General features: G+C 63.6%; 56 protein-coding genes, 1 tRNA gene and 1 other RNA gene (2 of these 58 only partly in view). 38 read left to right on the forward strand and 20 right to left on the reverse strand.

Going from position 1 to position 55687, the window contains the following annotated elements:
* The 8 genes from NKJ37_RS07310 to ffs all read right to left on the reverse strand — a co-directional run.
* Window positions 1-337: the start of a lytic murein transglycosylase gene (locus NKJ37_RS07310; protein ID WP_128304321.1), read on the reverse strand. The gene continues 941 nt to the left of window position 1, outside the view; the window shows 337 of its 1278 coding nt (coding positions 1-337); it begins with the start codon at window positions 335-337; its stop codon lies off the left edge, out of view.
* A gap of 194 nt (window positions 338-531) precedes the next feature.
* Window positions 532-1137 (reverse strand): recombination mediator RecR, encoded by a 606-nt coding sequence (gene recR / locus NKJ37_RS07315; protein WP_128305643.1) that lies wholly within the window; start codon window positions 1135-1137, stop codon window positions 532-534.
* Between the two features lie 112 nt (window positions 1138-1249).
* A complete protein-coding gene (locus NKJ37_RS07320) occupies window positions 1250-2182 on the reverse strand; it encodes a cell wall hydrolase (protein WP_128305644.1) in 933 nt (310 codons plus the stop codon).
* A complete protein-coding gene (locus NKJ37_RS07325; protein ID WP_352610764.1) occupies window positions 2109-2477 on the reverse strand; it encodes a hypothetical protein in 369 nt (122 codons plus the stop codon). The genes NKJ37_RS07320 and NKJ37_RS07325 overlap by 74 nt, the downstream gene beginning before the upstream one ends.
* The gene (locus NKJ37_RS07330) at window positions 2455-2844 is read right to left on the reverse strand and encodes a hypothetical protein (protein ID WP_127293990.1); all 390 of its coding nucleotides are present in this window, start codon (window positions 2842-2844) and stop codon (window positions 2455-2457) included. The genes NKJ37_RS07325 and NKJ37_RS07330 overlap by 23 nt, the downstream gene beginning before the upstream one ends.
* A 27-nt stretch (window positions 2845-2871) precedes the next feature.
* A complete protein-coding gene (locus NKJ37_RS07335) occupies window positions 2872-3195 on the reverse strand; it encodes a YbaB/EbfC family nucleoid-associated protein (RefSeq protein WP_013527931.1) in 324 nt (107 codons plus the stop codon).
* Window positions 3196-3225: 30 nt separating this feature from the next.
* Window positions 3226-5037: a DNA polymerase III subunit gamma/tau gene (locus NKJ37_RS07340; protein WP_128305646.1), complete on the reverse strand. Its 1812-nt coding sequence runs from the start codon at window positions 5035-5037 to the stop codon at window positions 3226-3228.
* A gap of 105 nt (window positions 5038-5142) precedes the next feature.
* Window positions 5143-5239: signal recognition particle sRNA small type (ffs, locus tag NKJ37_RS07345), an RNA gene on the reverse strand.
* A 171-nt stretch (window positions 5240-5410) separates the two neighbouring features.
* On the opposite strand from ffs, the gene NKJ37_RS07350 reads away from it, so the two are divergent.
* Genes NKJ37_RS07350 through NKJ37_RS07360 form a run of 3 tightly spaced genes read left to right on the forward strand, consistent with a single transcriptional unit; the run spans window position 5411 to window position 7159 of the window.
* Complete coding sequence (locus NKJ37_RS07350) at window positions 5411-5830, forward strand: HIT domain-containing protein (protein ID WP_127293986.1); 420 nt, start codon at window positions 5411-5413, stop codon at window positions 5828-5830.
* Window positions 5831-5871: 41 nt separating this feature from the next.
* Window positions 5872-6816, forward strand: a complete 945-nt coding sequence (gene nudC, locus NKJ37_RS07355) for an NAD(+) diphosphatase (RefSeq protein WP_352610765.1) — start codon at window positions 5872-5874, stop codon at window positions 6814-6816.
* 37 nt (window positions 6817-6853) lie between these two features.
* Window positions 6854-7159, forward strand: a complete 306-nt coding sequence (locus NKJ37_RS07360) for a Dabb family protein (protein WP_352610766.1) — start codon at window positions 6854-6856, stop codon at window positions 7157-7159.
* Here NKJ37_RS07360 and NKJ37_RS07365 read toward each other — a convergent pair.
* On the reverse strand, window positions 7156-8019 hold the full coding sequence (locus tag NKJ37_RS07365) for a prephenate dehydratase (protein ID WP_127293982.1): 864 nt from the start codon (window positions 8017-8019) through the stop codon (window positions 7156-7158). The genes NKJ37_RS07360 and NKJ37_RS07365 overlap by 4 nt on opposite strands.
* A gap of 9 nt (window positions 8020-8028) precedes the next feature.
* Entirely contained in the window at window positions 8029-8757 is a 729-nt protein-coding gene (locus NKJ37_RS07370; RefSeq protein ID WP_352610767.1) for a 3-deoxy-manno-octulosonate cytidylyltransferase, read from the reverse strand.
* 193 nt (window positions 8758-8950) lie between these two features.
* Between NKJ37_RS07370 and NKJ37_RS07375 the strand changes: the two genes are divergently transcribed.
* From NKJ37_RS07375 to NKJ37_RS07405, 7 genes are all read left to right on the forward strand, one after another.
* Window positions 8951-9643, forward strand: coding sequence for a c-type cytochrome (locus NKJ37_RS07375; RefSeq protein WP_352439668.1), 693 nt, complete (start codon window positions 8951-8953; stop codon window positions 9641-9643).
* Between the two features lie 156 nt (window positions 9644-9799).
* Window positions 9800-11680: an extracellular solute-binding protein gene (locus NKJ37_RS07380; RefSeq protein WP_023811444.1), complete on the forward strand. Its 1881-nt coding sequence runs from the start codon at window positions 9800-9802 to the stop codon at window positions 11678-11680.
* Window positions 11680-13548, forward strand: a complete 1869-nt coding sequence (locus tag NKJ37_RS07385; RefSeq protein ID WP_023811445.1) for an extracellular solute-binding protein — start codon at window positions 11680-11682, stop codon at window positions 13546-13548. Before NKJ37_RS07380 ends, NKJ37_RS07385 begins: the two co-directional genes overlap by 1 nt.
* 30 nt (window positions 13549-13578) lie before the next feature.
* Window positions 13579-14676, forward strand: coding sequence for a microcin C ABC transporter permease YejB (locus NKJ37_RS07390; RefSeq protein WP_013527941.1), 1098 nt, complete (start codon window positions 13579-13581; stop codon window positions 14674-14676).
* Entirely contained in the window at window positions 14676-15821 is a 1146-nt protein-coding gene (locus NKJ37_RS07395) for an ABC transporter permease (RefSeq protein WP_023811446.1), read from the forward strand. The genes NKJ37_RS07390 and NKJ37_RS07395 overlap by 1 nt, the downstream gene beginning before the upstream one ends.
* Complete coding sequence (locus NKJ37_RS07400) at window positions 15818-17449, forward strand: ABC transporter ATP-binding protein (protein ID WP_023811447.1); 1632 nt, start codon at window positions 15818-15820, stop codon at window positions 17447-17449. The genes NKJ37_RS07395 and NKJ37_RS07400 overlap by 4 nt, the downstream gene beginning before the upstream one ends.
* 29 nt (window positions 17450-17478) lie before the next feature.
* Window positions 17479-18420 (forward strand): 2-hydroxyacid dehydrogenase, encoded by a 942-nt coding sequence (locus tag NKJ37_RS07405; RefSeq protein ID WP_127321001.1) that lies wholly within the window; start codon window positions 17479-17481, stop codon window positions 18418-18420.
* An 11-nt stretch (window positions 18421-18431) separates the two neighbouring features.
* Here NKJ37_RS07405 and NKJ37_RS07410 read toward each other — a convergent pair whose 3' ends face one another.
* The 3 genes from NKJ37_RS07410 to NKJ37_RS07420 all read right to left on the reverse strand — a co-directional run bounded on the left by NKJ37_RS07410 (window position 18432) and on the right by NKJ37_RS07420 (window position 20661).
* Window positions 18432-18959, reverse strand: coding sequence for a P-loop NTPase family protein (locus NKJ37_RS07410; protein WP_352610773.1), 528 nt, complete (start codon window positions 18957-18959; stop codon window positions 18432-18434).
* Between the two features lie 56 nt (window positions 18960-19015).
* Window positions 19016-19378, reverse strand: coding sequence for a hypothetical protein (locus tag NKJ37_RS07415; RefSeq protein ID WP_352556147.1), 363 nt, complete (start codon window positions 19376-19378; stop codon window positions 19016-19018).
* Between the two features lie 365 nt (window positions 19379-19743).
* On the reverse strand, window positions 19744-20661 hold the full coding sequence (locus NKJ37_RS07420; RefSeq protein ID WP_352773447.1) for a class I SAM-dependent DNA methyltransferase: 918 nt from the start codon (window positions 20659-20661) through the stop codon (window positions 19744-19746).
* Window positions 20662-20767: 106 nt separating this feature from the next.
* Here NKJ37_RS07420 and NKJ37_RS07425 point away from each other — a divergent pair, with 106 nt between their 5' ends.
* Window positions 20768-21778, forward strand: a complete 1011-nt coding sequence (locus tag NKJ37_RS07425) for a ligase-associated DNA damage response exonuclease (RefSeq protein WP_023811451.1) — start codon at window positions 20768-20770, stop codon at window positions 21776-21778.
* A gap of 235 nt (window positions 21779-22013) precedes the next feature.
* The gene (locus NKJ37_RS07430) at window positions 22014-23615 is read left to right on the forward strand and encodes a cisplatin damage response ATP-dependent DNA ligase (RefSeq protein WP_023811452.1); all 1602 of its coding nucleotides are present in this window, start codon (window positions 22014-22016) and stop codon (window positions 23613-23615) included.
* A 13-nt stretch (window positions 23616-23628) separates the two neighbouring features.
* On the opposite strand, the gene NKJ37_RS07435 is transcribed toward NKJ37_RS07430, so the two are convergent.
* Window positions 23629-24768, reverse strand: a complete 1140-nt coding sequence (locus tag NKJ37_RS07435) for a hypothetical protein (protein WP_352773451.1) — start codon at window positions 24766-24768, stop codon at window positions 23629-23631.
* A gap of 334 nt (window positions 24769-25102) precedes the next feature.
* Between NKJ37_RS07435 and NKJ37_RS07440 the strand changes: the two genes are divergently transcribed.
* The 9 genes from NKJ37_RS07440 (at window position 25103) to NKJ37_RS07480 (ending at window position 29970) form a co-directional block, all read left to right on the forward strand.
* A tRNA-Thr gene (locus NKJ37_RS07440) sits at window positions 25103-25178 on the forward strand.
* Between the two features lie 131 nt (window positions 25179-25309).
* On the forward strand, window positions 25310-25498 hold the full coding sequence (locus NKJ37_RS07445; RefSeq protein WP_023811455.1) for a YodC family protein: 189 nt from the start codon (window positions 25310-25312) through the stop codon (window positions 25496-25498).
* A 163-nt stretch (window positions 25499-25661) separates the two neighbouring features.
* The gene (locus tag NKJ37_RS07450) at window positions 25662-26093 is read left to right on the forward strand and encodes an EF-hand domain-containing protein (RefSeq protein ID WP_352773453.1); all 432 of its coding nucleotides are present in this window, start codon (window positions 25662-25664) and stop codon (window positions 26091-26093) included.
* A gap of 45 nt (window positions 26094-26138) precedes the next feature.
* The gene (locus NKJ37_RS07455) at window positions 26139-26681 is read left to right on the forward strand and encodes an RNA polymerase sigma factor (protein WP_023811457.1); all 543 of its coding nucleotides are present in this window, start codon (window positions 26139-26141) and stop codon (window positions 26679-26681) included.
* Between the two features lie 86 nt (window positions 26682-26767).
* Window positions 26768-27214: a hypothetical protein gene (locus tag NKJ37_RS07460; protein ID WP_352773455.1), complete on the forward strand. Its 447-nt coding sequence runs from the start codon at window positions 26768-26770 to the stop codon at window positions 27212-27214.
* Window positions 27211-27672, forward strand: a complete 462-nt coding sequence (locus NKJ37_RS07465) for a periplasmic heavy metal sensor (protein ID WP_023811459.1) — start codon at window positions 27211-27213, stop codon at window positions 27670-27672. The genes NKJ37_RS07460 and NKJ37_RS07465 overlap by 4 nt, the downstream gene beginning before the upstream one ends.
* Window positions 27673-27784: 112 nt before the next feature.
* Window positions 27785-28072, forward strand: a complete 288-nt coding sequence (locus NKJ37_RS07470; RefSeq protein WP_023811460.1) for a GCG_CRPN prefix-to-repeats domain-containing protein — start codon at window positions 27785-27787, stop codon at window positions 28070-28072.
* A gap of 161 nt (window positions 28073-28233) precedes the next feature.
* A complete protein-coding gene (locus NKJ37_RS07475) occupies window positions 28234-28356 on the forward strand; it encodes a hypothetical protein (protein ID WP_352673522.1) in 123 nt (40 codons plus the stop codon).
* A 9-nt stretch (window positions 28357-28365) separates the two neighbouring features.
* Window positions 28366-29970, forward strand: coding sequence for a sulfatase-like hydrolase/transferase (locus tag NKJ37_RS07480; RefSeq protein ID WP_352773458.1), 1605 nt, complete (start codon window positions 28366-28368; stop codon window positions 29968-29970).
* 5 nt (window positions 29971-29975) lie between these two features.
* On the opposite strand, the gene NKJ37_RS07485 is transcribed toward NKJ37_RS07480, so the two are convergent.
* Genes NKJ37_RS07485 through NKJ37_RS07505 form a run of 5 tightly spaced genes read right to left on the reverse strand, consistent with a single transcriptional unit; the run spans window position 29976 to window position 36608 of the window.
* The gene (locus NKJ37_RS07485) at window positions 29976-31556 is read right to left on the reverse strand and encodes an indolepyruvate oxidoreductase subunit beta family protein (RefSeq protein ID WP_352773460.1); all 1581 of its coding nucleotides are present in this window, start codon (window positions 31554-31556) and stop codon (window positions 29976-29978) included.
* The gene (locus NKJ37_RS07490) at window positions 31549-33702 is read right to left on the reverse strand and encodes a thiamine pyrophosphate-dependent enzyme (protein WP_352773463.1); all 2154 of its coding nucleotides are present in this window, start codon (window positions 33700-33702) and stop codon (window positions 31549-31551) included. The genes NKJ37_RS07485 and NKJ37_RS07490 overlap by 8 nt, the downstream gene beginning before the upstream one ends.
* Window positions 33703-33747: 45 nt before the next feature.
* Complete coding sequence (locus tag NKJ37_RS07495; RefSeq protein WP_023811464.1) at window positions 33748-34230, reverse strand: MarR family winged helix-turn-helix transcriptional regulator; 483 nt, start codon at window positions 34228-34230, stop codon at window positions 33748-33750.
* Window positions 34230-35801, reverse strand: a complete 1572-nt coding sequence (locus NKJ37_RS07500; RefSeq protein WP_352773466.1) for a phytoene desaturase family protein — start codon at window positions 35799-35801, stop codon at window positions 34230-34232. The genes NKJ37_RS07495 and NKJ37_RS07500 overlap by 1 nt, the downstream gene beginning before the upstream one ends.
* 15 nt (window positions 35802-35816) lie before the next feature.
* A complete protein-coding gene (locus NKJ37_RS07505) occupies window positions 35817-36608 on the reverse strand; it encodes a cyclase family protein (RefSeq protein ID WP_128305660.1) in 792 nt (263 codons plus the stop codon).
* Between the two features lie 119 nt (window positions 36609-36727).
* Here NKJ37_RS07505 and NKJ37_RS07510 point away from each other — a divergent pair, with 119 nt between their 5' ends.
* The 13 genes from NKJ37_RS07510 (at window position 36728) to NKJ37_RS07570 (ending at window position 50882) form a co-directional block, all read left to right on the forward strand.
* Window positions 36728-38302, forward strand: a complete 1575-nt coding sequence (locus NKJ37_RS07510; protein ID WP_352439689.1) for a phytoene desaturase family protein — start codon at window positions 36728-36730, stop codon at window positions 38300-38302.
* Between the two features lie 110 nt (window positions 38303-38412).
* On the forward strand, window positions 38413-39942 hold the full coding sequence (locus tag NKJ37_RS07515) for an ABC transporter substrate-binding protein (RefSeq protein ID WP_023811467.1): 1530 nt from the start codon (window positions 38413-38415) through the stop codon (window positions 39940-39942).
* Window positions 39943-40162: 220 nt separating this feature from the next.
* Window positions 40163-41170 (forward strand): ABC transporter permease, encoded by a 1008-nt coding sequence (locus tag NKJ37_RS07520; RefSeq protein ID WP_023811468.1) that lies wholly within the window; start codon window positions 40163-40165, stop codon window positions 41168-41170.
* Window positions 41163-42011: an ABC transporter permease gene (locus NKJ37_RS07525; RefSeq protein ID WP_352439690.1), complete on the forward strand. Its 849-nt coding sequence runs from the start codon at window positions 41163-41165 to the stop codon at window positions 42009-42011. Before NKJ37_RS07520 ends, NKJ37_RS07525 begins: the two co-directional genes overlap by 8 nt.
* Window positions 42008-42886: an ABC transporter ATP-binding protein gene (locus NKJ37_RS07530; protein ID WP_352439691.1), complete on the forward strand. Its 879-nt coding sequence runs from the start codon at window positions 42008-42010 to the stop codon at window positions 42884-42886. Before NKJ37_RS07525 ends, NKJ37_RS07530 begins: the two co-directional genes overlap by 4 nt.
* Window positions 42879-43715 (forward strand): ATP-binding cassette domain-containing protein, encoded by an 837-nt coding sequence (locus tag NKJ37_RS07535; RefSeq protein ID WP_352773471.1) that lies wholly within the window; start codon window positions 42879-42881, stop codon window positions 43713-43715. Before NKJ37_RS07530 ends, NKJ37_RS07535 begins: the two co-directional genes overlap by 8 nt.
* Before the next feature lie 78 nt (window positions 43716-43793).
* The gene (locus NKJ37_RS07540) at window positions 43794-44393 is read left to right on the forward strand and encodes a VOC family protein (RefSeq protein WP_352773474.1); all 600 of its coding nucleotides are present in this window, start codon (window positions 43794-43796) and stop codon (window positions 44391-44393) included.
* A gap of 141 nt (window positions 44394-44534) precedes the next feature.
* On the forward strand, window positions 44535-46829 hold the full coding sequence (locus NKJ37_RS07545) for a bifunctional salicylyl-CoA 5-hydroxylase/oxidoreductase (protein ID WP_352773477.1): 2295 nt from the start codon (window positions 44535-44537) through the stop codon (window positions 46827-46829).
* A gap of 202 nt (window positions 46830-47031) precedes the next feature.
* Window positions 47032-47790 carry an SDR family NAD(P)-dependent oxidoreductase gene (locus NKJ37_RS07550; protein ID WP_352773480.1) on the forward strand — a complete coding sequence of 253 codons (759 nt, stop codon included), beginning with the start codon at window positions 47032-47034 and terminating at the stop codon, window positions 47788-47790.
* Window positions 47784-48254: a MarR family winged helix-turn-helix transcriptional regulator gene (locus tag NKJ37_RS07555; RefSeq protein ID WP_352773483.1), complete on the forward strand. Its 471-nt coding sequence runs from the start codon at window positions 47784-47786 to the stop codon at window positions 48252-48254. The genes NKJ37_RS07550 and NKJ37_RS07555 overlap by 7 nt, the downstream gene beginning before the upstream one ends.
* Window positions 48251-49063, forward strand: coding sequence for an enoyl-CoA hydratase family protein (locus NKJ37_RS07560; protein ID WP_352773486.1), 813 nt, complete (start codon window positions 48251-48253; stop codon window positions 49061-49063). The genes NKJ37_RS07555 and NKJ37_RS07560 overlap by 4 nt, the downstream gene beginning before the upstream one ends.
* A gap of 210 nt (window positions 49064-49273) precedes the next feature.
* Window positions 49274-50422, forward strand: coding sequence for an acyl-CoA dehydrogenase family protein (locus NKJ37_RS07565; protein WP_352773489.1), 1149 nt, complete (start codon window positions 49274-49276; stop codon window positions 50420-50422).
* 64 nt (window positions 50423-50486) lie between these two features.
* Window positions 50487-50882: a RidA family protein gene (locus NKJ37_RS07570; RefSeq protein ID WP_023811478.1), complete on the forward strand. Its 396-nt coding sequence runs from the start codon at window positions 50487-50489 to the stop codon at window positions 50880-50882.
* 284 nt (window positions 50883-51166) lie between these two features.
* Here NKJ37_RS07570 and NKJ37_RS07575 read toward each other — a convergent pair whose 3' ends face one another.
* Window positions 51167-52258 (reverse strand): LLM class flavin-dependent oxidoreductase, encoded by a 1092-nt coding sequence (locus tag NKJ37_RS07575; protein ID WP_023811479.1) that lies wholly within the window; start codon window positions 52256-52258, stop codon window positions 51167-51169.
* A 112-nt stretch (window positions 52259-52370) separates the two neighbouring features.
* On the opposite strand from NKJ37_RS07575, the gene NKJ37_RS07580 reads away from it, so the two are divergent.
* The 4 genes from NKJ37_RS07580 to NKJ37_RS07595 form a co-directional block, all read left to right on the forward strand.
* A complete protein-coding gene (locus tag NKJ37_RS07580) occupies window positions 52371-52688 on the forward strand; it encodes a hypothetical protein (protein WP_164893002.1) in 318 nt (105 codons plus the stop codon).
* Between the two features lie 78 nt (window positions 52689-52766).
* Complete coding sequence (locus tag NKJ37_RS07585; protein ID WP_023811480.1) at window positions 52767-53564, forward strand: ABC transporter substrate-binding protein; 798 nt, start codon at window positions 52767-52769, stop codon at window positions 53562-53564.
* A gap of 152 nt (window positions 53565-53716) precedes the next feature.
* Entirely contained in the window at window positions 53717-54391 is a 675-nt protein-coding gene (locus NKJ37_RS07590; RefSeq protein WP_023811481.1) for an amino acid ABC transporter permease, read from the forward strand.
* A 46-nt stretch (window positions 54392-54437) separates the two neighbouring features.
* A protein-coding gene (locus NKJ37_RS07595) for a cysteine desulfurase-like protein (RefSeq protein ID WP_023811482.1) crosses the window boundary here: on the forward strand, window positions 54438-55687 show its 5' portion. 25 nt of this gene lie beyond the right edge of the window; the window shows 1250 of its 1275 coding nt (coding positions 1-1250); it begins with the start codon at window positions 54438-54440; the stop codon falls past the right edge of the window.

Raw genomic sequence — 55687 nt, forward strand, 5'->3', positions numbered from 1 at the left:
GAACCGTCTTCTCGGCGAAATAGGCGCCGGGTGAGCCGAATTCGGCCTGGTGCTGCTTCTGCGGCGTGGTCGCCTTATCGCCCGGCTTGACCAGGTCGGGCAGCTTCAGATTGGGATTGATGCCGTCGAAGGCGGCATCGAGGGTGGCTTTGGAAATGCCTTTCGCCCTGGCTTGCGGCCAAAGGTCGTTCTGCAGCCAGGCGCGAAACTGGTCGTCGATCTTTGCGGCGGAGGCGGGGGTGGAAAGGAGGACCGCGAGAAGAACTGCAAAAAAGGAAAACAGAGCCAATCTGAGAGGTTTGCGTTCCTTCACACCCCCCTCTGTCCTGCCGGACATCTCCCCCGCAAGGGGGGAGATTGGCCGCTTCATCGGCGGCGCTCTTGTTGCAATGTCGGCGATTTGCGAAAACAAAGATGACATCCGATCTCCCCCCTTGCGGGGGAGATGTCCGGCAGGACAGAGGGGGGTGCTTGGCACCAGCCTCGACGGATGCGCAACAATCATGATCCGCATCCTCTGCCGCAACTTTGTCAAAACGCCGTCCGCGAGCGCAGCGCCGCGGCCAGCGTGCCCTCGTCGAGATAGTCGAGTTCGCCGCCGACAGGCACGCCATGCGCCAGTCGTGTCACCTTGATATCGAAGCCGGACAGCTGATCGGTGAGGTAATGCGCGGTCGTCTGGCCCTCCACCGTAGCATTGACGGCGAGGATGATCTCCTTGACCTCGCCACCGGCGACGCGGTCGATCAGCGAGCGCATGTTGAGCTGCTCGGGGCCGATGCCGTCGAGCGGGGACAGCGTGCCGCCGAGAACGTGGTAACGCACATTCATCGCCGCCGCGCGCTCCAGCGCCCACAGGTCGGAGACGTCCTCGACGACAATGATGGTGCCGGCATCTCGGCGCGGATCGGTGCAGATCATGCAAGGGTCCGATGTATCGACATTGCCGCAGGTCGAGCAGATGCGCACCTTGTCGGCCGCCTCGGCCATGGCGGCGGCCAGCGGCGACAGAAGCTGCTCCTTCTTCTTGATCAGATGAAGGGCGGCACGCCTGGCCGAACGGGGACCCAGCCCCGGCACCTTGGCCAGGAGCTGGATCAGACGTTCGATCTCGGGACCGGCGATTCGCTTCGACATCGCTCTGATCTAGGATTTTTCAGAGCGCTTTGGAACATCCGCATACGCATGACCGCCATATTGGCCTTGGCGGACCAAAATGGGCGGGGCCCATGGGATCATGGAGAGCAGATCAGTTGGTTTCGAGCGGCCGGCCCTGGCTGACGATCATCGCGCCGACAGCGTCGGTGTTCTCAGGCGTCGACTGGAAACCCATAGACGCCTCTTGCGGCGCTTCCTCGACCGAGGAGATGACCCTCGTCCTTGTGTTCAAGGTTCCGCCAAAACGGGCGGCATCCGGTTCCTCCATCGGCTCCTGCATCGCCACCACCGTCGGCTCCGCCGAGACACGCGCAGATTTCGCGGCCGGCGCGGCGGCCGCGGTCATATAGGTCTGTTGGGCAGGAGCGGACCGGACGGTGGCCGGCTTGGCCGGACGCACCGGCTCGGCGGACGCGACCATCGTCACCGGCTCCGCTGGCTTCTGCGGCGCCGCCGAGGCAATGGCGACCTGCGGCTCGTCCGGCAGCGGCTGCCAGTTGCGGCCGCGCTTCTCGTAAAAGGCATTGCCGCCGGCAACCATGGTGTAGTGCATGTTCTTGTAGGGGAAGCGTAGGCCGGCGGTGTGGAAGAACATGGTGTTCTTGAGCTTGGACTTGCGCTCCCCCTTCAGCACCGCGTCGGCGGCTTCCTCGACATCGGGCATTGCGCGTGAATTCATCGGCCTTGTCATGACGCCGGGGGCAAACTGCCCGCGCTCGCCCACCACCGCGCAGATGGTGCTGCCGTGCTTGCCGGAGCGCAGCCGGTTCATCACCACCGTGCCGACCGCGATCATGCCGTCGCGGCTCGAGCGGTTGGATTCAAAGAACATCGCCCGTTCCAGGCATTCCTTGTCCTTCGGCGTGTGGCTGTACGCCCGGGAGCTCAGGAAACCCGGCGTGATGGCGTCGGTCAGGCTGGCGACGGACATGCCGTGTGAAGTGGTCTGGCTACAGGCAGCCAAAAACAGGGGTGAAATGACGGCGCCGAGCAACAGCGGCGTCTTCCATCGCGTAGAAATCAACAGGTAACCCTCTCACTTCGTGCCCGCCCCCAGGCTGCGGCAAGAATGAGACACTTTCGGGCAAAATGATGGCCAAAACGTTATTAACAACGCGCTGTTGCCAAATTGGCACAATTTCCTGGTTTTCCAGATAGATCGCACCCATCATTTCACAAAGGCGATGACCTCTCTCTCTTTGTTTCGCCGCAATTGCCCCAAGGGAAAGCACTACGCGCTTTTCCCGGGCAAACGCTGTTAATTTCTCCTGGAACCGGTCTGCAGCCCGGCCGCAATCACGGCCGCTGGCCAGGCTCAAGCTCCTCGACCTTCTCCGAAAACAGGCCGCGCCGGAGGAACAGCGTCCGCGCCTCCCTGGCCGTCGGGGCGATCTTTCCCGGCCAGTCGCTGTCAATGAACTCAGCCTTGGTGAAGTCCGGATTTGTCTCGCTTGCCGCCTCCAGGAATTCGGCGATCTCCAGCACGATCGCGCGCTCGTCCTTCGAAAGCGCCGATGTGCCGGCTTCGATCGAAGGGCGATGGACGAAATCCTCGAACAGATAGAAATAACCCTTGATGCCGACGAGATCGACGCCGTCGTCACAATCGGCCAGGATTTCCAGGATCTCGTAGATCCTGTTGCGGATACGCTGCTCGATCAGTCTTTCGGAGGGCTCTTCGGTCATGTCGATGATGGGCGCGCACGCCGAATGCTAGAAGGGCAGTTTCATTCCCGGCGGGATCGGCAGACCTGCGGTCAGCGCCTTGGTCTTTTCCTGCATGATCTGCTCGACCTTGGTCTTGGCGTCGTTGTGAGCGGCCAGCACCAGGTCTTCCAGGATCTCGACATCGTCTTCCTTGAACAGAGACGGATCGATCTTCAGCGACTTCATCTCGAATTTTCCGGTCAGCGTCACATTGACCAGGCCGCCGCCGGCCTGGCCGGACGCTTCCAGCGTGGCGATCTCGTCCTGCATGGCCTGGAACTTGGCCTGCATTTCCTTCGCCTTGCCCATCAGGCCGAGAAGATCTTTCATGGTCGGGTCCTTTGCGGATTCGTGGCTGGATTAGGGTTCATCGTCGTCAGCCGGCGGCTCGACCGGCACTTCAGCCTCTGTCGTTTCGGCTTCCGGCGCGTCTGGAATGCGCACGTCGATGATCTTGGCGCCGGGAAAGCGCGCCAGGATAGCGGCCACGGTCGGGTCGCTCTTGGCATCGAGAAAAGCCGTCTCGCGCTTGGCCGATTCCATTTCGGCGAGCGTCTGGCCGCCCTCTTCCTTCGACAGCGAGACCAGCCAGCTGCGGCCGGTCCAGGCGCGCAATTTCGTCGTCAGGTCGTTGAGCAGCATCTTGGGCGCATCGCCGGTCAGGCCGACGTCGATGCGGCCGGGCTCGATGCGCACAAACCGGATGCAGCTCTTGACCAGCACCTTGAAGGCGATGTCACGCTGCGCATCGGCGAGCGCAATGATGTCGGCCAGCGATTTCAGCGGCGCCGATTCCATGGCCGGCTCCGGAGGAGCGACGTAGGCAACGGCAGCAGGCGAGGCTTCGACCAGCCGCATGGTCTGCGCACCGCCAGGACCGGCGGGCATGCGCGTCTGCGCCACCGCGCCGGCGCCACCGCCGTTGCCGGAACTTGCAGGCGCGCCATTCGGGCGCGGCGCGCCGCTTTGGACCGACGCTCCGCCCTCGAGCGATCTCAACGCCTCGTCCAGCGTCGGCAGGTCGGCGGCATGCGCCAGCCGGATCAGCACCATTTCGGCGGCACTGACCGGCCGGTTGGAGGACTGCACTTCGGGAATGCCCTTGAGCAGCATCTGCCATGTCCGCGACAGCACCCTGACCGACAGCGTCCTTGCGAAATCGGCGCCGCGCTGCCGCTCGTCCTCGGACAGCGAGGCATCCTCGATGGCCGTCGGCACGAAACGCAGCCGGGTGACGAGGTGGTTGAACTCGGCAAGATCGGTCAGCACGGCTGCCGGATCGGCGCCGGTGTCGTATTGCGCGCGGAATTCGCCGAGCGCTGCCGCCACATCGCCCTTCATCACATGTTCGAACAGGTCGACGATGCGGGCGCGGTCGGCAAGTCCCAACATCGCCCGCACAGCCGCGGCACCGACAGTGCCGGCGCCATGGGCAATCGCCTGGTCGAGGATGGAGAGCGAATCACGGGCCGAGCCTTCGGCGGCGCGCGCGATCATCGCCAGCGCGTCGTCGTCGACCGCAATGCCTTCCTGGGCCGAAATCGAGCCGAGATGCGCGACCAGCGCGCCGGCGTCGATGCGCCTCAGGTCGAAGCGCTGGCAGCGCGACAGGACAGTGATCGGGACCTTGCGGATTTCGGTGGTGGCGAAGATGAATTTGACGTGCGGCGGCGGCTCTTCCAGCGTCTTCAGCAGGCCGTTGAAGGCCTGCGTCGACAGCATGTGCACTTCGTCGATGATATAGACCTTGTAACGGGCCGACACCGGCGCATAGCGCACGCGCTCGATGATATCCCTGATGTCGTCGATGCCGGTATGCGAGGCGGCGTCCATCTCGATGACGTCGACATGGCGGCCCTCCATGATCGCCTGGCAATGCTCGCCGAGCACCGCGAGGTCGACCGAAGGCTGGTCGATATCAGCGGTTTTATAATTCAGGGCCCGCGCGAGGATGCGCGCCGTCGTGGTCTTGCCGACGCCGCGCACCCCGGTCAGCATCCAGGCCTGGGCGATGCGGCCGGTGGCAAAGGCATTGGTGAGGGTGCGCACCATCGGCTCCTGGCCGACCAGCTCGGAGAAGTTCGAAGGACGGTACTTGCGCGCCAGCACGCGATAGGCGGCGGCCTTGCCTATCTCCAGGCTTTTTGGTCCCGAATTTCCGGCTTCGCTCATACGCCCGTAAAGCTCCAAATGGCCGCGCCCGAAGGCGGCCGATTCCTGCGCGTAGTCTCGCCCGCGCTGCAATGCGTCGTCAATGTCGCGAGAGGGGCCGATGAGGTGGGAGGCTGGAACAATGACCCGTTCCGGGCTCGTTAGGGCTGCTTCCTTCCGGACCTGACCCGGTTGGCGAGTGGATCGTCCACCACCAACCTCCCGCTTTCCATATCGGCAATTGCGCGACGAAATGCAAGTCCGCCGAAGAAATCGCAAAAATATGGAATTGGCGCACCAATGGGTGAGGGGCGCAATGATTCGCTTGCAGCCCCCTTGCCGCCGCTCTAGCCTTCATGTGTTGAGCAAACCAAGAAAAGCAAGGGAAACGCCGATGCTGCCGGGCCTGGAGGCCGGATTTACGCTGGACGCACGGCTGGAGGCGGACAGCGAACAGTTGATGTGGCTTGGGCTGTGCGAATTGCGGGTGATGAACGACCGCCGCTGGCCATGGCTGCTGCTGGTGCCGCAGCGGCCCGGCGCGGAGGAAATCCATGACATGACGCCGCTCGACCAGACGATGCTGACCTTCGAGACCAATATGGTGGCGCAGGCGCTGAAGAAGGCGACCGGCTGCACCAAGATCAACACCGGCGCGCTCGGCAACATCGTGCGCCAGTTGCACATCCATGTCATCGCGCGTTCGGAAGGCGATCCCGGCTGGCCAGGCCCTGTGTGGGGACATGGTCTGCGAGAGCCCTATCAACGTTCCGACTTGCGACGGTTTGCCGAAACGATCAAGGCGGCGCTATAAGCGTTCCCAGTGTCCATCCCTCAACATATTCCAGAGTCCCCATGAGCTTCCGCCTGTTTGACGCGCCTTTGCGCGAGCCGAGCCAGTTCGTCGGCTTCGCCGGCAACACGATCGACCGGCAGTCCGAGAACCGCGCCGACGATTCGGTCGACAAGGCGCTGGCCGACCCGGCGACGCGGCTGCTTCTGATGCATGGCGGCCGGCTCTATCTGAAGCTCGGCGCTGGCGGCGGCCTCGACCCCTGGTTCGGCGCGACCGAGAGCGAGCCCTTCAAGGTTTTCCTGGCGCAAGGCATCCTGCTCGGCTTTTCCGAACGAGGACCGGTGCTGGCCGTGCCCGCCGGCGTCGAACCCGAACAGCTTCCGGAAACAGTCAAGGCCATCGACTACCGCTCGGTCTACATGCAAGGGCTGATCGACGAGGCGGCGGCTGGCGCGATGGCGCAAGGGGCGGCCCTGCTTGCCTGGCATGCCAGCCATCGCTTCTGCAGCAAATGCGGCACCGAATCGCAGATGCGGGCCGGCGGCTACAAGCGCCATTGCCCGAATTGCGGCACCGAGCATTTTCCGCGCACCGACCCGGTGGCGATCATGCTGACGGCGACGCGGGAAAAATGCCTGCTCGGGCGCGGCCGGCATTTCGCGCCGGGCATGTACTCCGCCCTTGCCGGCTTCATCGAGCCGGGCGAGACGATCGAGGCGGCGGTGCGCCGCGAGACGCTGGAGGAAGCCGGCATCCGGCTTGGCCGCGTCGTCTACCACGCCAGCCAGCCCTGGCCGTTTCCCTATTCACTGATGATCGGCTGCTTCGGCGAACCGCTCAACGACGATATCCAGGCCGACCTCAACGAGCTTGAGGACTGCCGCTGGTTTTTTCGCGACGAGGTGCGCCTGATGCTGGAAAGGACGCACAAGGACAATCTGGTCACGCCGCCGAAAGGCGCCATTGCGCATCACCTCATCCGCGCCTGGGTCGATTCAGAATGATGGCAGCGAACACCGAAAGACATTGCAGGAGCAGAACATGATCCGTCACACCGTCGTTTTCACGCTGAAGCATCCGCCGCATTCGCTGGAGGAAAAGCGGTTCCTGGTCGACGCCAAGAAAATCCTAACCGCGATCAGAGGCGTCACGCATTTCGAGCAATTGCGGCAGATCAGCCCCAAGAATGACTATCATTTCGGCTTCTCGATGGAGTTCGCCGACCAGGCCGCCTACAACAGGTACAACGACCATCCCGACCATGTCGCCTTCGTGCGCGACCGCTGGGTGCCGGAGGTCGAGACCTTCATGGAGATCGACTATGTGCCGCTGGGCGCGGTGATCTAGTCCGCAACCTTCCACTGCTCACGCGACTCACTGGCCGGATAGACGCCGAGAATCCGCACTTCGCGTGAGAAGAAGCGGAGCTCGTCCAGCGCCAGCTTGACCAGCGGATCGTCGGGATGGCCCTCGATGTCGGCGTAGAACAGCGTCGCCGTAAACGCCCCCAACTGGTAGCTCTCCAGCTTGGTCATGTTGATGCCGTTGGTAGCGAAGCCGCCCATCGCCTTGTAGAGCGCGGCCGGCACGTTGCGGACGCGGAAGATGAAGGTCGTCATCATCTTGACGTCAGGTGACGGGCGCTCGGCCCATTGCTTGTTCTTGGTCAGGACGACAAAGCGGGTGACGTTGCTGTCGGTGTCCTCGACATTTTGCTCGATGATATCGAGCCCATAGAGGGTCGCGGCCAGCGCCGGCGACAGCGCCGCCATGGTGCGGTCCTTGACCTCGGAGACCATCTTGGCGGCACCAGCCGTGTCGCCGGCGACGATCGCCTTCCAGCCGTTCTTGCGGATGTACTTGCGGCACTGGCCAAGCGCGTGGATGTGGCTGTGCACCGTCTTGATCTCGTCGCGCCTGACGCCCGGCAGCACCATCAGCTGGAAATGGATCGGCAGGAAATATTCGCCGATGATGTGCAGCTTCGATTCCGGCAGGAGATGATGGATATCGGCGACGCGCCCGGCAATGGTGTTCTCGATCGGGATCATGGCGAGGTCGGCCTTCCCCGTCTCGACCGCGTTGAACGCATCCTCGAAGGTCGGGCACGGCAAGGGCTCCATCGATGGATAGACGTTGCGGGAGGCGGTGTCGGAATTGGCGCCCGGCTCGCCCTGGAAGGATATTCTGTTGGTCTTTTCAGGCATGCCGATATCTCAGGTTGAAAGGATCTGTCTGGCGCGTTCGAGGTCTTCCGGCGTGTCGACGCCGAGCGGCAGCGACTGGACGATCTCGGCGTCGATGCGCATGCCGGCTTCCAGCGCCCGCAACTGTTCCAGCCGCTCGCGCCGTTCGAGCGGCGACGGCTTCAGCGCGACGAAGCGCTCGAGTGCCTCGCGGCGGTAAGCGTAGAGGCCGACATGATGGTAAAGCGGCCCCTCGCCCCAAGGCGCCGTGGCACGGGTGAAATAGAGCGCCCTCAGCCTGCTGCCGAAAAGCGGCGAACCGACGATCTTGACGACATTGGGATTGGTCTTTTCCTCGTCGCGGACGATCTCGACGCCGAGCGTGGCGATGTCCACCGCCCTGTCCTCGAACGGCCTGAGCGACGCGGCGATGATCTGCGGATCGATGGTCGGCAGGTCGCCTTGCACATTGACGATGGTTTCGACCTTGCGCCCGGGGTCGAGCGCGATCAGCGCTTCGTGGATGCGGTCGGAGCCGGATTCGTGATCCGTGCGCGTCATCACGGCCTCGAAACCATGCGCGCGCACCGCTTGCGCCACGCTTTGCGTGTCGGTCGCCACCACCACCCGGCCGAGGCCGGCTTCGGCGGCACGGCGGGCGACATGGACGATCATCGGGGCGCCTGCGATGTCGGCCAGCGGCTTGCCCGGCAGGCGGGTCGAAGCCATGCGGGCCGGGATCAGGATCAGCGTGGACATTTCGGGTGCAAGGCGTCTCGAAAGAGGACAGGGAAAGTGGCAAAAGGTCTCACTGGAAGCGCCCTTATAGGTGTTGCAACGCCGCAGCAAAAGACCTAGTTTCCGCCCGATTTGACCGCCCTGGCAGGACGGGTCACGATACCGACGGACGGAGTGGACGGTTCTGTCCGCCGGAAAAGGGAGCAAGGGGCGTATGGATTCCAACGAAGTCAACAAACTGCTCGCCGGATTGCTCGGAACCGTTTTCGTGGTCTTTTCGGTCGGCATTGTGTCCGATGCGCTGTTTGCCTCGCCGGCGCCGGAAAAGCCCGGCTTCGCCATCGAGGCCGCGGAGCCCGCCGAAGGCGGCCCGGCCGCTCCTGCCGCAGCCGAAAAGCCGATCGCAGATCTTCTGGCCAATGCAAATGCCGAACAGGGCGCTGCCATCTTCAAGAAGTGCCAAGCCTGCCATTCCGGCGAAAAGGGCGGTCCTAACAAGGTCGGCCCCGATCTGTGGGATATCGTCGACCGTCCGGTCGCCTCTCACGAGGGCTTCGCCTATTCGGCGGGCATGAAGGAATATTCCAAGGGCGGCACAGAGAAGTGGACCTACGATAACCTCAACCACTTCATCACGTCGCCCAAGAAGGACGTTAAAGGCACGGCGATGGGCTTTGCCGGCCTGCCGAAGGAAGAAGACCGCGCCAACGTCATCGCCTATCTGCGCACGCTGTCCGACAATCCCAAGCCGCTGCCGGCACCGGGTGCCGCCGCCGATGCAGGCGCGCCCGCCAAGCCTGCCGATGCAGCCGCTCCGGCAAAGCCGGCTGATGGTGCCGCGCCCGCGAAACCGGCCGCTCCTGCCGCCCCGGCTCCGGCCGCACCCGCACCGGCGCCTGCCCAATAGTCAGATATCATCTCGACGACCTTGAAAAAGCCGGGTTCAGCCCGGCTTTTTTGTTGGGAAAACCGCATAGGCGGCGACAAAGCCGCGCATGGCGGTTTTCACGGGCGCCAAATCATCTAGATTGCCGATGAACGGGCATTGCGAAGAGGATAGTGCATGACGGTTGGCCGAACGCTTCTCAAGTCGTTGCTGGCGGCAGCCCTTCTGGCGGCGGGATTGCAGGCTGCCCTCGCCGATGAATGGCGCACCACGTCATCGCTGATCGGCGAGTCCAAATACGGCGCCAATTTCCAGCACTACGACTACGTCAACCCCGACGCGCCCAAGGGCGGCACGCTGAACCGGGTGGTGATCGGCACCTACGACAACTTCAATCCTTATATCGTGCAGGGATCGCCGGCGGCCGGCCTCGTGGGATTCGGCGGCGGCCTACTCTACGACACGCTGATGGAGCAGGCGACCGACGAAGGCAGCACCAGCCACCCACTGATCGCCGATGCCTACAAGTATCCGGCCGACTATTCCTCCGCGACCTACCGCCTCGACCCGCGCGCCAAATGGCACGACGGCCAGCCGATCACTGTCGACGACGTGATCTGGTCGTTCCAGGTGCTGAAGGCCAACAGCCCGTTGTATAACCGCTATTTTGAGAACGTCACCGACGCGGTCGCGGTCTCTGATCGCGAGGTCGAGTTCCACTTTAATCAGAAAGGCAACAGGGAACTGCCGAAGATTCTCGGCGATCTCGTCGTTCTGCCAAAGCATTGGTGGGAGGGCAACGACGCCAGCGGCAAGAAGCGCGACATCACCAAGACGACTCTGGAGCCGCCGCTGGGGTCAGCGGCCTACAAGATCGCGAGTTTCAAGCCGGGTTCCGAAATCGTCTGGCAGCGTGTGCCGGACTATTGGGGCGCCAAACTGCCAGTGAAGATCGGCCGCGAGAATTTCGACAGGCAGCGTTTCAGCTATTTCCTTGACGACAACGCCGGTTGGCAGGCCTTCACCAAAGGGGGGTTCGAAGACTTCCGCGCCGAGACACGCGCCCAGCGTTGGGCGGTCGAATACACCTTTCCGGCGATCAAATCCGGAGATGTCATCAAAAAGGAGTTCCCCACAACCTCACCGGAACCCATGCAGTCCTATTTGATAAATACGCGCCGCCCGCTGTTCCAGGATGTACGCGTACGCCAGGCACTCACCTACGCGTATGATTTCGAGAGCATGAACCGAACCATTTTCTTCGGCGCCTATACGCGCACAGACAGCTATTTCGAAGGCGGCGATCTGGCCTCGACCGGCCTGCCACAGGGCAAGGAGTTGGAGATACTCCAGCCGTTTCGAGACAAGTTGCCACCTGAACTGTTCAAGCAGGAATTCAAGCTGCCGGTCTACGACACGCCACAATCGGGTCGCGAGAATTTGCGCAAGGCCTACGAGCTTTTCAAGCAAGCCGGCTGGGTCAATCAGGCCGGAAAGCTGGTGAATGCGAAGACCGGCGAAGTGTTCAAGATCGAGTTCCTCGGCAACGATCCCGTTGACGAGCGGGTCGCCTCGCCTTTCATCGACAATTTGCGGCGGCTGGGCATCGATGCAACGCTGCGCATTGTCGATGACAGCCAATACACCAACCGTACTCGCGCTTTCGACTTCGATATGCTGGCGCTCGCAGGTTTTCAGCAATCCAACTCACCCGGCAACGAACAGCGCGACTTTTTCAGTTCCACAGCTGCGGACAGGGCCGGATCACGAAATTTGGCCGGCATCAAGAATCCTGTCGTCGACGCACTGATCGACCGCGTCATCTTTGCAACGGACCGAGACGACCTGATGGCTGCGACCCATGCCCTTGACCGAGTGTTGCTTTGGAACTTCTACATGGTGCCGCAATGGCACCTGGGGAAAGTTCGGGCCGCATACTGGAACAAGTTCGCAATGCCTGAAAAACAGCCAACCTATCTCGGCGTCGATTTGGACTCTTGGTGGATCGACCCGGACAAGGAGAAGGCGCTGGCGGCCAAATACAAGGGTGGCAATTGATGGCGGCCCTTGCCCGCCGCGACTTTCTCGCCCTGGGCAGTGCCGCGGCAGCCGCCGCCTTGCTGCCCGGCAAGGCCTTCGCCGACACTGCGACCGGCACCAAGCTGCACGGCCTGTCGGCCTTCGGCGACCTCAAATACAAGCTCGGTTTCGCGCATTTCGACTACGTCAATCCGGACGCCCCAAAGGGTGGCCAGATGAATTTCGCGCCGCCGAACTCGACCCTCAATCAGAGCTTCCTGACCTTCAACACATTGAACTCACTGGTGTTGAAGGGGGAGGCGCCGCCGCGTACCGAACTTTGTTTCGATTCCCTGATGACAAGCGCGCTCGATGAGCCGGATGCGGCCTACGGCCTGCTTGCCGAAACCGTTACCCTGTCGCCGGACCGCAACGGTTTCCGCTTCGCGCTGCGACCGCAAGCGCGTTTCCACGACGGTTCGCCGCTGACCGCGCAGGACGTTGTCTTTTCGCTGAAGCTTTATCAAGACAAAGGCCATCCTAACCTTTCCCAAGCGTTGCGGTACATGACCGACGCGGTTGCGGTCGATCCCGCTACCGTCGATCTCACCCTCAACGGCAAGCAGTCGGCGCAAAACATCCTTGCGATCGTGGGAATGCCTATCGTCTCCAAGGCCTTTTATACGGCCAATGATTTCGATGCTTCGACCATGACACCGCCGCTTGGCTCGGGTCCCTACAAGATTGGACGCGTGGCGGCCGGACAGACTGTCGAATATGACCGCGTGGCCGACTATTGGGGCCGCGATCTGCCAGTGAACCGCGGCCTCTACAATTTCGACCGCATCCGCATCGACTTCTATCTTGACCGGCAAGCGGCATTCGAGGCCTTCAAGAAAGGCGACACGCATTTTCGCGAGGAATTCACCTCACGGGTATGGGCTACCGGCTACGACTTTCCGGCGCTGAAGGACGGCAAGGTCGTCAAACGGGAATTTCCCGGCGAGAAGACGCCGGACATGCAGGCTGTCGCGCTGAACCAGCGTCGTCCGCAATTCCGCGATGAGCGGGTGCGGCGGGCGATCGCCAGGTGCTTCGATTTCGAATGGATGAAGCGGGCGCTGTTTTACGGCTCCTACGAGCGCTCTCAATCGAATTTCGAACGGTCGGACTACAAGGCCGAAGGCCTGCCCTCGCCTGAGGAATTGGCCCTGCTGGAGCCGTTCCGGGCCGAGTTGCCGCCAGAGGTTTTCGGTGAAGCGGTAACACAGCCCCTGTCCGACGGTTCGGGCCATGACCGCAAGCTGCTGGGCGAGGCTTCGAGATTGCTTGCGCAAGCCGGCTGGAAGCGCGATGGCAGTTTCGTCGTCAACGACAAGGGTGAGCGGCTGCGGGTCGAAATGCTGGCGGAGGACGACGGCATCGTTCGCATCTACACCCCTTGGTCCGAGAATATGAAGGCGATCGGGATCGACGCATCGATCCGGCAAATCGATTCGGCGCAGTATGAGCAGCGGCACAGCAATTACGACTTCGATCTCGCCTTGCTGCATTGGTCAATCGGGGCGACGCCGACCGACGACAGCCTGCAGATGCTCTATGATTCCCGGATGGCGAAAATCCCGGGGCAGCGCAACTATCCGGGCACCGAAAGCAAGGCCATCGACGCCCTGATCGCGGCAGCCGGCAAGGCGAAAGACCGTATAGAACTCGTCACGGCGCTCAGAGCGCTCGACCGGGTCTTGCGCGCGCGGCTCGACTGGATTCCAACATACTATCTGGCGAATCACCGCGTCGCCTATTGGGACATGTTCGGCTTTGTCGAACAGAAGCCCGATTTCGGCTTTCCGGTCGAGACGCTGTGGTGGTTCGATAAGGGCAAGGCGGCAAGAATTGGCAAAGGCTGAGATGTTCGCTCAACGAGGGCAGAAGGCCTGATGGGCGCCTATATCCTGCGCCGCATCCTTTTGATGATCCCGACGCTGTTCGGCATCATGGCGATATCCTTCGCCGTCATCCAGTTCGCCCCCGGCGGTCCGGTCGAACAGGTCATCGCCCGGCTGACCAATCAGGGCGGCAGCGACCGCCTCGGCGGCGGTGGTGGCGACGCGGGCGCTGGCGGCAATTTCGATGCCGCCGGCGACGTCAGTTCCAAATATCGCGGTGCGCAGGGACTCGATCCGGAATTCATCAAGAAGCTGGAGAAGCAGTTCGGCTTCGACAAGCCGCCGCTCGAGCGCTTCGGCATGATGCTTTGGAATTACGCCCGCTTTGATTTCGGCGACAGCTATTTCCGCGACATTTCGGTGCTCGACCTGATCCTGGAGAAAATGCCGGTGTCGATCTCGATCGGGCTGTGGATCACGCTGTTGTCCTACCTGATCTCGATCCCGCTCGGCATCCGCAAGGCGGTCAAGGACGGCACTCCCTTCGACGTCTGGACCAGCGGCGTCGTCATTGTCGGCTATGCCATTCCGGGCTTCCTGTTCGGCATCATGCTGATGGTGCTGTTTGCCGGCGGGTCTTTCTGGGACTGGTTTCCGTTGCGCGGCCTCACCTCGGACAATTGGGATCAATTGTCCTGGTGGGGAAAGATCGTCGACTATTTCTGGCACATGACCTTGCCGCTGACCGCACTGGTGCTATCGGCCTTCGCCACCACGACGCTGCTGACCAAGAACTCGTTCCTCGAAGAAATCCGCAAGCAGTATGTGGTGACGGCGAGGGCCAAGGGTCTGTCGGAACGGCAGGTGCTCTACGGCCACGTCTTCCGCAACGCCATGCTGATCGTCATCGCCGGCTTTCCCGGCGCCTTCATCTCGGCCTTCTTCACCGGCTCGCTGCTGATCGAGAACATCTTTTCCCTCGATGGCCTCGGCCTGCTCGGCTTCCGGTCGGTGGTCGAGCGCGACTATCCCGTGGTGTTCGCCAACCTCTACATCTTCTCGCTGCTGGGGCTGTTCGTCGGTCTCTTGTCCGACCTGCTCTACACCTGGGTCGATCCGCGCATCGATTTCGAGCGGAGAGACGTCTGATGTCGGAGGCTACAGTCCCCGTGGACGCGGCACCCGCGCGGATAAAGCGGCCGTTTCTGTCGCCGCTCAACAAGCGGCGCCTGCAGAACTTCAGAGCCAACCGGCGCGGCTACTGGTCGCTGTGGATCTTCCTCGTCCTGTTCGTGCTGTCGCTGTTTTCCGAGTTCATCGCCAACGACAAGCCGATCATCGCCTCCTACAAGGGCGAGATCCTGTTTCCGGTGCTGGTCGCCTACCCCGAGGAAAAATTCGGCGGTTTCTATGCCGTCACCGATTATCGCGACCCGGTCATCCAGGACGAGATCAACGCCAATGGCTGGATGATCTGGCCACCGGTGCGCTACTCCTATCAGACCGTCAACAACGCCATTCCGGAAGCAGCGCCGGCCAAGCCGTCGTGGCAGTATGACGCCACGAAGCGCTGCAACCAGTATCCGCAGGGTGCCGCCGACCCGGCCTGCATGGTCGGCAACTGGAATTGGCTCGGCACCGACGACCAGGCGCGCGACGTGCTGGCGCGCGTCATCTACGGTTTCCGCATTTCGGTGCTGTTCGGCCTGATCCTGACCGCCGGCTCGGCCTTGATCGGCGTCGCGGCCGGCGCCGTGCAAGGCTATTTCGGCGGCTGGACGGATCTCTTGTTCCAGCGTTTCATCGAAATCTGGTCCGCCATCCCGGTGCTCTATCTCCTGCTCATCGTCGCCGCCATCCTGCCGCCGGGCTTCTTCATCCTGCTCGGCCTGATGCTGCTGTTCTCCTGGGTGGCGCTGGTCGGCGTGGTGCGGGCCGAGTTCCTGCGCGCCCGCAATTTCGAATATGTCAACGCGGCCCGGGCACTCGGCGTGCCCAACCGCACCATCATGTTCCGGCACCTGCTGCCCAACGCCATGGTGGCGACATTGACCTTCATGCCCTTCCTGCTCTCAGGCTCGATCTCGACGCTGACCTCACTCGACTACCTCGGCTTTGGCCTGCCGCCCGGCTCCGCCTCGCTCGGCGAACTGCTCAAGCAGGCGCAGCGGAACCTCAATGCGCCGTGGCTCGGCATCTCCGGCTTCGTCGTCATCTCGCTGATGCTGTCGCTGCTGGTCTTCGTCGGCGAGGCGACGCGCGATGCCTTCGATCCGCGCAAGACCTTCAGATGAGCGAAGCCCCCTTGCTCAGCGTACAGGACCTCAGCGTCGCCTTCAGCCAGGGCGGTAGCCAGTCGACGGCCGTCGACCACATCTCGTTCGACATCGCCAAGGGCGAGACGGTGGCGCTGGTCGGCGAATCCGGCTCCGGCAAATCGGTCTCGGCGCTTTCGGTGCTGAAGCTGCTGCCCTATCCAAGCGCCAGCCACCCCTCGGGAAAGATCCTGTTCCAGGGCGCCGACCTGCTGGCGATGAGCGAGAAGCAGTTGCGGCAGGTGCGCGGCAACAAGATCACCATGATCTTTCAGGAGCCGATGACCTCGCTCAATCCGCTGCACACGATCGAGCAGCAGATCGTCGAGATCCTGAAGCTGCATCAGGGCATGGCCGACCGCCCGGCCAAGGAACGCACACTGGCCTTGCTCAACGAGGTCGGCATCCGCGATCCGCACAAGCGCCTCGATGCCTATCCACACCAGTTGTCCGGCGGCCAGCGTCAGCGCGTGATGATCGCCATGGCGCTGGCCAACGAGCCCGAACTTCTGATCGCCGACGAGCCGACGACGGCACTCGACGTCACCGTGCAGGCGCAGATCCTCGAACTGCTGGCCGGCTTGAAGAGCCGCAAGGGCATGTCGATGCTGTTCATCACCCATGATCTCGGCATCGTGCGCAAGATTGCCGACCGCGTCTGCGTGATGACCAAGGGCAAGATCGTCGAGACCGGGCCGACCAAGGAGATCTTCGCCAATCCGCAGCATGCCTATACGCGGCATCTGCTGGCGGCCGAGCCGAAGGGCAAGCCGCCGGCCGCCAATGCCGCCGCCAAGCCTGTCATGACCGGCAAGGACATAAAGGTCTGGTTCCCGATCAAGCAGGGCTTCTTCCGCCGCACCGTCGACAATGTGAAGGCGGTCGACGGCATCGATGTCACCGTGCGCGCCGGCCAGACGCTTGGCGTGGTTGGCGAATCCGGCTCCGGCAAGACGACGCTCGGCCTGGCGCTGGCAAGAATGATTTCGTCGACCGGAACGATCCAGTTCAACGGTCGCGACATCAACCAGCTGACTTTCAACGCCATGCGGCCGCTCAGGCGCGAATTGCAGATCGTCTTCCAGGATCCGTTCGGCTCGCTCAGCCCGCGCATGTCGATCGCAGAGATCATCGAAGAAGGCCTCAAGATCCACGAGCCGAAGCTGTCGCCCGACGAGCGCGACGACAAGGTGGCCGCCGTGCTGAAGGAGGTCGGGCTAGACCCTGCGACACGCAACCGCTATCCGCACGAGTTTTCCGGCGGCCAGCGCCAGCGCGTCGCCATCGCACGCGCCATGGTGCTCAACCCGCGCTTCGTCATGCTGGACGAGCCGACATCGGCACTTGACATGAGCGTGCAGGCGCAGGTCGTCGATCTGCTGCGCAGCCTGCAGGCCAAGCACGATCTCGCCTATCTCTTCATCAGCCATGATTTGAAAGTCATCCGGGCGCTGGCCAACGACGTCATCGTCATGCGCAATGGCCGGATCGTCGAAGCCGGTCCTTCCCAGCAGATTTTTGAAAATCCGCAAACCGACTATACTCGGGCGCTGATCTCGGCCGCCTTCAAAATCGAGACGGCACCGGTCGGCATCGTCAGCGAGTGATTTGCGTAGAGAGGGACTAAAAGACCGCAATGGAAAAAGGCCGTATCCTGCTTGCCGTCACCGGCTTTCATCCGCAGCGCTGGCGCGAGCTCCTGTCGGCCGAGCGCGAGGTGGTGCTGGAGCCCGACGGCGCCAGCGACCCGTCGATCACCTATGCCGTGGTGTGGAAGCAGAAGCCGAACCTGTTGTCGTCGCTGCCCAATCTGCGCGCCATCTTCTCGATCGGCGCCGGCGTCGATCATATCTTCGCCGATCCCGGCCTGCCCGATGTGCCGATCGTCAAGGTCGTCGCCGACAACCTCACCCAGTACATGACCGAATATGTCGTCTGGCGGGTTCTCGACCATCACCGCCAGGGCCTGCTCTACCGGTCGCAGCAGCCGAAGAAGATCTGGCACGAGCCGCAGCAGAGGCCTGCCGGTGACATTTCGGTCGGCATCATGGGCCTCGGCAGTCTCGGCCGCGCCGCGGCCTCGGTGCTTTTGTCGCTCGGCTTTGCCGTCAATGGCTGGTCGCGCACCGACAAGGCCATGGAAGGCGTCGCGACCTATTCCGGCGAGGCTGGACTGATCCCCTTCCTCAAGGCGACCGACATCCTGGTGGTGCTTTTGCCACTGACGCCGGAGACCAAGGGCATTATCAACTACGGCGTGCTGAAGGAGCTGCGGAAACGCAACGGCCTCGGCGGCTCTGTGCTGATCAATGCCGGGCGCGGCCGCCTGCAGAAGGATGCCGACATTTTGCGGGCACTGGATGACGGCACGCTGAAGGAGGCAAGCCTCGACGTGTTCGAGGTCGAACCGCTGCCGAAGACCAGTCCGCTGTGGGGGCATCCAAAAGTGTTCGTGACGCCGCACGCGGCAGCGACCTCCGACCCGGTGCATCTGGCGCCGATCATGCTGCGCCAGATGGACGCCTTCGAACGCGGTGAAAAGCTCGACAATCTGGTGGACCGCAAGGCGGGATACTAGCCAGGACAGCCTCATCGGGCCAGGTCCCACTCCCGGAAGCATTTCTTGATTGCCCGCAGTGACGACAACTGGACCTTTGGCAGATCGAGTTGTTCGAACATTGCCCGGTACCGGTTGCGATTTTTCGGTGTGGCCACGGTGATATGGTGGATCATATCCCATTTGATGCTGTCGTGCCCGCCCTCCAAGGCACCGCGCCGTTCAATCTCAAACAGCGTTCGCCTGATATAGCGCAGCAGGCTTGTCGGCGTCGATATATCCAACAAGATCAATCCCGTCGCTCGCAGAAAGCGTTGGGGCATGCAAACCGAATAATTTCCATCCATCACCCAACGCTCGCCGGCGATAGCGGCGTCATGCAAGGCAATGAATTCGTCCCTTGGGCGCGCTTCCCAATCCGTGTTCGGGAGATGGAAGAGTTGATCTAGATGGATAGTCGCCAGATCACGTTTGCGGGCAATCGCGTTGGCGAGGGTCGACTTGCCACTGTTGGACGGCCCCAAGATACATATCCGGTCTCCGAGCTCCGAGAGATGCATCCGATCGTGCCCTGGTTTGTTGCCTGCGATTCTCAACCCGTGGCGGCCTCGGATCTTTAGCCAGGCAGGGCGAGTTTCTTCTGCTTGTCCGGCTGGCCGCATTCGCGGCGATCGATCGACCGGTTCATGGCATCGATCTCGCCGCTCGCCTTGTCGGTATCGCGTTTGGCCTTGGAGCGCATGTCAGGCGTGAACGGGCCGAAGCCCATCGCCGGGTTGGAGAAGGTCGGCTTGGCCCTCGTCGGAAGGTTGTATTGCTGCGCCAAGCCGTTGCGCTGCGCCAGCAACTGGTCGCAGGGCACGTTGTCATATTGCAGGGAGGACTGGACGTTCGCATCCTGCTGTTCCGACATCGAAGTGCCGCCGACGCAGCCGGCGGTCAGCAGGCAAGAGGCCAAGATCATCATGTTCCAGCGCATCGACTATGCTCCTCCTGATATCCCACCCTGATGCGAGCAGATCGCAAATATCAGTCGCGCATGCAAATCGGACTTTTTCACAGCAAGAATGTTTGCGAGGCGGCGACGGACCCCTCCGCCGGCAGCTTGCCTGCCACAACGGCAGGGCTGCGAGGTCGGGGCAACGGGTTCCTTCGGAGCCTTGGCCGGCGCGTGGCTGACGGAGCATCAACGAAAAACCCGCCTGTGCGGCGGGTGACTGGCACAAATCAGCACCATGGGCCAAAATGTACCATAGCTGAGGGCATGGTGTCAAGAAAAAATTCCTATCGCGCTGCCCGGCAAAAACGGCGGACACCGCCGAACTGGCTGTCGTCAGGTCTTTGCTAGGCGGAGTTCGGAGCCCCGGCCACAACGACCAGCCCGTTGACGTGTTCCCCGCGATCCTGCCGGATCACGGTTGGTTCCAGTGACAAGACCGAAAGCCCGTTGGCGGCCAGGACATCGCGCACATAGTGTTGCGCATGCGCGTAGCGGCGCGACGGCAGCAGCATGAAATCGCCGTCGCCAGCCAGCGTCTCCACGGAAAATGCGAACAGGCCATCCGTGGCCAGCAGCCCGGCAATCGTCTTCACCACGCCGTCCAGCGCGCCGACATAGATGAAAACATCGGCCACCGTCACCAGATCGGCTTTCGGCCCGGCATAGGGAAAATCCCGCAGATCGGCCTTATCAAGGAAATCGTAGACGCCCTTGGTCCGCGCCTTTCTCAGCATCCTGGCCGAAATGTCATATCCCTCCAGCCGGTCGGCGATCGGCCGCAGCCTCTGTCCCGTCAGGCCGGTGCCGCAGCCAAGATCGAGCGCCAGCGCGAAGCGGCCCGGCCTTGCCGCTCGAATGGCTTGGTCGAGCATCTCAGGCAGCCGGTACCCCAGCCTGCCGACCAGGGACTCGTCGAAGCTCTCGGCATAATGGTCGAACAGTGTCTCGACGAAGGCGCTGGGGAGCGCGTCGAGCGCCGGCGCCTTGCCGATCAATTGCAGGTTCAGTGCAGCGCCTTGACGATCCGATGGATCGAGCTGCAGCGACATCGTCCAGGCCTGTGCAGCCAGATCCGCCGCGCCCGCCGCCTGCTGCATCTCACCGAGGCGAAACCAGCCCATGGCCCATTGCGGTGTCATTTCCAGCGCGCCGAGCAGCAATTCCGCCGCTGCTGCGTGATCGCCATCCGCGTGCAGCATCTCGGCATAATCGGCACGACGATCGGCGTTCAAGTCGCCGGACGAGGCTTGAAGCGGTTTCATGGCGATGGGTCCTGCCGGCGGATCGAGCCGGCGGTGCTCTATGCGGGAGTCAGCAGTGAGTTACAACAGGCTTCCCGCCGCGGAATTATATCCTATCTTGGGGATCATGCGCCCCAGCGACCTGCTTCATCCCCGGCCCGAGGGCCTCTATTGCCCGCCGGGCGATTTCTTCATCGACCCGGTCCGGCCGGTCAACCGGGCACTGATCACGCATGGCCATTCCGATCACGCACGTTCCGGCCACCGCTCGGTGCTGGCGACGCGGCAGACGCTCGACATTATGGGCCTGCGCTACGGCGAGAATTTCGCTGGCGCGACGCAAGCGGCACAGCTCGGCGAGACGATTGCACTCAATGGCATCAGCGTCAGCTTCCATCCAGCCGGCCATGTGCTGGGCTCGGCGCAGATAGCGGTCGAGCATCAGGGCACGCGCATCGTCGCTTCCGGCGACTACAAGCGGCAGAGAGACGCGACCTGCGCGCCATTCGAGCCGATCCAGTGCGATGTGTTCATCACCGAAGCGACCTTCGGCCTGCCGGTGTTTCGCCATCCCCCCGATACCGAAGAGATCGCCCGCCTGCTGAAATCGGCAGCGCAGTTCCCCGAGCGCTCGCATCTGGTCGGCGCCTATGCGCTGGGCAAGGCGCAAAGGGTGATGCGGCTGTTGCGCGACGCCGGCTACGACAGGCCGCTCTACATCCATGGCGCGCTGGCCAAACTCAGTGAGTATTACCAGAGCCAAGGCATAGACCTTGGGCAACTGGAGCCGGCAACCGTCGAAAGCGGGGGCAAGGATGATTTTACCGGCGCCATCGTCGTCGGCCCGCCATCGGCCTTCGCCGACCGCTGGGCGCGGCGCTTTCCCGATCCGATCTCGTGCTTCGCGTCAGGCTGGATGCGCATTCGCCAGCGCGCCAAGCAAGGCGGCGTCGAACTGCCGCTGATCATCTCGGACCATGCCGACTGGGATGAGCTGACCGCCACCATTAGGGAGACCGGAGCCGAGGAAATCTGGGTGACGCATGGCCGCGAGGAAGCGCTGGTGCGCTGGTGCGAGCTCGAAGGCATCGCGGCGCGACCACTGCACCTGGTAGGGTACGAGGACGAGGGCGATTGATGCTAGTTGCTGATCCACCAATCACCGGCGCCGCGATCCTTCACACCCCCCTCTGGCCTGCCGGCCATCTCCCCCGCAAGGGGGGAGATCAGATGTCACCGCCGCTTTCGCTAATCACCAACCGCGCAAGGAGAGTGCTGGCATCGAAGCTGTCAATCTCCCCCCTTGCGGGGGAGATGTCCGGCAGGACAGAGGGGGGTGTGCCGAAGTGCCAAGCCCATCCAGTAGTGTCACCATGAACCGCTTCGCCGAGCTTCTCGACCGCCTGGTGCTGACGCCGTCGCGCAATGGCAAGCTGACCTTGCTGACCGACTATTTCCGAGCCGTGGAGGATCCCGATCGCGGGCTGGCGCTGGCTGCCATCACCGGCGATCTCCACATTGCCGCGGTCAAGCCGGCGATGCTGCGCATGCTGGTCACCGAGCGCATGGATCCGGTGCTGTTCGGCTATTCCTACGACTATGTCGGCGATCTCGCCGAAACGGTGTCGCTGGTCTGGCCGCAAACGCCCGGAAACCTTCCGAACCGCGAGCCGACGCTTGGCGAGGTCGTGGCCAGACTGCAGGCGGCGAGCCGCTCCGACGGGCCGAAGGTACTGGCCGGGCTGCTCGACAGCGCCGGCACCTCGGCGCGCTTTGCCATCATCAAATTGGTCACCGGCGGGCTGCGCATCGGCGTATCGGCGCGGCTGGCCAAACAGGCGCTGGCCGATTTCGGCAAGGTCGAAGTGGCCGAGATCGAGGAGCTCTGGCACGGGCTGTCACCGCCTTACACAGCGCTGTTCGCGTGGCTGGAGGGCAAGGCCGAAAAGCCCAGGAACACGGCGTTGGCATTGTTTCGCCCGGTAATGCTGTCGAACCCGCTCAGTGAAGGCGATCTCGAAAAGCTCGATCCGGCGGATTATGCCGCAGAATGGAAATGGGACGGCATCCGTGTCCAGGCGGTGGCCGAGGGCGGCATCCGCCGGCTCTATTCGCGCACCGGCGATGACGTTTCGGGTGCCTTTCCGGACCTCGCCGATGCCATGCATTTTTCCGCAACGCTGGACGGCGAACTGCTTGTCGGCGATCCCCGGCAGGCGACGGGAACGTTCTCGGATCTGCAGCAGCGGCTGAACCGCAAGACGGTGACACCGAAGATGCAGCAGCAATACCCGGCCTTCATGCGCTGCTACGATCTGCTCCAGGTCGGCGGCGAGGATCTGCGCGCGCTGTCGTTTCGCGAGCGGCGCGGCCGGCTGGAAGCGTTTGTCGGAACGCTCGACCCGAGCCGTTTCGATATTTCGCCATTCGTCGACTTCACGGATTGGCAAACGCTGGAGGAACTGCGCCGGGTGCCGCCGCATCCGATCATCGAAGGCGTCATGCTGAAGCGCTGGGACTCAGCCTATGTCGCCGGCCGGCCGAAAGGTCCATGGTTCAAATGGAAACGCGATCCGCACACGGTGGACGCCGTGCTGATGTATGCCCAGCGCGGCCACGGCAAACGCTCGAGCTTCTATTCCGACTATACGTTCGGTGTCTGGACAGGTGCCGAAGGCGAGGAGGAACTGGTGCCGGTCGGCAAGGCCTATTTCGGCTTCACCGATGCGGAGCTGAAGCAGATCGACAAATATGTCCGCGACAACACGATCGAGCGTTTCGGGCCGGTGCGTTCGGTGCGGGCCGACCGCGACAACGGCCTGGTGCTGGAAGTCGCCTTCGAAGGGCTGAACCGCTCGACCCGGCACAAATCCGGCGTCGCCATGCGCTTTCCCCGCATTTCGCGGCTGCGCTGGGACAAGCCGGCCAACGAGGCCGACCGCATCGAGACGCTGCAGGCGCTGCTCGACCGCTAGCCGTTCAGCGCTCTTACGGCTCGATCGAAACGCGGATTTCGTAGATGTCCGCGGCCTTACCCTGCTTGTCGAAGTCGGAATTGATGGCAATGGTGCCGGCCGAGCCCGGATGCTTGTCCGGAAACTGCACATCGAACAGATATTCGTTCTGCTGCTGGCCGACCGCATAGCGCTTGCGGCCGCAGTCGCCGAGTTCGCCGAAATTGCAGTCGACCGAAATCTGCGTCTCCTTGCCTTCTTCGGAGCGGGCAATGATGTCGAACACGGCATGTTTGCCGGCGAGCTTCTCCAGCACGCCTTGTCCGACGTCGAAACTGATCGCCGAACCGGACGCGCCGGAACGGATGCGCAGGAACGAACCGGTATCGTCCTTCATCACCTCGGCCCTGGCGTCAGACGGCGCGCTGACATGGGATGCATCGGCCGGCGAAAACACATTGATCCAGTCGCGCGCCTGGTCCGCGGCGCCGGGTTTTGCCGGACCGCCGTCGGCCGGTGTGAAATCGTCGTCCTCGACGGTCGGCGGCGCCTGCGGCGGGGCGGTGTCGAGTTGCGCGGATGTCTTGAACACGCCGGTCTGCACGGCGAAGAACAGGCCGATGCCAACCGCGGCGAGCAGTGTCACGGTCAGGAAGATGGCGGTCAGCGGCAGGCGACGTCCCCTTATGCGCCGTTCATCGCGGTCGGGCGCCACTTCCGTCGTCGCACCGGCCGAGGCCGGAACCGACATGTCGATGGCCGGAGCATCGGGAAGCGTGGCGTCCGGCATGATATCGGGAACGACGGGCAGGACGCGGGAGCGCGGCGCATCGGCAGCGGATTGCACGGGTCCGTCGACGACGACATCGGGGGACGATGCCTGTCGGCCGGTTTCGACCGCGGGCGCCGGGTCCGCTCCGAGTTCGACCGCCGGTGCATCGCCCTGCGGGCCGGCATCCGGCACCGCCGGCAGGAACTCGGATTCGATTTCGGTGATTTTCGCCTGGATTGCCTTGCGGCGCTTGATGGCGACCTCAACGGTCACACCGGGATTGGCCTGGAGCGCGCGATCGAGCGCGGCAAAAGCCGAGCGATAGACCCTCTCGCGGAACGCGCGGTCCTCGGCATTGCCTTTCTCCAAGGCGTTCCGGATCGCTTTTTCGATCGCGTCCAAGCAGGTCCCTCTGTCTTTGCCAACCTTGCCGTGATCGTTAGCCGCAGGCGACCAATCAATCAACGGGCGAGCGGCGTATTCTGCCTCGCAGAGGTGTGCAAAGTCCATTCCGGCGCTGTTCCGGCAACAAAATCAGCATGCTTCGCCGATTTTCGCGCACAGGGAGCGCACGCACCGTGCGCCGTATTCCCTTGGCGATTGACTCGCGGACAAGGCGGCGGCGGCCGGCTTTCGAGGGTGCCATGACGCCGACGCAGGAATTGCCAAGTCGCATCTTGAATTCGCGCCCGGTTGCGTCTATCACCGCCGCATCTTGGAGGCCTTGGCTTCCCGGGCCGCTTTAGCTCAGTTGGTAGAGCACCGCATTCGTAATGCGGGGGTCGCGTGTTCGAGTCACGCAAGCGGCACCATTCCTCCTCCGTTTTGTCGTCTGCCCCTTCGCAGCTGGTGCAAAGGACTGCGACGCCGGCCTGGCAGATCTGCCATTGTCGAGACCCCGGTTTGGTGTGAAACTCATGGCCTCAGCATGGGAGGTCAAAAAATGCCCAACAATTTCAAGACCGGAGACGTCGTCAGGCTGAAATCCGGAGGCCCCAGGATGACGATCAGCGATGGCGCAGCCTCGGGCATGTATCTGTGCCACTGGTTCAATCGCGAGGGCGAGGTGTGGACCCCGCAACATGCCGGGTTCAAGCCCGAACAACTGATTGCGGCCGACCAGTCGGACTAGAGTTTCTTCCATCCCGATCAGATCGGGATGGGCACCCTCTGTTGTCCGGGCTTGAACGGATCAGCACGCGCGACCGACGGATTTTCCGGGTCGCGGCGTTTAACGGTTGAAGCGCGATGGCGGCACAAGCCGTCTGCGTCGCGCCAACCTGGAGACGCACAACATGATCAGTCGTTCGATATCAGTCGTTGCCTTGAGTTTGCAGACCGTTGCGGCTTTCGCCCAGGCAGCGACGCCGCCTGCACCGTCAACGGCCGCGCCACTTGCCGCGCCAGGCGCTTCGGGGACCAGGTCCGACATCACGCTGGCCAAATTCCAGAAGCGGCGCGAAAAGGCGATCATGGCGGCCGACACGGATGGCGACGGCAAGATCAGCCTGCTGGAATGGGACGCCTTTCAGACGAAGCGCAACGCCAAAGGCGACGCCGCCAAATCCTTCGCGCGGATCGATTCCAACCATGACGGCTTCATCGATCGCGCCGAACTCGATGCATTCTTCGCCAAGCGCTTCGCCCGGCTGGACAAGAATGCCGACGGCATTTTAACGGCCGACGAACTGCCGGGCCACAAAACCGCTCCCAAGCAGGAACAATGACCAAGAGGCAATGACGCGCGATGAACATCGGGAGTGCGCCGACTGATGGCTGCGGATCCGGACGAGGAGCTGGTTCGCCGTGTTGGCGCCGGCGAGCCCGCAGCCGTGCAAACGCTCGTCGCGCGCAAGCTGCCGCGTATCCTGGCGCTTGCCGTGCGCATGCTCGGCGATGCGGCGGAGGCCGAGGATGTCGCGCAGGAAACCTTCGTGCGGATCTGGCGCCATGCCGCGAGCTGGCGGCGCGGCAATGCGCGCTTCGACAGCTGGATCCACCGGGTGACGCTCAACCTTTGCTACGACCGGCTGCGTCGCAGGCGCGAATGGGTGACCGGCGACCTGCCGGACGTGGTCGACCCTGCGGCACTTCCCGACGCCCCTCGCCAAGAGGACGCGCTTCGGGTCGAACGGGCACTGCAAGCCATAGCGCCGCGCCAGCGCGAAGCGATCGTTCTGGTCTACTATCAGGAGATGTCCAATATCGAGGCGGCAGCGACCTTGCAGATCAGCGTCGATGCCCTGGAGAGCCTGCTTGCGCGCGGCCGGCGGTCGCTGCAGGCGATCCTGACGGGGGATGGCGCCGATGAGTAAGCACCGGGCAAGCACCAACGCACTACGGCCATTGCGCCTTGCTGGTGCCGCCTGGCGCTCGGCGCCGACGGGCAAGGAGGAGACACATGGCTGAAGGGTCCAGAAACGAAATGGATGCCAGGCGCTTTGCCGCCTTGGCACAGGCCTATGGCGGCGACTTGCGGCGATGGCCCGAGGCTGAGCGAATGGCCGGCACGGTCTTTGCCGCGAGCGGCGCGGGCAAGGCCATCTTGAGGCAGGCCGGGGCACTTGACGCGCTGCTCGACAGCTACCGCGTCGACGCCACGGACAAGGCGCTGCACAGCAGCATTCTGCAGGCTGCCGGCCGGCACCTCGTCCAGCGCCGGCGTCAGTGGTTCTGGTGGCTGGGACTTGGACTTGCCGGCATTGGTCTGGCCGGTGCCGTGGCAGGACTGGCCCTGGTGACCATCGTCACGCCGGAGGTCCAGCCGGACCATTATGTGCTGGATGCCAATGTGACGGCGTTTGGCGATGCCGGCCCGGATGCCGAGAACGGTGAGGAAAGCCTATGAGCCCGCGCTGGATCCGTGGTCTGGTCATTGCTTCCGTGGTGCTGAACGTCTTTCTTGCAGGCGCATTTGCCGGCGGTGCGGTCTGGCTGAGAAATGCCAAAGCGGGCGCGGGTGTCTCGCTGGAATCGGCTGGCCGACAGCTTCCCAACCAGGACCGCAAGGCGTTCCGCCTGGCGTTGCGCCAGGTTCGCGTGGAGTCTCGGCAGATCATTCTCGATGGCCAGCAGGCGAGGCAGGAGGCAGCGGACCTGTTGCAGCAGCCTGTCATGGACAAGGCCGCCTTGTCCGCCGCGCTGGAGCGGGCACGCAATGCCGATGTGACGGTCCGCAGCCGGCTTGAACAGGCCATTGTCGACTTCGCGGCGAACACGTCACACGAAAACCGGAGCGTGCTGGCACAGGCATTGCTGCGCCATATGGAACGCCGCGCCGCCGTTGCGCCGAAAAAATCGCCATGACGATCGACGGAAAAGGCCGGAGACGCCGTTTAACGATGCGAAGGGACAAGCCTGCCCGATCGCACCATGCAGGGCGGCCATCTTCAAACTCGAAAGCACTCGGAGTCCAATTATGAGTCGCCTGAAAAACTACGCAGCAGCCGCTATGCTGGCCCTCAGCGGAACGGTCGTGACAGCCACCGCGTCCAGCGCAATGCCCATCGTGTCCGTTGCCCAGCCGGCCGCCCAGGCATCGGTCGAGCATGTCCGCTGGGGCTGCGGCATCGGCTGGCATCCGAACAGATGGGGACGTTGCGTGCCGAGCGGCGTCGTCATCGTGCGCCCGCGCTACCATTACTGGCACGCTCCGGTCCACGTCTGGCATCCGCACCATCGCTGGCATCGCTGGCACCACTACTGATCGAAGCACGGTAGGGCCAGGCGCTTGTGAAACCTGGTCCCGCCGTTGCGGACAGCGCGATCCCCGGAATTAAGGTTAAATTCACTATAGATTTGTTCTCAGCCCGCAAATAATCGAAGAGTTTCCCGAAACTATGCTCAGGCATATTCATGGGAAAATCTGTGGCTCAGCTTCAAATCCTTGGGCGGGTGCTCTGTCATCCGCTGACGCTGGTCGTGGTCAGCCTAGCCGGTGTCTTCGCCGCCGGACGGGCCGAGCACGAATGGCTGTCGGTGCCGTTCTAGCTGGCGCTGGTGGCTGCCCTTGCCGGACTTCTCTTCCTGGCTTCGGGGCGCCTTGTCTTTTCCGTCTATCTCGCCTGGATGGGCATCGCTTTCATCACAGTGGTGTCAGCGATCAAATTCAGGATGAAGGGGTTTTCGCTGCACTTCTACGACACGGTCTTCGTGTCGAAGGATCCGGAAGTGTACCGCTTCCTGCTCGGCTCCTACCTCCATCTGATCGCGCCGGTCGTTGTTGCCCTGGTGCTCGGCATTACGGCGGCGGTGCTTCTGTTCCGGATCGATCGAAAAATCGGCTGGCCGGTATCGGCACGCGTCCTGGTCATGGCGGCGCTCGTCGTTCTGGTGCCGCTGACCTTTCCGGCCGAGGCCTCGAAGGACCGTTATTTCTACTACATGCAGGGCCGGCACATGTCGGCCTTCTTCGTTTCGCTGCTGGATTTGCACAACCTCGTTGTTGAATCGGGCTTCGAAAAGCGGCTGCAAGCCGTCGCGCCGCAGCCGCCTTTTGCCGACACGGTCGATTGCGGCGACCGGGCTGATCTTCCCGACGTCTTTTTCGTGCTCAGCGAAAGCCAGTCCGATCCCGGCTATTTTCCGCAGGTCGGCAACGGCGCGGGATTCCTGCAGAAGTTCGCGCCGGGGGCCGGCACGCCGCATCCGATGCAGGTCGAGACGTTTGGCGGCGGCACCTGGATCACCAATCTGTCGCTGATGACCGGCCTGTCGGCCACCGATTTCGGCTGGCGAAGCCCCTATTTGACCATCACCCTGCAGGACAAGGTCGCCGGCGCCTTGCCGGAGGTGCTGGCGCGCTGCGGCTATCGAACTGTCGTGATGACGCCGATGGACTTTTCGTTCGTCAATGAAGGGCCGTTCCTGAAATCGATCGGTTTCGAGACCGTGCTCGACATCAAGGACATCGCCGCGCCCTTCTACCACCTGCGCGATATCTTTTATTACCAGGCGGCCGAAGCATTCATCGCCAGGCACCGCAAGGAAGACGGCCGGCCGCTGTTCCTCGAAATCCAGACCATGTTTCCGCACTCCCCCTATGAGGGGCGGATGGAGCCCGAGTTGAAGGTCGAGGGCGAGCCTTTCTCGGGCGATTTCCAGGCCAATGAGTATCTGCGCCGGATGGCGGTAGCGCGCGGCGATTTCCAGCATTTCCTCGACGAGAGGAAAGCGGATGCCGGTGAACGCGGCGCCGTGGTGCTCGAGTTCGGCGATCACCAGTCGTCGGCGACCAAGCCGTTCGTCGACGCCATCGCCGGCGACGACGCCTTGGCGACCCCTGGCTCGCTTGCCTACCGCACCTTCTACACGCTCACCACCTTCAACCATCCTTTGCGCCATCCGATGCCTGACCTGGCGCCGCTCGACGTCGGCTTTCTCAGCGCAAGCCTGCTCGACGCGGCCGGCCTGCCGATGTCGCCTGTCATGGCCGATCTCGTGCGCCTGCGCGACCATTGCGGCGGCAGGTTCCATGGCTGCAAGGACCGGGCCGAGGTGGATACGCATCTGCGCCGGCGTGTCGATTCAGGGCTGCTGCATCTGTTCCCGGAGGCGGTGCCGTTGCATGCGCCGGCGCCGTTCCAATCGGTAGACGCCCGCTAGATATTTCAGTCGATTTTATCCGGTCCCAGCGACGCCACGGTCTTCAACGCGCCGTCGAGCATGTCGCCCTTCTCGTCCTTCAGCGCCATCTCGCGCAGGCGGCGGATCCAGTCGGCGGCATCCGTGCGGCCCTTGACCAGGTCGAGCGCCGACAGCACCCGGTCGAATTTCGACTGTGCGCGGACATGGGTGTCGCTGTAGCCCTTGATCAGCCGGCGGCAGTTGAGGATCTCGACGGCCAGCGCGTAGTCCTGGCGAACATGGTCGAGCGCCAGCGCGTACCAGCGGTCGAGATGCGCGATCTCAACCTTGTGGCGCAGCAGACTCCGGCGCCAGCGGCGCAGGCCGCCGATGAACCACAGTGCTGCAAAGCCGGCAAAACTGTCGGTGCGGATGCGGCGGCCATGATTGATGCGGCGGTCGAGAAAGGCGGCGAGCTTCGGCCGGCTTTCGATGTAGCTGCCCAGTCCCGCCGGCAGCGTGCCGCAGAATTCCTCGATGCGCGGATGGAAATATTCGGTGACCTGCAGGATCGAGCCGTCCTTGACGCCGACCTCGCGGCGCACGCGTTTGTCACGCGTCGAGCGCGTCTTGAGATCGGCAACGCGGATCATGTCGTCGTAGCATAGCGCGTTGGCCAGATGCTGCGCGGTAGCGATGGACAGGCCATAGCCGCGGTTCGGCCCGTCCAACGCGACGGCCTTGTCCAGCCAGTCGAGATACTCGCGCCCGTAAGCGATGTCCTGATAGTCGACGACCTTTCTCAAGCCCCGAAGTGCCATGTCGCGCACGGCCACCGGCAACAGGTCGATGCGGGCAGCCAAGGTCTGCCAGCCCTGCAGCAGGTTTTGCGGGCCACTCACCTGTCCTGTGCCCAGGGCAGATTCGACTATCGCGGGCTCGGCCGGCTTCGGCGCCGGTGCTGCCGTGCCGCGCGCGCGGTCAAACGCGGCGCCGAAGGCAGCGAGGCTGGCCTTGACGCCCCGGCCGCCGGCACCGATCGCCTGTTCGTAGCTCTCGCGTGTGAAGGGCAGCGCATCGGACCCCGCCAGCGCGCCAAGCAGGCTGGCCGAGATCATCGAACCATTGTCGGCGGCGATCTTTTCCATGTCGAAAGCGATGAAGCGCTTCGATGCTGCTTCCGCCGTCGCATGAACCTTGGAGGACGAGGCCCGGCCATCGCCCGGCTCGATCTTTTCCGACACGGCGGCGATGCGGTGCGACGAGGCGATCAGCGTCGTGCGGTCGGGCGTGACGAAGCCGCGAATGATGGCACGGCCGGCTTCCATCAATTCGGCGGCGATCAGGATGTCGACGTCGCCCTGCGACGGCGACAGCGCGAAGACCGGCAGCCGGCCGGTGTCGCGGGCCATCTCCACATAGTAAATGGTGGCGCCAGTACGCTGGGCGACGCCGGCGACCGAGGTCGATTGCGCAACAAAGCCGTTGCGCTCGGCGACATCGGTGATCCAGTCGGCGAGCACGCCACCGCCCTGGCCGCCGACCGCCAGCACGGCGAGCTTGATGACACGCTCGCTATCCTGAGCACCGGCGCGGGCGCGAAGTGGGGGGACGGCGTCAAGCATCGGCGAAGGTCAGGCGCCGGCTTTCGCGGCGGCGCTGCAACAGGCTGATGGTGGCACGGCGCGCGGCTTCCAGGAAGCGATCCCAGCGGCTCGGATTGTGCACGACGTCGGCGCGATAGAAGGACGGGCACAGCACCGCCGCATCGGCGACCTCGCCGCAATTGCCGCAGCCGACGCAGCTCTGGTCGATATGCGCCACCGGATCGTCGCGCAACGGGTCGTCGAGCGACTTCACCGACAGCGACGGGCAGCCGGACAGCCGCATGCAGGCATGGTCGCCGGTGCAGATGTCCTCATCGACGCCGAACTTCGGCTTCACCACACGCTCGCCGCCCTTGATCGCCTTGTCGACCAGCGGCTTTTCGCGGCGCTGCCGGTTGAGCATGCATTCGGACGAGGCGACGATGACCTTCGGCCCCTTCTCGTCCGTCGTCAGCGCCTCGCGCAGCGTGTCCTGCATCTTGGTGACGTCATAGGTGCGGTCGACATGGCGCAGCCATTTGACGCCCATGCCTTTCACCGCCTCGGTGATCGGATGCTTGGTCGACTTAGTCTTGTTGCCGGCGCGGGACGACAGAATGTCCTGCCCGCCGGTGGCCGCCGAATAGAAATTGTCGACGATGACGATGACGCCGTCGTTCTTGTTGAACACCGCGTTGCCAATCGAGGAGGTCAGGCCGTTGTGCCAGAAGCCGCCATCGCCGACAAAGGAGATGGAGCGGCGCTTGGCATCCGGCGAATTGAACGCCGAGGCCGAGGCCGGCCCCAGCCCATAGCCCATGGTGGTGGCTCCGAGCTCGAAGGGCGGCATGATCGAGAACAGGTGGCAACCGATGTCGGAGGCGATGTGATGCTTTCCGAGCTCCTGCTCGACCAGCTTGGTCGCGGCAAAGATCGGCCGTTCCGGGCAGCCGATGCAGAAGCCCGGCGGACGGCCCGGCACGACATTGATCAGGTCGGCTGCGTCGACGCCATCGCCGACCTTGTTGGGCGCCCGCACTTCGCCGGGCAGCAGATGCGGCGCCTCGGCGCGCAGGAAGGCGCCGATGCCGTCGAGCATGACCTGGCCGGTGTATTCGCCGGCCATCGGCAAATGCTCCTTGCCGACCAGCCTGGTGCCGCGACCGGCCTTGTGCAGCATCGAAGCGAAGGCCTGTTCAATGTAGTTGGGCTGGCCTTCCTCGACGACCAGCACCGACTGCTTGCCCTCGCAGAAGGACAGGAACTCGTCATCAATCAAGGGATAGACGGCGTTGAGCACATAGAGCGGCACGTCGGTGTCGCCATAAGTGTCGGCAAGGCCTAGCCGCTGCAGCGCGCGGATGACCGAATTGTACATGCCGCCCTGCATGACGATGCCGACCGAGCCATGATCCGACCCGAAGAATTCGTTGATCTTGTTCTTGCGGATGAAATCGACCGCCGCCGGCCAGCGCTTCTGCACCTTCTCCTTCTCATGCAGGAAGGAAGCGGGCGGCAAAACGATGCGGCCGGTGTCGCGGCGCGGCGCGTCAAGCGCATCGGCGACCGTCATCGGCGGCCGCTTATTGTCCTTGGCGATGAAATGGCCGTGGACGTGGCAGCAGCGGATGCGAACCTGCAGCATGACCGGCGTGTTGGAAATCTCCGACAGTTCGAAACCGTCCTCCACCGCCTTGACAATCGACGGCAGGTTGGGGCGCGGGTCGAGCAGCCAGACCTGGCTTTTCATGGCGAAGGCATGACTGCGTTCCTGCATGATCGAGGAGCCTTCGCCATAGTCCTCGCCGACAATGATCAGCGCGCCGCCGGTGACGCCGCCGGAGGCGAGGTTGGCCAGCGCATCGGAGGCGACATTGGTGCCGACCGTCGACTTGAAGGTCGCCGCACCGCGGATCGGGTAATGCACCGAGGCGGCCAGCATGGCGGTGGCGGTGGCTTCGGAAGCGCTGGCTTCGAAGTGCACGCCGAGTTCGCCCAGAATGTCCTGTGCGTCGGCCAGCACGTCCATCAGATGGCTGATCGGCGCGCCCTGGTAGCCGCCGACATAGCCGACGCCGCATTGCAGCAGCGCTTTAGTGATGGCGAGGATGCCTTCGCCGGCAAATTCCTCGCCGGCACCCAGCCGAAGCTTTTCGACTTCCTTGGCAAAAGAGCGTTCGGCCATTTTTTTCTCCTTCCGGTACCGCCCGGGGTTTGGCGACGCGTAGGTCTAGATGTCGTGCTTGCGAATGTTCTTCAGCATCTTCAAAAGCGTGGCGATAAGTGCGGAATATTCGGCGTCGTCGATATCGTCGAACATCGCCTCGAACGCGTCATGCATGGCCGGCCAGGCGCGCGCGAACTCGGCGCGGCCGTCGTCGGTCAGGAACACGTGGCGGATGCGGCTGTCGGTGACGCCCTGTTCGCGTCGTACCAGGCCCTGGCCCTCCAGCGAGTCGAGCGTCCGGCTCAAGGTCGACTGCTCGATGACCGTATAGACCGAGAGATCGTTGACGGTGATGCCGTCGGTGACCGACAGCACGGCCAGCGTGCGCACCTGCGGAATGGTCAGGCCCTGCTTGCGGAAATCGTCGCGCAAGGTGGCGTTATAGCGGCCCATGATGCGGTTCATCAGATAGGGCGCGAATTGCTGCAGGCCGATCTGCCCCAGGGTCGAAATGCGCTGGCGCTTCTCAGTGACCTTCTCTTCCATCACAGCCTCCCCGCAAGGAGAAAGCCGGAGCCGCCGCCAAGGCCGGCACCCGGATGGGTCGAGGCGCCGATATGGTAGAGGCCCTTGATGCCGGTCTGATGGTTGCGGCTGCTCTTGAACGGCCGCCACAGGAACGACTGGTCGATGGTCGAGGAACCGCCATAGGGGTCGCCGCCGACGAGATTGATGTTCATCGCCTCGAGATCGGCCGGCGAATAGGCACGGCGCGCGATCACGCTGGCCTTGAAGCCCTCAATGTGGCCGGCGAGGATGGCCTCGGCGCGATCGGCATAGGCTTCGCGTAGCGCAACGGTCCACTGCCCGTCTGCCGGTGCCTGCAGCTTGCCGGCTGCGTCACCCTTGATGTGGCGAGGCGCCTCGGGCAGTTGCAGCCACAGGATCGCCTTGCCTTCGGGGCAGCGCGACGGATCGAGCGCATGCGGCTGGCCGACACAGATGGTCGGCACCTCCGGCAGCATGCCGCGCGCCGCCTCGTTGCAGGCTTTCGAGACGCCATCCAGTCCCGGCGTCAGATGCAGCAGCGCCACCTTGTCCAGGCCTTCGCCCCGCCATGCGGGCGGCTTGCTCAGAGCATAATGGATCTGGAAATTGCCCTTGCCGTATCGGTATTTCTGCGTCGCCTCGACATCGGCTTTGGGTGCATCCGCGCCAAGCAGCCTGCCATAGAGCTGCGTCGGTGTAACCGAGCAGATGACGCCCTTGTTGGCCGTGATTGTCTCGCCCGAGGCCAGTCGCACGCCGGTCGCGCGGCCATTGCTTTGAACGATCGAAGCGACATCGGCGCCGGTGCGGATGTCGCCGCCGCGTTCCCGGATCAAAGCCTCGAAGGCCGCCAGCAGGTTTTTTGCCCCGCCCTTGACGATCGGCGCGCCCGCCGCCTCAAGCGCGAAGGCGATAACCCTGGCGATCTGGCCGGAAAAGGCGTCTTCGGGGCCGAGCCCGGCATGCAGCACCCAGGGCGCCCACAGCGCGCGGATGGTTTCGGACCGGTAGGTGTTTTCCAGCCAGCCGCGCGCCGGCACCAGTGCCTCGCCGAGAAAGGCGGCAAGACCGCGCGGGCCGCGCCGCCAGCCATCGCCGGCCAGCAGCTTGGCGGTCGGATAGGACCACAGGCTGCCGCCGAGCAAGCCGAACAGCAGGCCGGCATTGCGCTCGATGCCGCCGACATCATCCGCGTGCCGGTCACCGTCGCCTGCCGCGATCGCATTGAGGGCCGCGACGTTGGCAGCGCGGTCGGTGCGCAGCACGGCGTGGCTGCCGTCCGGCCGCAGCACGCCGGTCGGCGTGCCCGTGTGGCAGAACTCCAGCCCGTGCCGTGCAAGGTCGGCGCCCAGCGCCGCAAAGGCCGGCGAGGTGATGAACAGCACGAAGGTCGTCGCCATCACATCATGGATGAAGCCGGGCGCGGTGATCTCCTCGGTGCGCATGCAACCGCCAATGCGGTCGTTGCGCTCCAGGACGAGCACACGCGCCCCTTTGCCGCCGAGCATCGCCGCGCAGACCAGCGCGTTGATGCCGCTGCCGACGATGATGTGATCCGGCTGGGTCACGGCAAACGCTTTCGCTTAGCCCTTCGACACCAGCGCCAGCGCGCGGATCGGGCTGCCGGTGCCGTGTTCGATCTTCAGCGGCGCCGCGATCAGGATAGCGCCCTTCGGCGGCAGCTGGTCGAGGTTGCAAAGGCTGGCAAGACCGTAGCGGTTGGCCTTGTGCATCAGCGTGTGCGCCGGGAATGGCGGCTCCATGCCGCCGGCTTTGCCGGCATCCGTGCCGATCGTCTCCGAGCCCCAGCCCTTGATGTCCTTGCTGATCAGGAACTGGATGGCTTCGGCCGTCGGGCCGGGCGTGTGCGGGCCGGTCTCGTTGGCGTTGAGGAACTCGGCTTCCGAGCCGTTGCGCTTGTACCAGTCGGTGCGCATCACCACCCATTCGCCGGCATTGATCGCGCCATGCTTGGCTTCCCATGCCTTGATGTGGTCGACAGTGAGCAGGAAATCAGGGTCGGCGGCGGCTTCCTTCGAGCAGTCGATGACATTGACCGGGCCGACGAAGTTCTGCGCCGGAATGGTGTCGGTGGCACCGTCCGGATAATCCTTGCCGGAGATCCAGTGCTGCGGCGCATCGAAATGCGTGCCCGAATGCTCGCCGAGCTTCAGCCAGTTCCAGGCCCACCACGGACCGTTCTTGTCGTAACGGGAGATGTTGTGGATCTCGACCTTCGGCGTGTCGACGGCCAATTCCGGCGGCAGCTTGATCAATGGCGTGTCCGGCCCGAGTGGCGCCGACAGGTCGACCACCTTGATGGCGCCTGAAAGAAGCTGGCTGGCGACTTCGCCGAGGAGTTTTTGGGTGTCCATGGTCTGAAGTTCCCTCTTTCGTGTGATGATCAAGGCTCGTCTCGGCCCTTAATATCCTACTAGACGAAAACATATGCATCTGCAATTATCTTTAAGCATAAAGGAAATGGGGACGAGGCGTGAGCGAGTTCGACGCCATCTTTGTCGGGGCCGGCCACAACAGTCTGGCATGCGCCGCGCATTTGGCGCTCAAAGGCTGGAAAACCGGGATATTCGACCGCAACGCAGCGATCGGCGGCGCCGTCCAGACGCGCGAATTCACCCTTCCCGGCTTCCGCCACGATTTCGGCGCGATGAATGTGAGCCTGTTCGCCGGCTCGGCCTTCCACCGGAAATATGCAAATGAATTGAAAGCGCAGGGGCTGGAGTTCGCGCCCGTTGCCGACTGTTTTGCCAGCGCATTCCCGGACGGACGCTGGTTCGGCGTCAGCAACGATATGGAAAAGACCGCTGCGCGCATGGCCGCCTTCTCCGCCACTGACGCCACGACATGGCGCAGGCTGGTCGCCGCCTTCCCGGCGGAGGCCGAACATCTGTTCCGGCTGCTGGGCTCGCCGATGAGCGCCCGCGCGCTTGCCGGCATCGCGTGGAACCTGTGGCGCAAGAAGGGCATGTCTGGGGCGCTCGATACAGGCCGGCTGCTGTTGTCCTCGCCCCGCGCCTGGCTGGAGGAAAATTTCCAGTCGCTGCATATCAGGGCAACGCTCGCCACCTGGGGCATGCATCTCGACTTCGCGCCCGACATCGCCGGGGGTGCGGTGTTCCCCTATCTGGAATCAATGGCCAACCAGAGCTTTGGCATGGTGCTGGGCAAAGGCGGCGCCGACACCATCATCCGCGCCCTGTCGGGCATGGTGACCTCCGCCGGCGGCAAGATTGTCACCGGCGCCGAAGTGGCCGAGATCACCGTTTCCGCCGGCAAGGCGACCGGCGTCCGGCTCGCTTCGGGCGAGACGCATACCGCCGCCAAAGCGGTCATTGCCGGCGTCGCGCCCAAGGCGCTGACCGGCAAGCTGCTGCCCAATGGTTCGGGTAACGCCGGCTTCGACACGGCGATGCAAAAGTTCCGCCACGCGCCGGGCACGATGATGATCCATCTGGCGCTCGACGATTTGCCCGAATGGCGCGCCGGAGCCGAGTTGCGGCAGTTCGCCTATGTGCATCTGTCGCCGTCGCTCGACGCCATGTCGCGCACCTATCAGCAGGCGATGGCGGGCATGCTGCCGGACGAGCCGACGCTGGTGGTCGGCCAGCCGACGGCGATCGACCCCTCGCGAGCGCCTCAGGGAAAGCATGTGCTGTGGGTGCAGGTGCGCATGCTGCCCGCCGAAATCACAGGCGATGCCGCCGGCAAGATCGCACCCGCGCATTGGGACGAGGTGAAGGACGCCTACGCCGAGCGTGTCCTCGACATCATCGAGACCTATGCGCCCGGCCTGCGCAACAAGATCCTCGGCCGCGCCGTCTTCTCGCCCATCGATCTCGAGCGCGAGAACCCGAACCTCGTCGGTGGCGACCAGGTCTGCGGCAGCCATCATCTGGCGCAGAATTTCTTGTTCCGCCCTGCGCGCGGCTATGCCGGCTGGAACACGCCGGTGGCGCATCTGCACCTCACCGGAGCCGCGACATGGCCGGGCGCCGGCACAGGTGCGGCGTCGGGCTTCATGCTCGCACAACAGCTTGGCGGGAGGTAGGAGCCGGAGATTTCCTTGAGGCTACGAGGGGCAAGGCGCTGCTGCCCAAGAAGCCTGAACCAATGGCCTGAAGACGCCGCGCAGAAACAAAACCAACAAGGGGAACGACCATGACAATCAACAGACGGGAATTGCTGGGATACAGCGCCGCGGCACTCGGGGTGGCCGCTGTCGGCCTGCCGCAGATCGCCAAGGCAGCCGCCGGCGAACTGACCATCGCCTACAATGTCAACTTGCCGTCCTGGGATCCGACCACCGGCCCTTCGGCCGTCAACCCGACGATCCAGGGCCTCTACCAGTCGGTGTTCGACCAGTTCATTCCGCAGAAGCCCGATTTGTCCTTCGCGCCGGGCCTGCTGACCGAATGGGGCTGGAACGACGACCGCACCAAGATCACGATGACGGTGCGCGAAGGCGTGACCTGGCATGACGGCTCGCCGTTCACGCCAGAGGACGTTGTCTGGTCGCTGCAGCGGGCAGGCGACGAAAAGACCGGCAACCCTATCCAGTTCGTCTGGAAGAACGTCAACAATTTCAAGATCGACGGCAACAAGATCACCGGCGACGTCGTGCAGTTCGACCCGGTCTATTTCAAATGGATGTCGTTCCTGACCGGCTACATCATGCCGAAAGCCTACTACGAAAAGGTCGGCGCCGAAGGTTTCGAGAAGGCGCCGATCGGCACCGGCCCCTACATGGTGGAAAAGTTCGAGCGCAACGCCTTCCTGCGGCTCAAGGCAAACCCGAACTATTGGGGCGGCAAGCCGGCCTTCGAGAATGTGACAATCAAGTTCGTCGCCGATGCGGCAAGCCGCGTCGCCGAGATCGAATCCGGCTCCTCGCAGGTGACGCTCGAAATCCCCTATGAGGAGTATGACCGGCTGATCGCCAAGGACGGGCTGGCCGGCTCGTGCAAGAACGTTTCCGACATCGGCATGATCTTCTTCAACGACATCGAGGCGATGCTGGACAAGAACGTCCGCCAGGCCGCCGTGATGGCCGTCGACAAGAAGCTGCTGGTCGATCGCCTGCTGCGCGGCTACGGCCAGCCGATCGATACGCTGGAAACGCCGGAATACGCATCCTACGACGCGTCGATCAAGGTCGAGCACAATCCGGAAAAGGCCAAGGAATTGCTGGCCGCTTCCGGCTATTCGCCGGAAAAGCCGGTCAAGTTCACCATCCAGACGACCAAGGGCTTCAAACCCAAGGACTATGAGATGGTCCAGGCGATCGTCGGCATGTGGCGCAAGGTTGGCATCGAGGCGACGATCGAAGTCTACGAGATCGCCAAGCACTACGAACTGCGCGCCGCCGACAAGCTGGCGCCGGCGGCCTTCTACAATTGGGGCAATGCCATCGGCGATCCGACCACCTCGACCGGCTTTGCCATGTACGGCCCGAGCCCGCATTCGGTGTGGGACAGCCAGGATTTGATCGACATGATCAATCCGCTGTGGGGCGAAAAGGACGAGGCCAAGCGCATCGCCGGCTGGAAGGCGGTCGACAAATACATCGCCGAGCAGGCCTATGTGCTGCCGCTGATGCAGTATGCGCAGCCGATCGTGCATGCCAAGGGCGTCAATGTGGTGCAGCATGTGTCCGGCGCGCTGCTGCCGGCCCTGATGACCCCGGCCTGACCGATATGGGAAGGCACGCTGTCGTGAGGTAGCGTGTCTTCTTTAACGACGCAGGCCCTCTCATCCGGCCCTTCGGGCCACCTTCTCCCCGCTGGGGAGAAGAGACTTGGCTCAGCCGTCGGCGACCTCTTCTCCCCTCGGGGAGAAGGTGGCCGCGAAGCGGCCGGGTGAGGGGGCTGTTCGTTCCATCAGCCACCGAACGCAGTAGGCCTACGCCGGAATGCTCCTACAAAGATTCCTGATCCGTCTGCTGACGATGCTGATCACGCTGTTCGGCGTGGCCGTCGTCGTCTTTGTCGTGATCCGCGTCGCGCCCGGCGATCCTATCGCCATGATGCTGCCGCCCGGCGCGACGGATGCCGACCTCGCCCGGCTGCGGGCGCTCTATGGGCTCGACAAGACCATCGTGCAACAATTCTTCATTTGGCTGTCGGGCGTCGCCAGGGGCGATTTCGGCACCTCGATCTCGCTGCGGCAGGATGTGCTGGGTCTCGTCTTCAACCGGCTGCCGGCGACGCTGGAGCTTGCCATCGTCGCGCTCATCATAGCGGTGGCGCTCGGCGGCACGACGGCAATCATCGGCGCGCGCGAGCGCGGCACGGCGGTCGAGGCCGGCATCGACATCGCCAGCGGCGCGGCGCTCTCCATTCCCGACTTCCTGTGGGGCCTGGTGCTGATCCTGCTGTTCGGCGTGCTGGTGCCGATCTTCGACATTTCCGGCCGGGTGTCGCCGCAGCTCGACCTGCCTTTCGTCACCCAGTTCTATCTGTTCGAGAGCCTGTTGCGCCTGCGCCTCGACCTGACCTGGGACCTCCTGAAGCACATGCTGATGCCGGCGGTGGCGCTGGCGCTGCCGCTGGCGGCAATCATCTCGCAGCTGTTGAAACAGTCGCTGAAGGAAGTGCTCGACCTCGACTATGTCGTGCTGGCTCGGGTGAAGGGGTTCTCGGAAACGCAGGTCATCCTGCGCGAGGCGCTGAAGAACGCCGCGCTACCAACGCTGACGCTGGTCGGTGTGCAGTTCACCTTTCTCATTGGCGGCACGGTCATCGTCGAACGGCTGTTTTCTTATGAAGGCCTCGGCAACATGGCGATCGACGCCGTCATCAACCGCGACCTGCCTTTGATTCAAGGCATCGTGCTGGTCTTCGCGCTGCTGTTCGTGCTGATCAACCTCAGCGTCGACATGATGTACGCGCTGCTCAATCCGAGGCTACGCCATGGATGAGGGTCGTGCTCAAAGGCGAGGTGTGTCGCCACGTTTGTGGCTTGCCGGCGGCTGGCTGCTGCTGGCGCTGCTGGCCGCGATCTTCGCACCGCTGGTCGGGCCGCAGGACCCACTGGCGCAGGATTTGATGCTGGAACGGCTGCCGCCATTCTGGATGAATGGCGCCGAACCCGGCTATTGGCTCGGCACCGACAGCCTCGGCCGCGATCTGTTGTCGAGGCTGATCTTCGGCGGCCGCATCGCCTTCATCGTCGCCTTTTCCGCAGCCATCGCTGCGTGCCTGGTCGGTTCGACCCTCGGCCTGATCGCAGGCTATTTCGGCGGTTGGGCCGACCGCATCATCTCGCGCGTCGTCGATGTCTGGATGGCGTTTCCGCCGGTGCTGTTCGCCATATTGCTCGTGGCGGTGCTTGGCACGGGCTTGAGTTCCGTCATCCTGGCCATCGCCATCATCGACTGGACGCGTTTTTGCCGGGTGATCCGTGCCGAGACGATGGGTCAGTCGCGCATGGACTATGTCGAGAACGCCCGCATCGCCGGCTATGGCCGCATCGGCATCATGCTGCGCGAAGTGCTGCCCAATGTGGTGCCGTCGATCGTCGCATTGCTGTCGCTGGAAATGGGCATCGCCGTCATCGTCGAGGCGATCCTGTCCTTCGTCAATCTGTCGATCTCGACCGACGATCCGACCTGGGGCGGCATCATCGCCGAGGGCCGGCTGTCGATCCATCAGGCCTGGTGGGTGCTGGTGTTCCCGCTGATCACGCTGATCCTGACCGTGCTGTCGTTCAGCCAGTTCGGCGAGGCGCTGAAGACGCGTTTCGATCCGGTGCTGCGATGAGCGGCTGTCTCGACATCAGGGATCTGAGCGCGGTGCTGCCCAACGGCCAGCGCGTGCTGCGATCGGTGTCGCTTGCGGTCCAGCCCGGTGAAGTCCGCGCGCTGGTCGGCGAAAGCGGCGCCGGCAAGACGATGATCGGCAAGGCGGTGCTCGGCGTCCTGCCTTCGAGTGTGCGCATTGTCGAAGGCGACATGCGGCTTGAAGGCGAAGACCTCGGCAAGCTTCCGCCCAAGGCACGGCGCACGCTGATCGGGGCACGCACGGCGCTGATCCCGCAGGACCCGCTGACAGCGCTTAACCCGTCGCGCCGCGTCGGCTCGCAGATGACTGACCGGCTGGTGCGCATCCTCGGCTGGAGTGGCGAGAGGGCCGATACCCGCATTCGGCAATTGCTGGACGAGGTGCAAATCCGCGATCCCGACCGTGTGCTGAAAAGCTATCCGCACGAACTGTCAGGCGGCATGCGCCAGCGCGTGCTGATCGCCGCCGCCTTCGCCGCGGAGCCAAGGCTGATCGTCGCCGACGAGCCGACCACGGCTCTCGATGTGACCGTACAAAAACAGATCCTGCGGCTGATCGTGCAGTTGCAGCGCGAGCACGGCACGGCGATCCTGTTCGTCACCCATGACCTCGGCGTCGTCGCCAAGATCAGCCAGAAGGTATCGGTGCTCTATGCCGGCAAGGTGGTGGAGGAGGCCGAGACCGCAGCGCTCTTCGCCGCGCCGCAGCACCCCTATACACGAGCGCTGATGGCGGCGACGCCACGCTACACCGATCCTTTCGCCTCGCTGAAGCCGGTGGACGAGGCGGTTCTGGCCGGGCTTGCTTCGGAGATCGCTGCCGCCGACCAAGCCTGGAGGCGGCCGCATGGCTGAGCCACTGTTCTCCGTGCGCGGGCTGAAGGTCGCGCTGCCCGACATGACGCGCAAGCCACTGATCGGCCGCGCGCCATTGGTCGAAATCCTGAAGGGCCTGGACTTCGACCTGCCCAAGGGCTCGGTGACCGGCATCGTCGGCGAATCCGGATCGGGAAAATCAACGCTCGGCCGCGCTTTGGTACGCCTGCTGGAACCCAGCGCAGGCAGCATCACTTTCGACGGCCGCGACATCACCCATCTGCCGGAAGCCGAACTGCGGCCGCTGCGCCGCAATCTGCAGATGATCTTCCAGGATCCGATGTCGTCGCTCAACCCGCGCCGCACCATTGCCAGCATCATCGCCGCGCCGCTGAAACAGAACGGCCTTGGCGACAATCTCAAGGCGCGCGTCGCTGAGGCGCTGCAGCGTGTCGGCCTGCCGCAAAGTTTCGCCAGCCGCTATCGCCACGAATTGTCGGGCGGCCAGCGCCAGCGCGTCGGCATTGCGCGGGCGCTGGCGCTGTCGCCGAAATTCGTGCTGGCCGACGAGATCGTCTCAGGGCTCGACGTGTCGACGCAAGCGCAGATCCTGACGCTGCTGGAAAAGCTGGCGGCGGAAATGGGGCTGACCATCGCTTTCATCAGCCACGATCTGTCGGTCATCCGGCGGCTGTGCCGGCAAGTGATCGTCATGCGCGAAGGCATGATCGTCGAAGCGAGCGCCACCGACGCCTTGTTCGACAAGCCGCAGCAGGCCTACACGCGCGATCTCATCGCGGCCATTCCGCTGCCCGAGATCGATGCTGGCTGGCTGGACATCCCCGCCGCCGCCAAGGCGCCGACATGAATGCATACGCACGCCGAAGAGCGGGCCTCGGACGTGCGACCACAAAGACCCAAGTCCCGCCAAATGGAGAGGACTGACATGAAGACCACAATCGCAATTGCAACGGTGGCCGCCGCGATGCTCGGCAGCGCCGGCATGGCCTCGGCGGATTCGATCCCAGGCATGCGCGGCCACGACCACACCGGCATCACCGTTCCCGACATGAAGCAAGCGGTCGACTTCTTCACCGAAGTGGTCGGCTGCAAGAAGGCGATGTCGTTCGGCCCGTTTGCCGACGACAAGGGCACCTTCATGCAGGATCTCCTGGGCGTCGATCCGAAGGCGGTGATCGAAGAGGTCACCATGGTCCGCTGCGGTTATGGCTCGAACATCGAGCTGTTCAAATACACAGCACCGGACCAGAAGGACCTGACACCGAAGAACAGCGACATTGGCGGCTTCCATATCGCCTTCTATGTCGACGACGTCGCAGCCGCCAAAGCCTATCTCGAAGGCAAGGGCGTCAAGACACGCATGGGACCATTGCCGGTCAAGGAAGGGCCCGCCGCCGGCCAGACCATCCTCTACTTCCAGGCGCCGTGGGGTCTGCAGCTGGAGGCGATCAGCTATCCCTCGGGCATGGCCTATGAGAAGGGCGCCGAGACGGTGCTGTGGAGCCCGAAGAACCCGGAAAAGTGATCCGGCAGCGCGCTTGCGCGATGATACGCAGGCGCGCTTTCGCCATGTCAGGACAATCGTTTTGATATAAAACTTTAAGCTTGAAATATCTTGTCGCCGGCGCGATACTGAACTCCAGCAAGCGAAGAGGAGATCGCAGACATGAAGGTTGCGGTTCTCGGCGGCGGACCAGCCGGCCTCTACTTTGCAATTTCGATGAAGCTGAGGGACGCCGCGCACGATGTGACGGTGTTCGAGCGCAACCGCGTCGACGACACGTTCGGCTGGGGCGTCGTGCTGTCGGCCGAGACGCTCGACAATCTGTCGAAAAACGACCCGGTCAGCGCCGTCTGGATCAAGAAGCACTTTGCCTACTGGGACGACATCGCCGTCATCCATGACGGCGTGCGTACGGTCTCGTCAGGTCACGGTTTCTGCGGCATCGGCCGCAAGCGGCTGCTGGTCCTGCTGCAGCGCCGGGCGCGCGAACTCGGCGTCAAGCTGATGTTCGAGACCGACATTGCAGATCCCAAGCCCTACATGGAGACGCATGATCTGGTCGTCGCGGCCGACGGCCTGAACTCCAGGGCGCGCAACAGTTTCGTCGACATCTTCAAGCCCGACATCGACACCCGCAAATGCAAGTTCGTCTGGCTCGGCACCCAACAGAAATTCGACGACGCCTTCACCTTTATCTTCGAGAAGACCGAGCATGGCTGGGTGTGGGCGCACGCCTACCAGTTCGACAGCGACACCGCGACCTTCATCGTCGAGTGCAGCGAACAGACCTGGACTGCTTTCGGCTTCGGCGCGATGTCGCAGCAGGAATCGATCGCCGTCTGCGAGCGCATCTTTGCCAAGCATCTCGGCGGCCACGCGCTGATGACCAATGCAAACCATATCAGGGGGTCGGCCTGGATCAATTTCCCGCGCGTGCTGTGCGAGCGTTGGTCCTACAAGAATCTCGCGCTGATGGGCGATGCGGCGGCATCGGCGCATTTCTCGATCGGCTCCGGCACCAAACTCGCATTGGAAAGCGCCGTGGCGCTGGCCGAATATGTCGAAACCGAGCCGGACCTCGACGCCGCGTTTCGTAGATATGAGGATGCCCGCCGCACCGAGGTGCTGAAGCTGCAATCGGCGGCGCGCAATTCGCTGGAATGGTTCGAGGAGGTCGAGCGCTATCTCGGCCTCGATCCGGTGCAGTTCAACTACTCGCTTTTGACCCGCTCGCAGCGCATCAGCCACGAGAATTTGCGGCTGCGCGATGCCGAATGGCTTGAAAGCGCGGAAGAATGGTTCCAGCGCCAGGCAGGCGCCGGCGGCAACAGCCTGCGCCGCGCGCCGATGTTCGCCCCGTTCAAGCTGCGCGACATGAGGCTGCAGAACCGCGTCGTCGTCTCGCCGATGGCGCAATACAAGGCGGTCGACGGTTGCCCGACCGACTGGCATTTCACCCATTATGCCGAGCGGGCCAAGGGCGGCGCCGGCCTCATCTATATCGAGATGACCTGCGTCAGCCCGGAAGGGCGGATCACGCCCGGTTGTCCCGGGTTCTATGCGCCCGAACATGAGGTGGCGTGGAAGCGGCTGGTCGATTTCGTCCACACCGAGACCGAGGCGAAGATCTGCGCCCAAATTGGCCATTCCGGCGCCAAGGGCTCGACCCGGCTCGGCTGGGAGGGCACCGACGTGCCGCTGGTCTCAGGCAACTGGCCTGTGATGGCGGCCTCGGCCGTGGCGTGGTCGCCGCAGAATCAGGTGCCGAAGGCGATGGACCGCGCCGACATGGACCGAGTGCGCGATGAGTTCGTGGCCTCCGCCGAGATGGCCGATCGCTGCGGCTTCGACATGCTCGAGATCCACGCCGCGCACGGCTATCTGCTGTCATCCTTCATCACGCCGGTCACCAATCGGCGCACGGATGCCTATGGCGGCTCGCTGGAAAACCGCATGCGCTATCCCCTCGAAGTCTTCCGAGCGGTGCGCGCCGCCTGGCCGGCGGAAAAACCGATCTCGATGCGCATTTCGGCCAATGACTGGGTCGGTATCGAAGGTGTGACCCCGGCCGACGCGGTCGAGATCGCGCGGCTGCTGCACGAAGCCGGCGTCGACATTTGCGACGTCTCGGCCGGCCAGACCTCGGCACTGGCAAAGCCGGTCTATGGCCGCATGTTCCAGACGCCGTTTTCCGACCGCATCCGCAACGAGGTCGGCATGGCGACGATGGCTGTCGGCAACATCTACGAGCCGGATCATGTCAACTCGATCCTGATGGCCGGCCGCGCCGACCTGGTGGCGCTGGCACGACCGCATCTCGCCGATCCCTACTGGACGCTGCATGCGGCGGTGACGCTCGGCGACCGTGGCGTCAAATGGCCAGATCCCTATCTGCCCGGGCGCGACCAGCTCTACCGTCTGGCCGAGCGCGACGCGGCAGCGGGGCTGAAAGTATGATTGTTTTTCATTTGCCACGTCAGCGCTATACCCCCACCCCTAGCCCCTCCCCACAAGGGGGAAGGGGACCAAGTCGCAATCGGCTCTGGAACCGCAGAAGTTTGCAATGGATGGGCGCTGTCGTAGCCTTCTCCTTCTCCCTCCCCCTTGTGGGGAGGGTTAGGGGTGGGGGCACTTGGCGCCAAGTTTCGAGGATTGGCGCATGATCGCGGGCAAGCATGCGCTGGTCACAGGCGGTGGGTCCGGTGTCGGCCGGGCCGTTGCGCTGGCGCTGGCTGCTGCCGGCATCGACGTGACCATCTGCGGCCGCCGGGAAGCGGAGCTCACTGAGGTGGCCGGCGAGAACGACCGCATCTTCGGCATTGTCGCCGATGTCACCGACGAGGCGGCAATGGCGGCGCTCTACGAGAGGGCGCAAGCCGCGCGTGGCCCCTTCGACATCGTCGTCGCCAATGCCGGCATGGCCGGCAGCGCCCCGGCGCACAAAACCGCGCTCAGCGACTGGCAGCGGACGCTCGACGTCAATCTGACCGGCGCCTTCCTGACCGTGAAGCCGGCGCTGGTCGGCATGGCCGCGCGGAAAACGGGACGAATTGTTTTCATCGCCTCGACCGCCGGCCTGAAAGGCTACGCCTACGTCGCGTCTTACGTCGCCGCCAAGCATGGCGTCATCGGCCTGATGCGGGCTCTTGCCGCCGAAACAGTGAAATCGGGCGTCACCGTCAACGCCGTGTGCCCAGGCTTTGTGGAAACCGAAATGCTGGAAGAGTCCATCCAGCGCATCATCGAGAAGACCGGCCGCTCGGTCGAGCAAGCGCGGTCAAGCCTCGCCTCGACCAACCCGCAAGGCCGCTTCATCCAGCCGGATGAGGTCGCCGCGGCTGTGCTGTGGCTCTGCGGCGACGCCGCCCAGTCGATAACGGGACAGGCGATTTCCATCTCAGGAGGCGAAACATGGTAGCTGGCCCCCTGCCCGCGCCGTCGGGACCCGGCAAGGACCGCTTGCGGCTGTGGATCAGGCTGCTGCGCGCCTCACGCACGATCGAGGCCGAGCTGCGCGAGCGGCTGAAGAAGGAATTCAACACGACGCTGCCGCGCTTCGACGTGATGGCCGCGCTCTATCGCGCGCCGGAAGGCATGCTGATGAGCGACCTGTCGCGTTTCCTGCTGGTCTCCAACGGCAATGTCACGGGCATCGTCGACCGGCTGGTTTCGGAAGGGCTTGTCGCCCGCGCAAGGCGCAATGGCGACCGCCGCACGTCGATGGTGCGGCTGACCGAGGATGGCACGCAGGCCTTTGCAACCATCGCCGCGGCGCATGAGGGCTGGATCGGTGAATTGCTGGGCAAGGTCAGCGAGGACGACGCGCGCCGGCTGACCGGCATGCTGACCTCGTTCCGCAGCAACTGGGAGGGACGCGAATGACCGCAATGGCCGGGCGCAAGCCCAAGCATTTCCTCTGGGAGGTCGAGGGCAGGATCGCAAAGGTCCGGCTCGACCGGCCGGAGCGCAAGAACCCGCTGACCTTCGACAGCTATGCCGAACTGCGCGACACCTTCCGCGACCTCGTCTATGCCGACGACGTGGATGCCGTGGTGTTCCTCTCCAATGGCGGCAATTTCTGCTCCGGCGGCGATGTCCACGAGATCATCGGCCCGCTGGTCAAGATGGACATGAAGCAGCTTCTCGCCTTCACCCGCATGACCGGCGATTTCGTCAAGGCGATGCTGAATTGCGGCAAGCCGATCATTGCGGCGGTCGACGGCGTCGCGGTCGGCGCCGGCGCCATCATTGCGATGAGTTCCGATATCCGTGTCGCCACGCCGGAAGCCAAGACCGCGTTCCTGTTCACCCGCGTCGGCCTCGCCGGCTGCGACATGGGCGCCTGCGCGATCCTGCCACGCATCATCGGCCAGGGCCGCGCCGCCGAACTGCTCTACACCGGCCGTACTATGACGGCGGCGGAAGGCGAACGCTGGGGCTTTTATAACAGGCTGGTCGATGCCGCATCGCTGGAGGCCGACGCGCTCGACATGGCGGCGCGCATCGTCTCCGGCCCGACCTTTGCGCACGGCATCACCAAGACGCAGCTCAACCAGGAATGGTCGATGGGTCTCGACCAGGCGATCGAGGCGGAAGCGCAGGCGCAAGCGATCTGCATGCAGACCCGCGACTTCGAGCGCGCCTACAAGGCGTTCGTGGCCAAAGAAAAGCCGGTGTTCGAGGGGGATTGAGGATGACAGGTTTGCGCCCAGGCACCCCCCTCTGCCCTGCCGGGCATCTCCCCCGCAAGGGGGGAGATCAGCGGTTTCGTTGGCAGCGCCCATACTGCAATTTTGGAGATTGGCGAAAGCCAAAACAACGTCCGATCTCCCCCCTTGCGGGGGAGATGCCCGGCAGGGCAGAGGGGGGTGTGAAGGATCGCTGCGCGGAAGGAGGCGCCCATGCCTGACCGTTCCTTCCTCAACTGGCCGTTCTTCGAAGACCACCATCGCGCGCTGGCCGACCAACTGGAGGCATGGTGCGCGAAAAACCTGCCGGTCGATCACCATGATGTCGACGCCGCCTGCCGCGAGTTGGTGGCGAACCTCGGCCGGGACGGCTGGCTGAAGCCGACGGCGCTCGACACCGACAATCCGAGGCCACTCGATGTGCGCGCACTTTGCATTACGCGCGAGACGCTCGCGCGCCATGACGGGCTCGCCGACTTCGCCTTCGCCATGCAGGGGCTCGGCACCGGCGCGCTCAGCCTGTTCGGCACGCCGGAACAACAGCAATGGCTTTCGAAGACGCGCGCCGGCAAGGCGATATCAGCCTTCGCCCTGTCGGAACCGCGCTCGGGGTCGGATGTCGCCAACACGGAAATGACGGCGACCCGCGACGGCGACAGCTATGTTCTTTCCGGTGAAAAAACCTGGATCTCCAATGGCGGCATCGCCGATCTCTATGTCGTCTTTGCCCGCACCGGCGAGGCGCCGGGCGCCAAGGGGCTTTCCACCTTCCTCGTGCCTGGCGACGCCAGGGGCCTTGGCATCGCCGAACGGCTGGAAGTAATCGCGCCGCATCCGCTGGCGCGGCTGTCTTTCGACCAGGTCCGCCTGCCGGCCGCCGCACTGATCGGCAAACCGGGCGATGGCTTCCGCATCGCCATGTCGGTGCTCGACGTGTTCCGTTCGACCGTCGGCGCGGCGGCGCTCGGCTTTGCCCGCCGCGCACTGGACGAGAGCATCAAACGCGTGGCGGAGCGCAAACTGTTCGGCGCCCCGATGGCCGAATTGCAGATGGTGCAGGGGCATATCGCCGATATGGCGCTCGACGTCGATGCGGCGGCGCTTCTGGTCTACCGCGCTGCGTGGACCAAGGACATGGGGGCCGCGCGGGTCACACGCGAGGCGGCGATGGCCAAGCTGTTTGCCACCGACAAGGCGCAAGAGGTGATCGACAAGGCTGTGCAGCTGCATGGCGGCGACGGTGTCCGCAAGGGCCACATCATCGAAAGCCTGTATCGCGAGATCCGCGCGCTGCGCATCTACGAGGGTGCCTCCGACGTGCAGAAGGTGGTGATCGCGCGGCAGGTGATGGGCGCGGCCTGACGGCAGAGATTTTGACGAGCGTTCGATTTTGAAAATTGGGTTTTGGAATACCGGGAGGTTTTGAATGCACAGGATTCTGCAGCCCGAAGGCTGGGCAAAACCTGTCGGCTACGCCAATGGCGTCGCCGCGCGCGGGCAGCTCGTCTTCGTCGGCGGACAGGTCGGCTGGAACGGGCAATGCCAGTTCGAGACCGACGATTTTGTCGGCCAGGTGCGGCAAACGCTTCAGAACATCGTGGCGGTGCTGGCCGAGGCCGGTGCCGGACCGCAGCACATCACCTCGATGACCTGGTATTTTACCGACAAGGCCGAATACCTAGCCAACCTCAGGGGCATCGGCGAGGCCTATCGCGAGGTCATCGGCCGGCATTTTCCGGCGATGGCCGCCATGCAGGTGGTGGCGCTGGTCGAAGACCGGGCCAAGGTGGAGATCCAGGCGACTGCCGTTATTCCGGAATAGGGAATTCGTTCGTCCGGAGTAAACGCCCATTACTTCGTCATCCACGGGCGAAGCAAGGAGCGAAGCGACGCGGCGCAGACCCGAGGATCCATGCCGGGACTCCAAAGCGTCACCACGGTCCAGAATTCTGCACCGCTGCACACTCCACGGCCGAAGTCGCGGCATGGATCCCAGGGTCTCCGCGACGGAGCTGCGCTCCTGCTTCGCCCAGGGATGACGACGTTGGGGAGGGCTTCGGCTAATTCCGAATATCCGCGATGATCCACCGCAACTGATCACCACTACTATGCGCGAAGCCCCGCCTTCCGCAAAATCGGCAGCACGTGATCGCAGAAATAGGGCAACTCCCTGGTGTAATTGACGAAGGACAGCGCGATGCCCTGGTAGCCATGCCCGGCAATGGCGACCATGTCGGCGGCGATCGTTTCCGGCGTTCCGATCAGCGGGTAGGTGCCGGCGCCGCCGGCGAAACGCTGCCGGTAGCGGTCATAGGCGTGCGGGTCGTGCGACTGCGAGAATTCCTTCTTGCCGGCCATGTGGGCATCGACGGCGTCGTGGTCGGCCATATGGACCGCATAGCGCGTGTAATATGCCCGCGCCTCTTCCATCGTCGGGCGGCAGACGACATGCGCCACGGTGTAGACGCCGACATCACGGCCCACCTTGTCTGCCCGCTCGCTGATGTCGGCGACATGTTTGCCGGCATCGCCCATTTCGGAAAAGGTCGTGAACAGATAGTCGCATCTCGCGGCGGCGAAATCGCGGCCGGGCCCGCCGAAAGCGGCGTTCATGGTCACCGGGCGCGGCACCTGCAGACTGGCCGGACGGCTGACGGCTTCCTTGAGGCGGTAGTAGGTGCCCTCATAGTCGAGCGGGTCGGGCGAGGCATAAAGCTTTTCGAGGATTTCGATCCATTCCGCTGCCTGGTCGTAGCCCTTCTCGACCAGAGGCGTGCCGAACATGCCGAATTCCTTCGGATTCCAGCCGCAGACGATATTCAGGCCGGCGCGACCCTGGCTGATGTGGTCGACCGTCGCCAGCGCCTTGGCGGCATAGAGCGGATGCACCAGCGGCACATGCACGGTCATGAACAGGCCGATCTGCTCGGTGGCCATGGCAAGGGCCGCCGCCCAGGTGAAGGTCTCGAACGACCATTCCCGCACCTTGTTGCGGCCGCCAAAACCGCGCCAGCGGGCGATCGGCAGCATGAACTCCAGCCCGGCACGGTCGGCGATCTGGGCTGCGGTCAGATTGTCCTGCCAGCTTGCCGTCCAGCGTTCAGGCACATCGGTTATGGCCAGCCCGCCATCGGCATTGGTCGAAAAGACCCCCAGCTTCAATCTGTTCGGGCCGTGCAAGGGGTGTGGTTTGTTCATGTCGCGACCTCCCGGCGAGAGAGCACACGCTAGGCCCGCGCGGAGATATTTCAAGCCTGAAATAGCTTCGCGTCGCCATCGCTCGCGGGTATCGGTTCCAGCGGGCCGCACCGTGTCGGCCACGCAACGGACACCGCAGCTTTTTAAGCTTAAAACTTTCGCCTTGAAAAGCGCCGCACTTTGGATAAGCATTCCAGAGTCGATGGCGATTGCCGTGCCGGACGGGCTTGCCGGCCAGTCCATCGTGCAGACCAGTTCATCGTGCCGGCCAGTCCATCGTGGGTGCTCCGGGTGGGAGTCTCAGTTCTTGTCGTTCATACTGCCCCAGTCATCATCCAATGCGCGCCATGCCTTCGATGAAGTGCGCGCGCAGATCCGCGATCTGCAACACAAAACGTCGCCAACCATGACCGCATGGTCGCTGCCATGAATTGACGTCCTGCGTGAAGCGGGGCGGCAAAAAACCGTGCGGGAGCAACCCGCCCGATCAACAACAGAGGGAACACAAATGAGCTTCACGCGCCGCAAATTGCTTCTTCTTGCCGCCGCCGTCGGCATCGCCGCCGGCCCCGCCACCGCCTATGCCGCCGATGTGCTCAATGTCGGCGCCTATCCGACCAACCCGCCCTTCGAATTCAAGAACGAGAGCGGCACCTTCGAAGGCTTTGAAGTCGACATCGTCAACGAAGCCGCCAAGCGCATCGGCATGACCACCGACATCGCCGATCTCGGCTTCCAGGCGCTGTTTGCCGCCACCACGTCGAAGCGCATCGACGTCGCCATCTCGTCGATCACCATCACGGCCGAGCGGCTGAAGTCGCAGTCGTTCACGCAGCCCTATTATGATTCCGACATGGGCATTGCCACCAAGGCCGACAGCCCGATCAAGGCCGAGGCCGACCTCAAGGGCAAGATCGTCGGCGTGCTGTCCGGCTCGACCGGTGAAACCTGGGTCAAGGCACATCAGGAAGCCGGCGGCTTCAGCGACGTGAAGGGTTACGACACGCAGCAGAATTTGCTGCTCGACCTCAGCGCCGGCCGCGTCGATGCCGCCGTCAGCGACATTCCAGGCATGGAGTATTCCTTCACCAAGATGAAGGACCTGGTCGTCAAGGAGCGCATCAAGACCGGCGAACAATACGGCCTGATGATGAGCAAGGACCACCCGCTGCTCGGCAAGCTGAACGACGCGCTGAGCGCTATGAAGAAGGACGGCACGCTGGCCGCCATCCACAAGAAGTGGTTCGGCAGCGACGCGCCCGCCGACTCTTCGACCATGAAGGAAATGCCGCTGCCGAAGGCCTGAGCTGAAAGCTGCGCTGACATCGTGCCGGCTTTCCAGGCCGGCACGATTCATTTCATGCGCCAGCGCCGGCTTCCGCGCAGACCGTCTCGCCATTGGCGAGGTCGATTGGTTTTAACCTGAGCATCCTTGCTCTCGGGTTCGGGAACGCTCCCATGTCGCTGCTGGATACCTTCTTCAATCCCGATGTCATCATGTCCAGCCTGCCGGCGCTGCTGCGCGGCTTCCTGAACACGCTGCTGCTCGGCATTTTGAGCATCGGCATCGGCATCCCCATCGGCCTGGGGATCAGCCTGGTGCGGCTCTATGCGCCGAAGCCGCTGCGGTGGCTGGCGGTCGGCTACACCGACATCTTCCGCGCCCTGCCGGTGCTGGTCGTGCTGATCCTGATCTACTATGCACTGCCGTTCCTCGGCATACGCCTGTCGTCCTGGGCCTCCGCCGTGACTGCTTTCGCCTTCATCATGTCGGCCTACTCGGCGGAGGTGTTCCGCTCCGGCATCGAGAGCATCCCGCGCGGCCAGTTCGAGGCGTCGCAGGCGCTTGGCCTGCCGTTCCTGCTGACCTTGCGCAAGGTGGTGCTGCCGCAAGCGATCCGCGTCGTCATCCCGCCGATGACCAGCAACTGCGTCTCGATGTTCAAGGACACTTCGCTCGCCTCCACCGTGGCGCTGCCGGAACTCTTGAAGGAAGCGACCAACGCGCAGTCGCTCTACGCCAACCCCTCGCCGCTGATCGGCGCAGCGCTTGTCTACCTCATCTTCCTCTGGCCGATGGTCCGCCTCGTCAGCCTGCTTGAAGAGCGCTTCAAGACCGAAAAGAAGCGCTGACCTCCACTACCTGATCCCCGCTCAAGTCCTTTGCAGGAGCCTACCCGTGAACAAGCATCAAACCGACAATGCAAACGCCACCGCGTTCCCCGTCGACGCCATCCGCGCCATGTTTCCAGCCTTGCAGCGGGCTGGCGACTTCATCTTTTTGGACAACGCCGCCGGCGCGCAGATCCCGCAAAGCGTGCTCGACGCGGTGACCAACCATCTGGTTTCGCACAATGTGCAGCGCGGCGGCCGCTATGGCCGCAGCGTCACCGTCGACCAGTCGGTCGCCGATGCTCGGACAAGCGTAGCGCTGCTCATCAACGCCTATAGCCCGGCGGAAATCTGCTTCGGCATGAACGCCACCTCGTTCATCCGCCTGGTCAGCCTCGGTATCGGTCAGATGCTTCAGGAGCGTGACGAGATCGTCATCACCGACATGGACCACGACGCCAACATCGCGACCTGGCTGGCGCTGGAATCCGCCGGTGCGAAATTCAAATGGTGGCGGATGCGCGAGGACGGTAATCTGCATGTCGACGATCTGCGCCCGCTGGTTTCCGACCGCACCCGTCTCGTCGCCTGCACGGTCACCGCGCACTCGATCGGCTCGATCGTCGATGTCGCCGCGGTGGCCAAGATCGCGCACGCGGCCGGCGCCGAAGTGTTCCTCGACTGCGTGCATTACGGACCGCACGGGCTGATCGACGTGCAGGCCTGGGACTGCGACTATCTCGTCTGCTCCGGCTACAAGAATTTCTCGCCGCATATGGGCTTCCTCTGGGGTCGTTTCGAAACGCTGAAACGGCTGCCGACCTTCCGCGAGGATTTCATCCCCAACGAGCCGCCCTACAAGGTCGAGGCAGGCACGTTCATCTACGAGAACGTCTCCGGCATGGATGCCGCCGTGCAGTACCTGGAACTGATCGGCCGCAATCTCGCACCCTCCAACAACCGCTCGCGGCGCGACAACATCGTTGCCGGCATGGGCGCCATCCGCGACTACGAATTGGTGCTGGCGCGCGAGATGCTTGCGGTGCTGAAAGGTTGCGGCGCGACCATCTATGGCGTCGCAGACGAGGCCCGCATCACCGAACGCGTGCCGACGTTCTGCTTCAACATCGGCACACTGTCGCCGCAGCGGATCGTCGAAGAGATGGCCGAGATGCAGATCGGCATCCGCGACGGCCACATGTATGCGCCGCGGCTGATGAAGCGCCTCAACCTATCGATGGACAGCGGCGCCATCCGCGCCTCACTGGTCCACTACAACACAGTCGAGGAAGTCCGGCGCTTCGGCGAAGCGCTACG

The sequence above is a fragment of the Mesorhizobium sp. M0140 genome, assembly GCF_040322475.1.
In the GTDB taxonomy this organism is placed as follows: Bacteria; Pseudomonadota; Alphaproteobacteria; order Rhizobiales; family Rhizobiaceae; genus Mesorhizobium.

Excerpts from the sequence above, each read along its gene's own strand:
- recR (WP_128305643.1), bottom strand. The coding sequence starts at position 1,137 with ATGTCGAAGCGAATCGCCGGTCCCGAGATCGAACGTCTGATCCAGCTC.
- NKJ37_RS07330 (WP_127293990.1), bottom strand. The coding sequence starts at position 2,844 with ATGACCGAAGAGCCCTCCGAAAGACTGATCGAGCAGCGTATCCGCAAC.
- NKJ37_RS07335 (WP_013527931.1), bottom strand. The coding sequence starts at position 3,195 with ATGAAAGATCTTCTCGGCCTGATGGGCAAGGCGAAGGAAATGCAGGCC.
- NKJ37_RS07340 (WP_128305646.1), bottom strand. The coding sequence starts at position 5,037 with ATGAGCGAAGCCGGAAATTCGGGACCAAAAAGCCTGGAGATAGGCAAG.
- NKJ37_RS07350 (WP_127293986.1), top strand. The coding sequence starts at position 5,411 with ATGCTGCCGGGCCTGGAGGCCGGATTTACGCTGGACGCACGGCTGGAG.
- nudC (WP_352610765.1), top strand. The coding sequence starts at position 5,872 with ATGAGCTTCCGCCTGTTTGACGCGCCTTTGCGCGAGCCGAGCCAGTTC.
- NKJ37_RS07360 (WP_352610766.1), top strand. The coding sequence starts at position 6,854 with ATGATCCGTCACACCGTCGTTTTCACGCTGAAGCATCCGCCGCATTCG.
- NKJ37_RS07365 (WP_127293982.1), bottom strand. The coding sequence starts at position 8,019 with ATGCCTGAAAAGACCAACAGAATATCCTTCCAGGGCGAGCCGGGCGCC.
- NKJ37_RS07370 (WP_352610767.1), bottom strand. The coding sequence starts at position 8,757 with ATGTCCACGCTGATCCTGATCCCGGCCCGCATGGCTTCGACCCGCCTG.
- NKJ37_RS07375 (WP_352439668.1), top strand. The coding sequence starts at position 8,951 with ATGGATTCCAACGAAGTCAACAAACTGCTCGCCGGATTGCTCGGAACC.
- NKJ37_RS07380 (WP_023811444.1), top strand. The coding sequence starts at position 9,800 with ATGACGGTTGGCCGAACGCTTCTCAAGTCGTTGCTGGCGGCAGCCCTT.
- NKJ37_RS07385 (WP_023811445.1), top strand. The coding sequence starts at position 11,680 with ATGGCGGCCCTTGCCCGCCGCGACTTTCTCGCCCTGGGCAGTGCCGCG.
- NKJ37_RS07390 (WP_013527941.1), top strand. The coding sequence starts at position 13,579 with ATGGGCGCCTATATCCTGCGCCGCATCCTTTTGATGATCCCGACGCTG.
- NKJ37_RS07395 (WP_023811446.1), top strand. The coding sequence starts at position 14,676 with ATGTCGGAGGCTACAGTCCCCGTGGACGCGGCACCCGCGCGGATAAAG.
- NKJ37_RS07400 (WP_023811447.1), top strand. The coding sequence starts at position 15,818 with ATGAGCGAAGCCCCCTTGCTCAGCGTACAGGACCTCAGCGTCGCCTTC.
- NKJ37_RS07405 (WP_127321001.1), top strand. The coding sequence starts at position 17,479 with ATGGAAAAAGGCCGTATCCTGCTTGCCGTCACCGGCTTTCATCCGCAG.
- NKJ37_RS07410 (WP_352610773.1), bottom strand. The coding sequence starts at position 18,959 with ATGCATCTCTCGGAGCTCGGAGACCGGATATGTATCTTGGGGCCGTCC.
- NKJ37_RS07415 (WP_352556147.1), bottom strand. The coding sequence starts at position 19,378 with ATGCGCTGGAACATGATGATCTTGGCCTCTTGCCTGCTGACCGCCGGC.
- NKJ37_RS07420 (WP_352773447.1), bottom strand. The coding sequence starts at position 20,661 with ATGAAACCGCTTCAAGCCTCGTCCGGCGACTTGAACGCCGATCGTCGT.
- NKJ37_RS07425 (WP_023811451.1), top strand. The coding sequence starts at position 20,768 with ATGCGCCCCAGCGACCTGCTTCATCCCCGGCCCGAGGGCCTCTATTGC.
- NKJ37_RS07430 (WP_023811452.1), top strand. The coding sequence starts at position 22,014 with ATGAACCGCTTCGCCGAGCTTCTCGACCGCCTGGTGCTGACGCCGTCG.
- NKJ37_RS07445 (WP_023811455.1), top strand. The coding sequence starts at position 25,310 with ATGCCCAACAATTTCAAGACCGGAGACGTCGTCAGGCTGAAATCCGGA.
- NKJ37_RS07450 (WP_352773453.1), top strand. The coding sequence starts at position 25,662 with ATGATCAGTCGTTCGATATCAGTCGTTGCCTTGAGTTTGCAGACCGTT.
- NKJ37_RS07455 (WP_023811457.1), top strand. The coding sequence starts at position 26,139 with ATGGCTGCGGATCCGGACGAGGAGCTGGTTCGCCGTGTTGGCGCCGGC.
- NKJ37_RS07460 (WP_352773455.1), top strand. The coding sequence starts at position 26,768 with ATGGCTGAAGGGTCCAGAAACGAAATGGATGCCAGGCGCTTTGCCGCC.
- NKJ37_RS07465 (WP_023811459.1), top strand. The coding sequence starts at position 27,211 with ATGAGCCCGCGCTGGATCCGTGGTCTGGTCATTGCTTCCGTGGTGCTG.
- NKJ37_RS07470 (WP_023811460.1), top strand. The coding sequence starts at position 27,785 with ATGAGTCGCCTGAAAAACTACGCAGCAGCCGCTATGCTGGCCCTCAGC.
- NKJ37_RS07485 (WP_352773460.1), bottom strand. The coding sequence starts at position 31,556 with ATGCTTGACGCCGTCCCCCCACTTCGCGCCCGCGCCGGTGCTCAGGAT.
- NKJ37_RS07490 (WP_352773463.1), bottom strand. The coding sequence starts at position 33,702 with ATGGCCGAACGCTCTTTTGCCAAGGAAGTCGAAAAGCTTCGGCTGGGT.
- NKJ37_RS07495 (WP_023811464.1), bottom strand. The coding sequence starts at position 34,230 with ATGGAAGAGAAGGTCACTGAGAAGCGCCAGCGCATTTCGACCCTGGGG.
- NKJ37_RS07505 (WP_128305660.1), bottom strand. The coding sequence starts at position 36,608 with ATGGACACCCAAAAACTCCTCGGCGAAGTCGCCAGCCAGCTTCTTTCA.
- NKJ37_RS07515 (WP_023811467.1), top strand. The coding sequence starts at position 38,413 with ATGACAATCAACAGACGGGAATTGCTGGGATACAGCGCCGCGGCACTC.
- NKJ37_RS07520 (WP_023811468.1), top strand. The coding sequence starts at position 40,163 with ATGCTCCTACAAAGATTCCTGATCCGTCTGCTGACGATGCTGATCACG.
- NKJ37_RS07525 (WP_352439690.1), top strand. The coding sequence starts at position 41,163 with ATGGATGAGGGTCGTGCTCAAAGGCGAGGTGTGTCGCCACGTTTGTGG.
- NKJ37_RS07530 (WP_352439691.1), top strand. The coding sequence starts at position 42,008 with ATGAGCGGCTGTCTCGACATCAGGGATCTGAGCGCGGTGCTGCCCAAC.
- NKJ37_RS07535 (WP_352773471.1), top strand. The coding sequence starts at position 42,879 with ATGGCTGAGCCACTGTTCTCCGTGCGCGGGCTGAAGGTCGCGCTGCCC.
- NKJ37_RS07540 (WP_352773474.1), top strand. The coding sequence starts at position 43,794 with ATGAAGACCACAATCGCAATTGCAACGGTGGCCGCCGCGATGCTCGGC.
- NKJ37_RS07545 (WP_352773477.1), top strand. The coding sequence starts at position 44,535 with ATGAAGGTTGCGGTTCTCGGCGGCGGACCAGCCGGCCTCTACTTTGCA.
- NKJ37_RS07550 (WP_352773480.1), top strand. The coding sequence starts at position 47,032 with ATGATCGCGGGCAAGCATGCGCTGGTCACAGGCGGTGGGTCCGGTGTC.
- NKJ37_RS07555 (WP_352773483.1), top strand. The coding sequence starts at position 47,784 with ATGGTAGCTGGCCCCCTGCCCGCGCCGTCGGGACCCGGCAAGGACCGC.
- NKJ37_RS07560 (WP_352773486.1), top strand. The coding sequence starts at position 48,251 with ATGACCGCAATGGCCGGGCGCAAGCCCAAGCATTTCCTCTGGGAGGTC.
- NKJ37_RS07565 (WP_352773489.1), top strand. The coding sequence starts at position 49,274 with ATGCCTGACCGTTCCTTCCTCAACTGGCCGTTCTTCGAAGACCACCAT.
- NKJ37_RS07570 (WP_023811478.1), top strand. The coding sequence starts at position 50,487 with ATGCACAGGATTCTGCAGCCCGAAGGCTGGGCAAAACCTGTCGGCTAC.
- NKJ37_RS07575 (WP_023811479.1), bottom strand. The coding sequence starts at position 52,258 with ATGAACAAACCACACCCCTTGCACGGCCCGAACAGATTGAAGCTGGGG.
- NKJ37_RS07585 (WP_023811480.1), top strand. The coding sequence starts at position 52,767 with ATGAGCTTCACGCGCCGCAAATTGCTTCTTCTTGCCGCCGCCGTCGGC.
- NKJ37_RS07590 (WP_023811481.1), top strand. The coding sequence starts at position 53,717 with ATGTCGCTGCTGGATACCTTCTTCAATCCCGATGTCATCATGTCCAGC.